The organism is Enterobacter cloacae complex sp. GF14B, from assembly GCF_004136805.1.
In the GTDB taxonomy this organism is placed as follows: domain Bacteria; phylum Pseudomonadota; class Gammaproteobacteria; order Enterobacterales; family Enterobacteriaceae; genus Enterobacter; species Enterobacter hormaechei_C.
On sequence record NZ_QFRV01000022.1, the window covers coordinates 1 to 57,671 of the forward strand.

At 55.4% G+C, this 57,671-nt stretch carries 54 protein-coding genes, 5 tRNA genes and 1 pseudogene (1 of these 60 running past the window's edge); 15 read left to right on the plus strand and 45 right to left on the minus strand.

Annotated elements, in window-relative coordinates; translation table 11 throughout:
• The 4 genes and pseudogenes from DD606_RS09785 to hutI form a co-directional block, all read right to left on the minus strand.
• Positions 1–549 (minus strand): annotated as a pseudogene (locus DD606_RS09785) (urocanate hydratase); the annotation flags it as partial.
• Positions 550–676: 127 nt separating this feature from the next.
• A complete protein-coding gene (locus DD606_RS09790; protein ID WP_003858534.1) occupies positions 677–1,411 on the minus strand; it encodes a histidine utilization repressor in 735 nt (244 codons plus the stop codon).
• 19 nt (positions 1,412–1,430) lie between these two features.
• Positions 1,431–2,369, minus strand: coding sequence for a formimidoylglutamase (gene hutG / locus DD606_RS09795; protein WP_003858535.1), 939 nt, complete (start codon positions 2,367–2,369; stop codon positions 1,431–1,433).
• Positions 2,366–3,589: an imidazolonepropionase gene (gene hutI / locus DD606_RS09800; RefSeq protein ID WP_003858536.1), complete on the minus strand. Its 1,224-nt coding sequence runs from the start codon at positions 3,587–3,589 to the stop codon at positions 2,366–2,368. Before hutI ends, hutG begins: the two co-directional genes overlap by 4 nt.
• Positions 3,590–3,812: 223 nt before the next feature.
• Between hutI and DD606_RS09805 the strand changes: the two genes are divergently transcribed.
• Positions 3,813–5,096 (plus strand): putative acyl-CoA thioester hydrolase, encoded by a 1,284-nt coding sequence (locus tag DD606_RS09805; RefSeq protein WP_003858537.1) that lies wholly within the window; start codon positions 3,813–3,815, stop codon positions 5,094–5,096.
• 103 nt (positions 5,097–5,199) lie between these two features.
• Here DD606_RS09805 and pgl read toward each other — a convergent pair whose 3' ends face one another.
• Entirely contained in the window at positions 5,200–6,195 is a 996-nt protein-coding gene (gene pgl / locus DD606_RS09810; protein ID WP_129258560.1) for a 6-phosphogluconolactonase, read from the minus strand.
• A gap of 119 nt (positions 6,196–6,314) precedes the next feature.
• On the opposite strand from pgl, the gene DD606_RS09815 reads away from it, so the two are divergent.
• Positions 6,315–7,133, plus strand: a complete 819-nt coding sequence (locus DD606_RS09815; protein WP_023324340.1) for a pyridoxal phosphatase — start codon at positions 6,315–6,317, stop codon at positions 7,131–7,133.
• Here DD606_RS09815 and modC read toward each other — a convergent pair whose 3' ends face one another.
• The 4 genes from modC to DD606_RS09835 all read right to left on the minus strand — a co-directional run bounded on the left by modC (position 7,134) and on the right by DD606_RS09835 (position 9,988).
• Positions 7,134–8,192, minus strand: coding sequence for a molybdenum ABC transporter ATP-binding protein ModC (gene modC, locus DD606_RS09820; protein ID WP_003858541.1), 1,059 nt, complete (start codon positions 8,190–8,192; stop codon positions 7,134–7,136).
• Positions 8,192–8,884, minus strand: coding sequence for a molybdate ABC transporter permease subunit (modB, locus tag DD606_RS09825; RefSeq protein ID WP_003858545.1), 693 nt, complete (start codon positions 8,882–8,884; stop codon positions 8,192–8,194). The genes modC and modB overlap by 1 nt, the downstream gene beginning before the upstream one ends.
• Positions 8,881–9,657, minus strand: coding sequence for a molybdate ABC transporter substrate-binding protein (gene modA / locus DD606_RS09830; protein WP_022650631.1), 777 nt, complete (start codon positions 9,655–9,657; stop codon positions 8,881–8,883). Before modA ends, modB begins: the two co-directional genes overlap by 4 nt.
• 178 nt (positions 9,658–9,835) lie before the next feature.
• On the minus strand, positions 9,836–9,988 hold the full coding sequence (locus DD606_RS09835; protein WP_003858549.1) for an AcrZ family multidrug efflux pump-associated protein: 153 nt from the start codon (positions 9,986–9,988) through the stop codon (positions 9,836–9,838).
• Between the two features lie 127 nt (positions 9,989–10,115).
• Between DD606_RS09835 and modE the strand changes: the two genes are divergently transcribed.
• The 7 genes from modE to gpmA all read left to right on the plus strand — a co-directional run bounded on the left by modE (position 10,116) and on the right by gpmA (position 17,924).
• Complete coding sequence (gene modE / locus DD606_RS09840; RefSeq protein ID WP_022650630.1) at positions 10,116–10,904, plus strand: molybdenum-dependent transcriptional regulator; 789 nt, start codon at positions 10,116–10,118, stop codon at positions 10,902–10,904.
• 67 nt (positions 10,905–10,971) lie between these two features.
• On the plus strand, positions 10,972–12,444 hold the full coding sequence (gene modF, locus DD606_RS09845) for a molybdate ABC transporter ATP-binding protein ModF (RefSeq protein ID WP_022650629.1): 1,473 nt from the start codon (positions 10,972–10,974) through the stop codon (positions 12,442–12,444).
• Between the two features lie 201 nt (positions 12,445–12,645).
• A complete protein-coding gene (gene galE / locus DD606_RS09850) occupies positions 12,646–13,662 on the plus strand; it encodes a UDP-glucose 4-epimerase GalE (RefSeq protein WP_129258562.1) in 1,017 nt (338 codons plus the stop codon).
• Positions 13,663–13,671: 9 nt separating this feature from the next.
• The gene (gene galT / locus DD606_RS09855; RefSeq protein ID WP_022650627.1) at positions 13,672–14,718 is read left to right on the plus strand and encodes a galactose-1-phosphate uridylyltransferase; all 1,047 of its coding nucleotides are present in this window, start codon (positions 13,672–13,674) and stop codon (positions 14,716–14,718) included.
• Between the two features lie 2 nt (positions 14,719–14,720).
• Positions 14,721–15,869, plus strand: coding sequence for a galactokinase (gene galK / locus DD606_RS09860; protein ID WP_003858559.1), 1,149 nt, complete (start codon positions 14,721–14,723; stop codon positions 15,867–15,869).
• On the plus strand, positions 15,863–16,906 hold the full coding sequence (galM, locus tag DD606_RS09865; RefSeq protein ID WP_129258564.1) for a galactose-1-epimerase: 1,044 nt from the start codon (positions 15,863–15,865) through the stop codon (positions 16,904–16,906). Before galK ends, galM begins: the two co-directional genes overlap by 7 nt.
• A 265-nt stretch (positions 16,907–17,171) precedes the next feature.
• Positions 17,172–17,924 carry a 2,3-diphosphoglycerate-dependent phosphoglycerate mutase gene (gene gpmA / locus DD606_RS09870; protein WP_003858562.1) on the plus strand — a complete coding sequence of 251 codons (753 nt, stop codon included), beginning with the start codon at positions 17,172–17,174 and terminating at the stop codon, positions 17,922–17,924.
• Positions 17,925–17,985: 61 nt separating this feature from the next.
• Here the strand turns inward: gpmA and aroG are convergent, their stop codons facing one another.
• Positions 17,986–19,038, minus strand: coding sequence for a 3-deoxy-7-phosphoheptulonate synthase AroG (aroG, locus tag DD606_RS09875; RefSeq protein WP_003858564.1), 1,053 nt, complete (start codon positions 19,036–19,038; stop codon positions 17,986–17,988).
• A gap of 304 nt (positions 19,039–19,342) precedes the next feature.
• Here aroG and DD606_RS09880 point away from each other — a divergent pair, with 304 nt between their 5' ends.
• Positions 19,343–19,702, plus strand: a complete 360-nt coding sequence (locus tag DD606_RS09880; RefSeq protein WP_003858566.1) for a protein YbgS — start codon at positions 19,343–19,345, stop codon at positions 19,700–19,702.
• Positions 19,703–19,801: 99 nt separating this feature from the next.
• Positions 19,802–20,740: a CDF family zinc transporter ZitB gene (gene zitB, locus DD606_RS09885; RefSeq protein ID WP_129258565.1), complete on the plus strand. Its 939-nt coding sequence runs from the start codon at positions 19,802–19,804 to the stop codon at positions 20,738–20,740.
• On the opposite strand, the gene pnuC is transcribed toward zitB, so the two are convergent.
• From pnuC to mngA, 20 genes are all read right to left on the minus strand, one after another.
• Entirely contained in the window at positions 20,737–21,456 is a 720-nt protein-coding gene (pnuC, locus tag DD606_RS09890) for a nicotinamide riboside transporter PnuC (protein ID WP_023315654.1), read from the minus strand. The genes zitB and pnuC overlap by 4 nt on opposite strands.
• 22 nt (positions 21,457–21,478) lie before the next feature.
• On the minus strand, positions 21,479–22,522 hold the full coding sequence (gene nadA, locus DD606_RS09895; RefSeq protein WP_003858573.1) for a quinolinate synthase NadA: 1,044 nt from the start codon (positions 22,520–22,522) through the stop codon (positions 21,479–21,481).
• Positions 22,523–22,752: 230 nt separating this feature from the next.
• Positions 22,753–22,828 (minus strand) — tRNA-Lys (locus tag DD606_RS09900).
• Positions 22,829–22,859: 31 nt separating this feature from the next.
• Positions 22,860–22,935, minus strand: a tRNA-Lys gene (locus tag DD606_RS09905).
• A 41-nt stretch (positions 22,936–22,976) separates the two neighbouring features.
• Positions 22,977–23,052, minus strand: a tRNA-Lys gene (locus tag DD606_RS09910).
• Between the two features lie 3 nt (positions 23,053–23,055).
• Positions 23,056–23,131: transfer RNA gene (locus DD606_RS09915), tRNA-Val, on the minus strand.
• 27 nt (positions 23,132–23,158) lie between these two features.
• Positions 23,159–23,234: transfer RNA gene (locus DD606_RS09920), tRNA-Lys, on the minus strand.
• A 161-nt stretch (positions 23,235–23,395) separates the two neighbouring features.
• Positions 23,396–24,184 carry a cell division protein CpoB gene (cpoB, locus tag DD606_RS09925; protein WP_003858574.1) on the minus strand — a complete coding sequence of 263 codons (789 nt, stop codon included), beginning with the start codon at positions 24,182–24,184 and terminating at the stop codon, positions 23,396–23,398.
• 9 nt (positions 24,185–24,193) lie between these two features.
• The gene (pal, locus tag DD606_RS09930; RefSeq protein ID WP_003858578.1) at positions 24,194–24,715 is read right to left on the minus strand and encodes a peptidoglycan-associated lipoprotein Pal; all 522 of its coding nucleotides are present in this window, start codon (positions 24,713–24,715) and stop codon (positions 24,194–24,196) included.
• 34 nt (positions 24,716–24,749) lie between these two features.
• A complete protein-coding gene (tolB, locus tag DD606_RS09935) occupies positions 24,750–26,042 on the minus strand; it encodes a Tol-Pal system beta propeller repeat protein TolB (protein WP_017384962.1) in 1,293 nt (430 codons plus the stop codon).
• Between the two features lie 100 nt (positions 26,043–26,142).
• Positions 26,143–27,390, minus strand: a complete 1,248-nt coding sequence (gene tolA / locus DD606_RS09940) for a cell envelope integrity protein TolA (RefSeq protein WP_045896418.1) — start codon at positions 27,388–27,390, stop codon at positions 26,143–26,145.
• Between the two features lie 28 nt (positions 27,391–27,418).
• Positions 27,419–27,847: a colicin uptake protein TolR gene (gene tolR / locus DD606_RS09945; protein ID WP_003858589.1), complete on the minus strand. Its 429-nt coding sequence runs from the start codon at positions 27,845–27,847 to the stop codon at positions 27,419–27,421.
• Between the two features lie 3 nt (positions 27,848–27,850).
• The gene (gene tolQ, locus DD606_RS09950) at positions 27,851–28,543 is read right to left on the minus strand and encodes a Tol-Pal system protein TolQ (RefSeq protein WP_003858590.1); all 693 of its coding nucleotides are present in this window, start codon (positions 28,541–28,543) and stop codon (positions 27,851–27,853) included.
• Positions 28,540–28,944, minus strand: a complete 405-nt coding sequence (gene ybgC, locus DD606_RS09955; RefSeq protein WP_003858593.1) for a tol-pal system-associated acyl-CoA thioesterase — start codon at positions 28,942–28,944, stop codon at positions 28,540–28,542. The genes tolQ and ybgC overlap by 4 nt, the downstream gene beginning before the upstream one ends.
• 148 nt (positions 28,945–29,092) lie before the next feature.
• Positions 29,093–29,383 (minus strand): cyd operon protein YbgE, encoded by a 291-nt coding sequence (gene ybgE / locus DD606_RS09960; protein WP_129258567.1) that lies wholly within the window; start codon positions 29,381–29,383, stop codon positions 29,093–29,095.
• The gene (gene cydX, locus DD606_RS09965) at positions 29,383–29,496 is read right to left on the minus strand and encodes a cytochrome bd-I oxidase subunit CydX (protein WP_003858598.1); all 114 of its coding nucleotides are present in this window, start codon (positions 29,494–29,496) and stop codon (positions 29,383–29,385) included. The genes ybgE and cydX overlap by 1 nt, the downstream gene beginning before the upstream one ends.
• A gap of 14 nt (positions 29,497–29,510) precedes the next feature.
• Positions 29,511–30,650 (minus strand): cytochrome d ubiquinol oxidase subunit II, encoded by a 1,140-nt coding sequence (gene cydB / locus DD606_RS09970; protein ID WP_003858599.1) that lies wholly within the window; start codon positions 30,648–30,650, stop codon positions 29,511–29,513.
• A gap of 15 nt (positions 30,651–30,665) precedes the next feature.
• The gene (gene cydA, locus DD606_RS09975) at positions 30,666–32,234 is read right to left on the minus strand and encodes a cytochrome ubiquinol oxidase subunit I (RefSeq protein ID WP_003858601.1); all 1,569 of its coding nucleotides are present in this window, start codon (positions 32,232–32,234) and stop codon (positions 30,666–30,668) included.
• 679 nt (positions 32,235–32,913) lie between these two features.
• Entirely contained in the window at positions 32,914–35,550 is a 2,637-nt protein-coding gene (gene mngB / locus DD606_RS09980; protein ID WP_129258569.1) for a mannosylglycerate hydrolase, read from the minus strand.
• Between the two features lie 23 nt (positions 35,551–35,573).
• Positions 35,574–37,490 (minus strand): PTS 2-O-a-mannosyl-D-glycerate transporter subunit IIABC, encoded by a 1,917-nt coding sequence (gene mngA, locus DD606_RS09985; RefSeq protein WP_129258571.1) that lies wholly within the window; start codon positions 37,488–37,490, stop codon positions 35,574–35,576.
• A 171-nt stretch (positions 37,491–37,661) separates the two neighbouring features.
• On the opposite strand from mngA, the gene DD606_RS09990 reads away from it, so the two are divergent.
• Entirely contained in the window at positions 37,662–38,378 is a 717-nt protein-coding gene (locus DD606_RS09990) for a GntR family transcriptional regulator (protein ID WP_032665443.1), read from the plus strand.
• 86 nt (positions 38,379–38,464) lie between these two features.
• Here DD606_RS09990 and sucD read toward each other — a convergent pair whose 3' ends face one another.
• The 8 genes from sucD to sdhC form a co-directional block, all read right to left on the minus strand.
• The gene (gene sucD / locus DD606_RS09995) at positions 38,465–39,334 is read right to left on the minus strand and encodes a succinate--CoA ligase subunit alpha (RefSeq protein ID WP_003858609.1); all 870 of its coding nucleotides are present in this window, start codon (positions 39,332–39,334) and stop codon (positions 38,465–38,467) included.
• A complete protein-coding gene (gene sucC, locus DD606_RS10000) occupies positions 39,334–40,500 on the minus strand; it encodes an ADP-forming succinate--CoA ligase subunit beta (protein WP_003858611.1) in 1,167 nt (388 codons plus the stop codon). The genes sucD and sucC overlap by 1 nt, the downstream gene beginning before the upstream one ends.
• Before the next feature lie 85 nt (positions 40,501–40,585).
• Positions 40,586–41,812 (minus strand): 2-oxoglutarate dehydrogenase complex dihydrolipoyllysine-residue succinyltransferase, encoded by a 1,227-nt coding sequence (gene odhB, locus DD606_RS10005; RefSeq protein ID WP_003858613.1) that lies wholly within the window; start codon positions 41,810–41,812, stop codon positions 40,586–40,588.
• 14 nt (positions 41,813–41,826) lie between these two features.
• Entirely contained in the window at positions 41,827–44,634 is a 2,808-nt protein-coding gene (sucA, locus tag DD606_RS10010; protein WP_003858615.1) for a 2-oxoglutarate dehydrogenase E1 component, read from the minus strand.
• Positions 44,635–44,857: 223 nt separating this feature from the next.
• Positions 44,858–45,574: a succinate dehydrogenase iron-sulfur subunit SdhB gene (sdhB, locus tag DD606_RS10015; protein WP_003858617.1), complete on the minus strand. Its 717-nt coding sequence runs from the start codon at positions 45,572–45,574 to the stop codon at positions 44,858–44,860.
• Positions 45,575–45,589: 15 nt separating this feature from the next.
• Positions 45,590–47,356 carry a succinate dehydrogenase flavoprotein subunit gene (gene sdhA, locus DD606_RS10020; protein WP_003858619.1) on the minus strand — a complete coding sequence of 589 codons (1,767 nt, stop codon included), beginning with the start codon at positions 47,354–47,356 and terminating at the stop codon, positions 45,590–45,592.
• Positions 47,356–47,703 carry a succinate dehydrogenase membrane anchor subunit gene (sdhD, locus tag DD606_RS10025; RefSeq protein WP_003858621.1) on the minus strand — a complete coding sequence of 116 codons (348 nt, stop codon included), beginning with the start codon at positions 47,701–47,703 and terminating at the stop codon, positions 47,356–47,358. Before sdhD ends, sdhA begins: the two co-directional genes overlap by 1 nt.
• Positions 47,697–48,101: a succinate dehydrogenase cytochrome b556 subunit gene (sdhC, locus tag DD606_RS10030; protein WP_026080740.1), complete on the minus strand. Its 405-nt coding sequence runs from the start codon at positions 48,099–48,101 to the stop codon at positions 47,697–47,699. The genes sdhD and sdhC overlap by 7 nt, the downstream gene beginning before the upstream one ends.
• Before the next feature lie 639 nt (positions 48,102–48,740).
• On the opposite strand from sdhC, the gene DD606_RS10035 reads away from it, so the two are divergent.
• On the plus strand, positions 48,741–50,024 hold the full coding sequence (locus DD606_RS10035; RefSeq protein WP_003858624.1) for a citrate synthase: 1,284 nt from the start codon (positions 48,741–48,743) through the stop codon (positions 50,022–50,024).
• Positions 50,025–50,109: 85 nt separating this feature from the next.
• Here the strand turns inward: DD606_RS10035 and nei are convergent, their stop codons facing one another.
• The 7 genes from nei to DD606_RS10070 form a co-directional block, all read right to left on the minus strand.
• Positions 50,110–50,901: an endonuclease VIII gene (nei, locus tag DD606_RS10040; RefSeq protein ID WP_045332353.1), complete on the minus strand. Its 792-nt coding sequence runs from the start codon at positions 50,899–50,901 to the stop codon at positions 50,110–50,112.
• 18 nt (positions 50,902–50,919) lie between these two features.
• A complete protein-coding gene (gene pxpA / locus DD606_RS10045; protein WP_003858628.1) occupies positions 50,920–51,660 on the minus strand; it encodes a 5-oxoprolinase subunit PxpA in 741 nt (246 codons plus the stop codon).
• Positions 51,647–52,579 carry a 5-oxoprolinase subunit PxpC gene (gene pxpC / locus DD606_RS10050; RefSeq protein ID WP_129258573.1) on the minus strand — a complete coding sequence of 311 codons (933 nt, stop codon included), beginning with the start codon at positions 52,577–52,579 and terminating at the stop codon, positions 51,647–51,649. Before pxpC ends, pxpA begins: the two co-directional genes overlap by 14 nt.
• Positions 52,573–53,229, minus strand: a complete 657-nt coding sequence (gene pxpB / locus DD606_RS10055; RefSeq protein ID WP_003858633.1) for a 5-oxoprolinase subunit PxpB — start codon at positions 53,227–53,229, stop codon at positions 52,573–52,575. The genes pxpC and pxpB overlap by 7 nt, the downstream gene beginning before the upstream one ends.
• A 14-nt stretch (positions 53,230–53,243) precedes the next feature.
• A complete protein-coding gene (locus DD606_RS10060; RefSeq protein WP_003858635.1) occupies positions 53,244–53,987 on the minus strand; it encodes a type 2 GTP cyclohydrolase I in 744 nt (247 codons plus the stop codon).
• 10 nt (positions 53,988–53,997) lie between these two features.
• Positions 53,998–55,410 (minus strand): deoxyribodipyrimidine photo-lyase, encoded by a 1,413-nt coding sequence (gene phrB, locus DD606_RS10065; RefSeq protein WP_129258575.1) that lies wholly within the window; start codon positions 55,408–55,410, stop codon positions 53,998–54,000.
• Positions 55,411–56,008: 598 nt separating this feature from the next.
• Positions 56,009–56,215: a YbfA family protein gene (locus DD606_RS10070; protein WP_003858637.1), complete on the minus strand. Its 207-nt coding sequence runs from the start codon at positions 56,213–56,215 to the stop codon at positions 56,009–56,011.
• Between the two features lie 310 nt (positions 56,216–56,525).
• Here DD606_RS10070 and kdpF point away from each other — a divergent pair, with 310 nt between their 5' ends.
• Positions 56,526–56,615 (plus strand): K(+)-transporting ATPase subunit F, encoded by a 90-nt coding sequence (gene kdpF / locus DD606_RS10075; protein WP_003858638.1) that lies wholly within the window; start codon positions 56,526–56,528, stop codon positions 56,613–56,615.
• Positions 56,615–57,671, plus strand: the 5' portion of a protein-coding gene (gene kdpA / locus DD606_RS10080) for a potassium-transporting ATPase subunit KdpA (RefSeq protein WP_129258577.1). Its footprint extends 623 nt past the window's final position; 1,057 of the gene's 1,680 nt are visible here — the first part of the coding sequence; it begins with the start codon at positions 56,615–56,617; its stop codon lies beyond the right edge, outside the window. Before kdpF ends, kdpA begins: the two co-directional genes overlap by 1 nt.

Genomic DNA, 57,671 nt, shown 5'->3' on the forward strand with positions numbered 1-57,671 from the left:
CAGCGGCTGCGCGCCGCCCATGCCGCCCAGTCCGGCGGTGAGCACCCAGCGGCCTTTCAGTGAGCCGTTATAGTGCTGACGGCCCGCTTCCACGAAGGTTTCATAGGTGCCCTGCACAATCCCCTGGCTGCCGATGTAGATCCAGCTACCGGCGGTCATCTGGCCGTACATGGCCAGCCCTTTTGCGTCCAGCTCGTTGAAGTGTTCCCACGTCGCCCAGTGCGGCACCAGGTTGGAGTTGGCAATCAGCACGCGGGGCGCATTTTTATGGGTTTTGAATACGCCAACCGGTTTGCCGGATTGCACCAGCAGCGTTTCGTCGTTTTCGAGATTCGTCAAAGACTCGACAATCGCGTCATAGCACGCCCAGTTGCGTGCGGCGCGGCCAATGCCGCCGTAGACCACCAGCTCGTGGGGATTTTCTGCTACCTCAGGATCAAGGTTGTTCATCAACATGCGCAGCGGTGCTTCGGTGAGCCAGCTTTTTGCGGTGAGCGTGGTGCCGCGCGCGGCGCGGACATCCTGCTTGCGGTATTTATCTGACGACATTGTGTGTTCCTCATAAGGGACAGATGATGCATTTAGATATACTTGTATAGACAAGCACACACAAGGTCGGATTTAACAAAAAAGATACAATTTTGCTATATTGCGTTAGCGATCACGTTTATAAAACTTATGACATAAAGTGGCCCTGCAACCGGTAGCGATTTCCCGGGAACAGCAGCTTCGCATGCGACACAATTTGCGAGGACGACCAGGTACGACGGCGGATCAGCAGGCAGGGATCGTGCTCTTTAATACGCAACAGCTCGCATTCCTGCGGCGTGGCGCGCACGGCTTCCACGATATGCTCCCCTTCCGTCAGCGGGGCGACGAGCGAGAGATACGCATGCGGTGTGGTTTGGGTGTAATCCTGATTCAGATAGTCCGGTATCCGCTCCGCGTTGACGCAGCGATCTTCAATCTGGACCGGAATGTCGTTCTCATAGTGCACCATCACCGAATGGAAAATCCGGGTGCCCTCGGTAACGTTCAGCTCGATGGCCTGTTCGGCGCTGGCCTGCGTCTCTTCAAGCACCAGCACCTCGCAGTGGTGCTGATGGTTGCGGGCGGCAATTTCATCGGCAATGCTGCGGATTTCAAACAGCGCCGACTGTCCTTTTGGCTCCGCCACAAATGTCCCGACCCCTTGCAGGCGCACCAGCAACCCTTCATCGGTCAGTTCACGCAGTGCGCGGTTGATGGTCATTCGGCTAAAGCCAAACTGCGCCACCAGCTCGGCCTCGGACGGAATGCGGTCGTGCGGGCGCCAGACGCCGGCGGCGATTTTTTCGCTGATCGCCTGCTTCACCTTTTCGTAAAAAGGCGCGGGAGGACTCGGCTGCGGCAGGGGCGAGCGTGAAAACATCATGACTCCTTGAATGTTGTTATGCCCACCAGTGAGCAATTTGCCAGGCCAGTCGGGCGGCAAGCTTCGCCCCCTGACCGTCCCGATCGTAGTGCGGATTAAATTCCACCAGATCCGCCGCCTGTAGTTTACCGCTTCGGCAGATACGCTCAATCACCGGGAACAGATCCAGCGCCGGGATCCCCAACGCCGCAGGGGCGGACACGGCGGGCATTTCTGCGGCAGGCAGCACATCGAGGTCAACGGTGAGATAAACCCGGTCTGCCTGCGTAAGCACGCTATCCAGCGCGGATAGCGCATCCCGGCGAAAATCGAGATCTTCAACCAGCGTCACGTTCAACCGCTCAGCTTCCTCCCACAGCGCCTGAGTATTCGCCGCACGGCTTACCCCCAGGCAGGCGTAGTGAAACACCCGAGACTGAGACGCGCAGTAGTGCGCCAGCTGGCGGAACGGCGTGCCGGACGTTGCCCGTTCAGCCTTGCGTAAATCGAGGTGCGCATCCAGGTTGATCACCGCAATGCGATCGTTCGGAAAGGCGTCCAGCACGCCACGCCCGTGCGCCCAGGCGGTTTCATGTCCACCGCCGAAAACCAGAGTACGCATCCCGGATTGCTGGCACGCGGTTATGGCCTCGCTCAGCGCCTGCTGTGCCGCCTCCAGCGCGTGGCCTTCAACATAAACAGAACCCATATCCACGAGGCGCGCATGCCCCTGATGGCTCGCCATATTCGCCAGCGCGCCGCGCAACACATCGGGCGCCTGTGCAGCACCGGGCCTGCCCTGGTTACGCTTAACCCCTTCATCACATTCAAAGCCCAGCAGGGCAATGCCTGACGGCACGGGAGAAAAGTGTTCGCGCTGCTGTATGGTCTGGAAGAGACGTTTCGCGGTGCTGGACTCGGCGCTGTCGTCACGCCCCTGCCAGACCTGCGGGGAGACGGGATGCCACAGTTTCATGCTACCTGCCCCCGAAACACGCGTTGATACAAAGGATTCCGCCCCGGCTCGTAAACCATCTCAACCGGATGATTCGCCTCCCAGACGACGAAATCAGCCACATAACCGGGCTTTAACTGCCCGTGCGTCGCAGCACGTCCTAGCGCCTGCGCCGCATGCCGCGTCACGCCAGCCCAGGCCTCTTCCGGCGTGAGGCCAAACTGGACGCAGGCCATGTTCATTGCCAGATGCAGGCTGGCAAACGGACTGGTGCCCGGGTTGTAGTCGGTAGCCACCGCCATCGGCACACCCTGCTCTCTGAGCTGCGCCACCGGTGGACGCTGGCGCTCCTGAAGAAAATAGAACGCGCCGGGGAGCAATACCGCCACCGTGCCGCTTTGCGCCATCGCCTGAATACCTGCATCATCGAGATACTCAATATGATCGGCCGACAGCCCTTTATACTGGCTGACCAGCGCCGCGCCGCCAAGATTCGACAGTTGTTCTACATGCCCTTTTACCGGGATCCCGAGCGCGGCGGCGGCCCGGAACAGGCGCTCGGTTTGCGCCGGGGTAAAGCCGACGTTTTCACAAAACACGTCCACCGCTTCAAATAACTCTTTTTGCCACAGCGTGGGCATGATCTGCTCACAGACCAGCGCCAGATAGGCATCCGGATCCTGTCGGTACTCGGCAGGAACGGCATGCGCGGCCAGCAGCGTCGGGCTGATATCGACCAGATTATTCAGGCTGAGCTGGCGGGCAACCAGCAGCATTTTCTCTTCGGCTTCGGCATTCAGACCGTATCCTGATTTGATTTCAACGGTCGTTACGCCTTCATTCATCAGCCGCTGGAGTCGCTGCTGCGCCACCGTCAGGAGCGTTTCCGGCGAACTGTTGCGGGTGGCCGTGACCGTGGCGTTAATTCCGCCGCCCTGCGCGCTAATGGTCTGATATGACACGCCGTTAAGCCGTTGCTCCCATTCCGCTGCACGATCGCCGCCGAACACCAGGTGGGTGTGGCAATCGATCAGGCCGGGAGTAACCAGACGCCCGTCGAGATCGACACACTGACAATGCCCGGAGGGGATCTCGGATTCAGGAATAATGGCCAGAATCGTCTGGCCGCGCACAACGAGGGCATGTTGTTCTCTCAGGCCGTAGGGTTCCGCCTCGCCTGTCGCCAGGGTTGCCAGTCGCGCATTTCGCCATATAACATCATCGGGATTAAGCTGCTGCATGTGCCTTCCACTTGTCATGGGTTGTATAGACATTTATTTTCATCTGCCGCCTGCTGTCAACCGCATTGGGGGAAAATGTTATTTATTTGTGATGACTTTCCCGTCGCCTGCGGGCAAAAATGCAACTTTTCCGGTTTTTATCTTCCCGTTTCGCTCAACTTAGTATAAAAAAGCAGGCTATTTCGTCTATCCAGATAAGACTTGCATACCCAGGAGCATTACCTTGAATATTTCCAGGATTTCCCGTCTGGCGTTGGCACTCGCCTTTGGCGTGACTTTATCCGCTTGCAGTTCAACACCACCGGATCAGCAACCTTCTGAGCAGGTTGCTCCGGGCACCGCTTCCCGTCCGATCCTGTCAGCGGCTGAAGCGAAGAACTTCACCCGTGCGCACTATTTCTCGGCGATGGATCCCAATGCAGCCCCGTGGACGCCTTCTTCTATTAACCTGCCGAAACAGCCAGACTTCGTTGTCGGCCCGGCCGGGGCGCAGGGCGTTACACACACCTCTATTCAGGCAGCCGTTGATGCCGCAATCACCAAACACAGCGCATCTCGTCAGTACATTGCCATCCTGCCGGGTGAATACGAAGGAACCGTTTATGTTCCGGCGGCACCGGGAAGCATTACACTTTACGGCTTGGGCGAAAAAGCGGTCGACGTAAAAATTGGCCTGGCGATTGATTCAGAGATCGACAGCACCACCTGGCGCCATCTGGTGAACCCGGCCGGTAAATACATGCCAGGTAAACCGGCGTGGTATATGTTTGATAACTGCCAGCGCAAGCGTGCCGCCACCATTGGCGTGATGTGTTCGGCGGTATTCTGGTCACAAAACAATGGCCTGCAATTGCAAAACCTGACCATTCAGAACACCCTGGGCGACAGCGTTGACGCAGGTAATCATCAGGCCGTGGCGCTGCGTAGCGATGGCGACAAGGTACAGATTAACAACGTCAATATCCTGGGCCGCCAGAACACCTTCTTCGTGACCAACAGCGGCGTGCAGAATACCCTTCAGAACAACCGTCTGACGCGTACTCTGGTCACCAACAGCTACATTGAAGGCGACGTGGATATGGTCTCCGGTCGCGGCGCGGTGGTATTTGATAACACCGACTTCCGCGTGGTGAATTCACGTACGCAGCAGGAAGGTTACGTCTTTGCACCGGCCACGCAGTCTAACCTGTTCTATGGCTTCCTGGCCGTGAATAGCCGCTTTACTGCTGCTGGCGATGGCGTGGCGCAGCTTGGTCGCTCTCTGGACGTGGACTCCGCCACTAACGGCCAGGTCGTGATCCGCGACAGCGTGATTAACGAAGGCTTTAACATGGCGAAACCGTGGGCGGATGCGGCGATCTCGAAACGTCCTTTCTCCGGCAACACCGGCACGGTGGATGATAAAGACAACGTGCAGCGTAACCTGAACGACGCTAACTTCAACCGCATGTGGGAATACAACAACCGCGGTCTGGGTAGCAAAGTGGTTGCTGAGCCGAAGCAGTAAAATGCCTGCTGCCGGGTGGCGGCTGCGCCTTACCCGGCCTGCCACATGCATTAACCGCGCATAAAAAAACCTCGCATTTGCGAGGTTTTTTTTCGTCTACGGATCAGTAAGCGTTAATCACAACCCACATCGGCCCTTGTCCGACCGCATAGCGTCCTTTCTCTTCCAGTAGACCCTGCACGCCCTGGATTTCATAGAGCGCAATGTGGTGGGATTTCTGCCCCGCCGCAATCAGGTACTTGCCGCTGTGGTCGACATTAAAGCCGCGCGGCTGGGTTTCAGTTGGCTGGAAGCCTTCAACTGCCAGAACGCTGCCGTCTTCAGAGACGCTGAAGACGGTGATCAGACTGGAGGTACGGTCACAGGCATACAGGTGACGGCCATCCGGCGTGATGTGAATGTCTGCCGCCCAGCGTGTGTCAGAGAAATCAGATGGCATCATGTCCAGCGTCTGTACGCACTCGATCTGCCCGTTAGGATCGTTCAGCTCCCACACGTCTACCGAGCTGTTCAGCTCGTTAACGACATAGGCATACTGCTGATTCGGATGGAAGACCATGTGGCGCGGGCCTGCGCCTTCAACGGTGGTGACTTCCGCCGGGCTCTGCGCGACCAGATGGCCGTCATCGCTCAGGGTAAACAGGCAGATGCGGTCCTGCTTAAGCGCTGGCACCCACAGCGTGCGGTTATCCGGCGAAATGTTGGCTGAGTGGCAACCTTCGAGCCCTTCTACCACGTCGACGGTTTCAACGGGAATACCGTCTTCCAGGCGGGTGACGCTCACGGAGCCTGCATTGTAGGAGCCGCTGAAGATAAAGTTGCCTTTATGGTCAGTGGAAATATGGGTCGGGCTGCCCGGCAGCGGGGCTTCTGCGGTATAGGTCAGCGCGCCGTCATCCGGGGAGATGCGGTATGCCAGTACGCGGAATTCGGGGCGTACGCCGACATAAAGAAAACGTTTATCCGGGCTGACGACCATCGGCTGCACCTGGCCTGGCACATCAACAACCTGAACCAGCGTAAGCGAACCTTCTGTATTCAAACGCCAGACATGGATCTGCTGACTTTCAGGACTGGCGGTATAAACGGTTTGTTTCATGAATACTCCTGATTATTTTTAACGGTGAATGCTGAATTGTAGTCCGGGATTTTGCAGGGTTCCGCTCTCGGTGTACCATCCCGACAGACCTTAAATTCAACATTAACCCGGAAGAAAAAATGACCTCGCGAGTGATTGCCCTGGATTTAGACGGAACACTGCTTACCCCTCAGAAAACCCTGCTCCCCTCTTCTCTTGAGGCCCTCAAACGAGCCCAGGAAGCGGGGTATCAACTTCTCATCGTAACGGGTCGACATCACGTAGCCATTCATCCTTTTTATCAGGCACTGGGCTTAGATACACCTGCAATTTGTTGTAATGGCACCTATTTGTATGATTATCAGGCAAAAAAGGTTTTAGCCTCCGATCCGCTTCCCGTTACGCAGGCGCTGCAATTGATTGATTTACTGGATGAGCACGCCATTCACGGCCTGATGTATGTGGATAACGCCATGGTGTATGAACGCCCTACCGGCCATGTGATCCGCACCAGCAACTGGGCTCTGTCTCTGCCGGAAGCGCAGCGTCCGGTGTTTACTCAGGTTTCCTCCCTGCGCCAGGCGGCGGAAGACGTCGAAGCAATCTGGAAATTTGCCCTGACCGATGAAGACACCGCCAAACTGAATACCTTCGCAAAACTTGTCGAGCATACGCTGGGTCTGGAATGTGAATGGTCCTGGCACGATCAGGTGGATATCGCCCGCAAAGGCAACAGCAAAGGAAGGCGTCTGACCCAGTTCGTTGAATCGCAGGGCGGATCAATGCAGGACGTAATTGCTTTCGGCGATAACTATAACGACATCAGCATGCTGGAAGCGGCCGGAACGGGCGTGGCGATGGGTAATGCCGATGACGCGGTGAAAGCGCGCGCTGACGTGGTGATTGGTGATAACACCACCGACAGCATCGCGCAGTATATCTATACCCACCTGCTGTGATCAGGCGGTTATGGAAACGCTCTTGATTTGCGCGTAAAGCCACAGGCCAGGCTTGATACCCAGCTCATCCCTGGCCCACGGGCTGATGCGCGCCCACAGCGTTCTGCTGCCCACTTCCAGCTGCACTTCCACCTGGCCGTTATCATCAAAACACTGCGCCACTTTTGCGCGCAAAATATTGCGGATACTGGTTTGCAGCGGCGGTTGCAGGACCAATGAGACATCCGACGCCTGAATGCGGATCCGTAACGTGGACTGAATCGGCGTATCGATTTTATTCACCCACAAATGCTGATCGCCCAGCGCCAGCGCGGTCATCGCGTAGTGCGGATGGTGCTCCAGCACGCTCACCTTCAGAATGCTGCTCTGCTGCTCCTTTGGCAGCCATGGATGCATAACGCTGCTGCCCCACACCTCCTCCAGATTGCCGAATGCCTTCACCCTGCCCGCTTCGAGCACCAGCACTTTGTCGGCCAGATGTAAAATCTCATCCAGCGAATGGCTGACGTAGAGCATTGGCACATTGATTTCCCGCGCCAGACGTTGCAGATACGGCAGCAGCTCGCGCTTGCGCGGAATATCCAGCGAGGCCAGCGGCTCATCCAGCAGCAGCAGTTCCGGCGCGGTTAACAGGGCGCGGCCAATCGCCACACGCTGTTTTTCACCACCCGACAGCGACGACGGCAGACGATCCAGCAGCGGTTCGATGCCCAGCAGCGCCACCAGCTTATTGAACTGTCCGGCCATGCTTTTTGCCATGCCGTAACGCAGGTTCCCGCGAACGCTGTAGTGCGGAAACAGGCGCGCATCCTGAAACACATAGCCGATACGGCGTTTGTCCGGTGACAGGCAGACCTTCTTCTCCGCGTCATTCAAGACGCGGTTATTTAGCACAATACGGCCAGACTGGGGACGCGTCAGGCCGCTAATCGCATTAATCAGCGACGTTTTCCCCGCCCCGGACACGCCAAAAATGGCGGTGATACCGCTGGCAGGCAGCGTTTCGTTCAACGTCAGGGTGTGACTGCCCAGGGTTTGCGTAAAGTTGAGTTCCAGCATCACGATTTCCCCATCCGTTCACGGCTGAGGCGCGCCAGCCACTCAGACACCAGCAGCGAGACCAGAGCGAGCACAATCGAAATAATACACAGCCGGGCCGCCGCACCTTCGCCGCCCGGGGTCTGAATCAGGGTATACATGGCCGACGGGATGGTCCGCGTCTCGCCGGGAATGTTCGACACAAAGGTAATGGTCGCGCCAAACTCACCCAACGAGCGGGCGAAGGCTAACACCGTACCGACGATAATGCCCGGTAACGTAAGCGGAAGCGTAATGGTCAGGAATACCCGCCAGCGGCCTGCGCCCAGCGTGCGGGCGGCCTGTTCTAACCGGATATCCACCCCTTCCAGCGCCAGGCGGATAGCGCGCACCATCAGCGGGAAGGACATTACTGCCGCGGCCAGAACCGCGCCGCGCCAGCTGAAAGCAAAGGTCAGTCCGAACCAGTCGTACAGCCATTCGCCGATAAAACCGCGTCGCCCCATGGAGATCAGCAGCAGATAGCCGACCACCACAGGCGGTAAGACAAGCGGAAGATGGAGAACACTGTCGAGCAGGGCTTTGCCTGGAAACTTCACGCGAACCAGTAACCAGGCAAAGAACACCCCAAAGGGCAAACTCAGCGCAACCGCCAGGGAAGAGACTTTCAGGCTCAGCAGCACGGCCTGCCATTCAGGTTCGGTCAATATCATTCGTGAGTCGTAAATCCGTAACGTTTAAAGATAGCGGACGCTTCAGGCCCCTTCAGGTAGTCAACGAAGGCCGTCACGCTCGCATTTTTATGTCCATCAACTATCGCAACAGGATATTCCACTTTCTTATGCGAGTCTTCCGGGAAGGTGCCCACCACCTTCACACCTTTACTGGCGACGGCATCGGAGCCGTAAACGATCCCGAGTGGCGCTTCGTTACGCTCCACCAGCGCCAGCGCGCCACGCACATCTTCTGCGGGAGCCAGCTTCGGCGATAAGGTTTCCCATGCGCCAAGTTTTTGCAGCGCTTCTTTCGCATAAATCCCGGCAGGAACATGCTCCGGATCGCCCACCGCCAGACGACCACCGTTGAGCAGACGGGTCCAGTCCGTCTGTTTGTTGATGGCGATGTCGCCCTGCTTGCTGTTTGCGGGTGCAACCACCACAAGGCTATTTCCCAGCAGCGTTTCGCGGGTAGCCGTATCAACAGATTTTTTCTCCACCGCGTAATCCATCCATTTCTGATCGGCAGAGATGAACAGATCCGCGGGCGCCCCCGCTTCAATCTGGCGGGCCAGCGTGGACGAGGAGGCAAACGACGAGACCACCTCGACGTTTTTCTCTTTTTTGTATACCGCAGCAATATCCTGCATCGCGTTAGTCAGCGACGCCGCCGCAAAGACCGTGATTTTTCCTTCATCCGCCAGCGCGTGGCCGGTGAGTGAGAGAGTCAGCGTTGCCCCTGCGAAAAGGCGTACCCATGAACGTGCCATTTGAAGCTCCTGTGCGTATCGTTATATACAAACAAATATAACGATATATCGCAGGCGTTCCTAGCGCTAAATCGTACCCATTAATGCGTAAACTCAAGGAACGTTGTAAAAGATATCGGCGGGAGAGGAATAAACTTGAGAGCAAAACGCCCGGGCTGGCCGGGCGTTTTGGAGGAAATCATTGCTGCTTTTTAGGCTGGTCACGACGATGACCAATGTTCGAAAAGACGTTGAACACTTCACCCAGGCCGTAGATGGCACCGAGGATGATAGCCATCACTACTGGCACCATGATTACCGCGAATACCAGACTTTTCAACAACTCTAACATGGTTTTCTCCAGATCTTGTGAACGGCTTATTCTACCCTGAAAAGTAAGAAAAACATCCCCTTTTGTGCGGTGCGCTTTCCGCCCCCGGGCATTTGGGTCACAATAGCCTTTTTGCCGGGACACTGTTATGCAGGCCGAAATTCTCCTCACCCTACGACTTCAGCAGAAGCTTTTCGCCGATCCGCGACGTATCGCCCTGTTAAAACAAATAGAACAAACTGGCTCGATTAGCCAGGGAGCAAAAAACGCCGGCATCAGCTATAAAAGCGCCTGGGATGCGATTAACGACATGAACACCCTGAGTGAACACACGCTGGTTGAGCGCGCCACCGGCGGGAAAGGCGGCGGCGGCGCCGTGTTGACGCGTTACGGGCAACGTCTGATCCAGCTCTACGATTTACTGGCGCAGATCCAGCAAAAAGCATTTGATGTGCTGAGCGATGACGACAACCTGCCGCTGGACAGCCTGCTGGGCGCCATCTCCCGTTTCTCTTTGCAGACAAGCGCCCGTAACCAGTGGTTTGGTACGGTGACGGGGCGCGATCATTCGCAGGTGCAGGAGCATATTGAGATCCTGCTCGCGGACGGCACGACGCGCCTGAAAGCCGCCATCACCGCGCAAAGTGGTCAACGCCTTGGGCTGAACGAAGGTCAGGAGGTGCTGGTATTACTCAAAGCCCCCTGGATCAGCATCACGCTTAACCCTGAGCAGGCCGCAGAGGCCGACAACCAGCTGCGGGGACGCATCAGCCACATCGAGCGCGGCGCAGAACAGTGTGAAGTGCTGATGACCCTGCCGGATGGACAGTCGCTCTGCGCCACCGTTCCGGTGAACGACGCGACCGAATTAGACGAAGGTGCTGTGGTGACCGCATATTTCAATGCAGACAGGGTAATTATCGCCACATTGTGCTAAGCGCATTGACAACCCTGCTTACACTGAGTATCCCTGACATCTGTTGCTGCAAAAAATGGGATAACACATGTCATCATTGCATATTTCGCAAGGCACGTTTCGTCTTAGCGATACCCGTACCTTATCGCTGCCAGAGTTAACCCTTCGCGCCGGAGAAAGCTGGGCGTTTGTGGGCTCTAATGGCAGCGGAAAATCCGCGCTGGCCCGCGCTTTGGCTGGCGAAATAACCCAACTGAAGGGTGAACGTCGGTGCACCTTTACCCGGCTGACGCGCCTTTCCTTCGAACAGCTGCAAAAGCTGGTCAGCGATGAGTGGCAGCGTAACAATACCGATTTGCTCAGCCCCGGCGAAGAAGATACCGGCCGCACGACGGCGGAAATTATCCAGGATGAGATAAAAGATCCTGCCCGCTGTCAGCAGCTGGCGGAGCAATTTGGCATTACCGCCCTGCTTAACCGCCGTTTCAAATATCTTTCTACCGGCGAGACGCGCAAAACGCTGCTGTGTCAGGCGCTGATGAGCGAGCCGGAACTCTTGATCCTGGATGAACCGTTTGACGGACTGGATGTACAGTCCCGCGCGCAGCTGGCAGCGTTGCTGGCGTCGCTTAACCAGCAGGGATACACCCTTGTACTGGTCCTGAACCGCTTTGATGAGATCCCGGATTTCGTACATTATGCAGGCGTGCTGGCGGACTGTAGCCTGACCGAAACCGGCGAGAAAGCCGTACTGCTTCGGCAGGCGCTGATTGCGCAGCTGGCCCACAGCGAGAAACTGGACGGTATTGCCCTGCCGGAGCCGGATGCGCCTTCGGCGCGCCACGGGCTGGATCCTGACCAGCCGCGCATTGTGCTGCGCGATGGGGTGGTTGCTTACGACGATCGCCCTATTCTTAATCACCTCAGCTGGACGGTTAATCCTGGTGAGCACTGGCAGATCGTCGGCCCCAACGGGGCGGGTAAATCCACGCTGCTGAGCCTGATCACCGGGGATCACCCGCAGGGATACAGCAACGATCTCACCCTGTTCGGCCGTCGCCGCGGCAGCGGGGAAACCATCTGGGATATCAAAAAGCACATCGGCTATGTCAGCAGCAGCCTGCATCTGGACTACCGGGTGAGCACCACGGTGCGAAACGTGATCCTCTCTGGCTTCTTCGACTCCATTGGTATTTATCAGGCGGTATCCGACAAGCAGCACAAGCTGGCGCAGCAGTGGCTGGATATTCTGGGTATGGATAACCGGGTCGCCGATGCACCCTTCCACAGCCTGTCGTGGGGGCAGCAGCGGCTGGCATTGATCGTCCGCGCGCTGGTCAAGCACCCTACGCTGCTGATTCTGGATGAACCGTTGCAGGGGCTGGATCCGCTCAACCGTCAGCTGATCCGCCGCTTTGTGGATGTCCTGATTAGCGAAGGTGAAACCCAGCTGCTGTTTGTGTCCCACCATGCTGAAGATGCCCCGTCCTGCATCACCCATCGGCTGGAATTTGTGCCTGACGGCGAGCAATACCGCTACCTGCTGAGCAAAATCGATTAACGCTCGGAGGGCGCTGCCCTCCGCTTTTCAGACAACCTGCAACAATACATCTCTATCTCTTTGATCTACAATGCACTCAGTCTGAGAAAAAGCGCGTGTGAAAACCAGTGTAAACGATACCACTATTTTATCCCATGTCACACTTTTCGCGTCTCTGATATGCTATGGTTAATTCATACCATAAGCCTAATGGAGCGAAATATGCGAGTTCTGGTAACAGGTGGTAGCGGTTACATAGGAAGTCATACCTGTGTGCAACTGCTGCAAAGCGGCCACGATGTTGTCATTCTTGATAACCTGTGCAACAGTAAGCGCAGCGTGCTGCCGGTCATTGAACGCCTTTCGGGTAAACAGCCGACTTTCGTGGAAGGCGATACCCGCAATGAAGCATTGATGACTGAAATCCTTCACGATCACGCGATTGAAACCGTTATCCACTTCGCGGGCCTGAAAGCGGTTGGCGAATCGGTGGCAAAACCGCTTGAGTACTATGACAACAACGTCAACGGTACCCTGCGTCTGATCTCCGCCATGCGTGCGGCCAACGTTAAAAACTTTATCTTCAGCTCTTCCGCAACCGTCTACGGCGATCAGCCAAAAATTCCTTACGTTGAAAGCTTCCCGACCGGTACGCCGCAAAGCCCGTATGGCAAAAGCAAGCTGATGGTAGAGCAGATCCTGACCGACCTGCAAAAAGCCCAGCCTGAGTGGAGCATCGCGTTGCTGCGCTACTTCAACCCGGTCGGCGCGCATCCTTCAGGTGATATGGGCGAAGATCCGCAGGGCATTCCTAACAACCTGATGCCGTATATCGCGCAGGTTGCCGTAGGGCGTCGCGATTCCCTGGCGATTTTTGGTAACGATTATCCCACCGAAGATGGCACCGGCGTGCGCGATTACATTCACGTCATGGATCTGGCCGACGGCCACGTGGCGGCGATGCAGCAACTGGCGGACAAACCGGGCGTGCATATTTACAACCTCGGCGCCGGGATTGGCAGCAGCGTGCTGGATGTGGTGAATGCTTTCAGTAAAGCCTGCGGCAAGCCGGTGAAGTATCACTTCGCTCCCCGCCGTGATGGCGACCTCCCGGCTTACTGGGCCGATGCCACCAAAGCGGATAAAGAGCTCAACTGGCGTGTCACCCGCACGCTCGATGAAATGGCACAGGATACCTGGCACTGGCAATCACGCCATCCGCAGGGCTATCCGGACTAAGGATTTGTCATGACGCAATTCAATCCCGTCGATCACCCGCATCGTCGTTTTAACCCGCTCAGCGGGCAATGGATTTTAGTTTCACCGCATCGCGCCAAGCGCCCCTGGCAGGGGGCGCAAGAGACGCCTGCCAAACAGACGCTGCCGCAGCATGATCCGGACTGTTTCCTCTGCCCGGGCAATACCCGCGTGACGGGCGATAAAAACCCGGACTACAAAGGCACCTTCGTGTTTACTAACGACTTTGCCGCGCTGATGACCGATACGCCGGACGCGCCGGAAAGCCATGACCCGCTGATGCGCTGCGAAAGCGCCCGCGGCACCAGCCGCGTGATCTGCTTCTCGCCCGATCACAGCAAAACGTTGCCGGAGCTGAGCGTGGATGCCCTGAAAGAGGTGGTCAGCACCTGGCAGGTGCAAACCGCGGAGCTGGGCCAGAGCTATCCGTGGGTGCAGGTGTTTGAAAATAAAGGCGCGGCGATGGGCTGCTCCAACCCACATCCGCACGGTCAGATCTGGGCGAACAGCTTCCTGCCGAACGAAGCCGAGCGTGAGGACCGACTGCAAAAAGCGTATTTCACCCAGAACGGTTCGCCTATGCTGGTGGATTACACCCAGCGTGAGCTGGCGGATGGCAGCCGTACCGTGGTGGAAACCGAACACTGGCTTGCGGTAGTCCCTTACTGGGCGGCGTGGCCATTTGAGACGCTGCTGCTGCCGAAAGCCCATGTTCAGCGCATTACCGAACTCAGCGACGCCCAGCGTGACGACCTGGCGCTGGCGCTGAAAAAACTGACCAGCCGCTACGACAACCTCTTTCAGTGCTCCTTCCCCTACTCCATGGGCTGGCACGGCGCGCCGTTTAACGGCGAAGAGAATCAACACTGGCAGTTACATGCACACTTCTACCCGCCGCTGCTGCGCTCAGCAACGGTACGTAAATTCATGGTGGGCTATGAAATGCTGGCGGAAACCCAGCGCGACCTGACGGCGGAACAGGCGGCAGAACGTCTGCGTGCCGTTAGCGACGTCCATTACCGCGAATCAGGAGTCTAAAAATGAGTCTGAAAGATAAAACACAATCCCTGTTTGCTGAAAAATTTGGCTACCCTGCCACCCATGTTATCCAGGCGCCAGGCCGCGTTAATCTGATCGGCGAGCACACCGACTATAACGACGGTTTTGTCCTGCCGTGTGCCATCGACTACCAGACGGTGATCAGCTGTGCGAAACGCGACGATCGTCATGTGCGAGTAATCGCCGCGGATTACGGCAACGAAATTGACGAATTTTCCCTCGATGCGCCGATCGTGACCCACGACAGCCAGCAGTGGTCGAACTATGTTCGCGGCGTGGTGAAGCACCTGCAAAAGCGTAACAAGAATTTCGGCGGGGCCGATCTGGTGATCAGCGGCAACGTGCCGCAGGGGGCGGGATTAAGCTCTTCCGCATCTCTGGAAGTGGCGGTCGGCACCGTGTTCCAGCAGCTTTATCATCTGCCGCTGGACGGGGCGCAGATCGCCCTGAACGGTCAGGAAGCGGAAAACCAGTTCGTGGGCTGCAACTGCGGCATTATGGATCAGCTGATTTCCGCGCTGGGCAAGAAAGAACACGCTTTGCTGATTGACTGTCGCTCCCTCGGGACCAAAGCGGTTCCGCTGCCTAAAGGTGCGGCTGTGGTGATCATCAACAGCAACTTCAAACGCACCCTGGTGGGCAGCGAGTACAACACCCGTCGCGAACAGTGCGAAACCGGCGCGCGCTTCTTCCAGCAGCCAGCCCTGCGTGATGTCTCACTTGATGAATTTAACAAGGTCGCCCACGAGCTGGACCCGGTTGTCACGAAGCGCGTGCGCCATATACTGACCGAAAATGCCCGTACCGTAGAAGCCGCCTCCGCGCTGGCGAAAGGTGACCTGAAACGGATGGGCGAGCTGATGGCCGAATCGCATGCCTCCATGCGTGACGATTTCGAAATCACCGTGCCGCAAATCGACACCCTGGTTGAAATTGTGAAAGCCACGATTGGCGACAAAGGCGGCGTGCGTATGACCGGCGGCGGATTTGGCGGGTGCGTCGTCGCCCTCGTGCCGGAAGAGCTGGTCCCTGCCGTCCAGGACGCCGTGGCTAAGCAGTACGAAGCCAAAACGGGCATCAAAGAAACTTTCTACGTCTGTAAAGCATCACAAGGAGCCGGACAGTGCTAAACGAAATACCTACACTCGCACCGGATGGTCTGCCGTATCGCCTGTTAACCCTGCGCAACAGCGCCGGGATGGTGGTTACGCTGATGGACTGGGGCGCAACGTTACTTTCTGCCCGCGTACCGATGCCTGACGGCAGCGTGCGCGAAACCCTGCTCGGCTGCGCATCGCCGGAGCAGTATATCGAGCAGGCCGCTTTTCTGGGCGCATCCATAGGCCGCTACGCTAACCGCATCGCCAGAAGCCGGTTTACGCTGGACGGCGTAACGTATTCCCTGCTTGCCAGCCAGGGCGAAAATCAGCTGCACGGCGGCCCGGAAGGGTTTGATAAACGTCGCTGGAAGATTGTGCAGCAAAATGACGCTGAGGTCTGGTTCTCTCTGGACTCCCTCGATGGAGACCAGGGTTTCCCGGGCAATCTCACCGCAACGGCGCGCTTCACCCTGACCGAAGATAATCGCATCGCCATTGAGTACCGCGCGACCGTCGATAAGCCGTGCCCGGTCAACCTGACTAACCACGCCTATTTCAACCTTGACGGTAATCAGACCGATGTCCGCAGCCACAAACTCCAGATCCTGTCGGACGAGTATCTGCCGGTCGATGAGATGGGTATCCCTTATCAGGGGCTGAAACCGGTAAGCGGTAATAGCTTTGATTTTCGTCAGCCGAAAACCATCGCCCAGGATTTCCTGAGTGATGACGATCAGCGCAAGGTGAAAGGCTACGACCACGCGTTCCTGTTGCAGGCGAAAGGCGATCTTTCTCAACCTGCCGCACAGGTCTGGTCTGCTGATGAGAAGTTACAGATGACGGTCTACACCACCGCCCCCGCCCTACAGTTCTATTCCGGTAACTATCTGGAGGGTACCACGGCGCGCGAACATGACGCCTACGGCGCCTGGCAAGGCCTGGCGCTGGAGAGCGAGTTCCTGCCAGACAGTCCTAACCATCCTGAATGGCCGCAGCCGGACTGCGTGCTACGTCCGGGTGAAGAGTACGTAAGCGTCACCGAGTATCATTTCATTCCGCGCGCTTAATGTCCGGCGGCGCACGGGCCTACAAATGTAGGCCTGATAAGCGAAGCGCCATCCGGCAAAAAAGCCTGGCCCTCACCGCGAGGGCTTTTTTATCTCCGCCTTGCTGAAAATAGCGGCGATCGCAGACAAAATCATAACCCTGGATTCACATGCATCTTACACTCTCGAACTATTTTCGCTATGGTTAGGGTTAAGCGTTGCTGCTGGCACAGTCACGGCAATATAATGAGAATTGTTATCATTCAAAATGCTTGAGGAGTAAGAAATGGCTAATACTAAGCTTGTCCTGGTGCGCCACGGCGAAAGCCAGTGGAACAACGAAAACCGCTTCACCGGTTGGTATGACGTTGATCTGTCCGAGAAAGGCGTGAGCGAAGCAAAAGCGGCAGGTAAACTGCTGAAAGAAGAAGGCTTCACCTTTGACTTTGCTTACACCTCTGTGCTGAAACGTGCCATCCATACCCTGTGGAACATTCTGGACGAGCTGGATCAGGCCTGGCTGCCGGTTGAGAAATCCTGGAAACTGAACGAGCGTCACTACGGTGCGCTGCAAGGTCTGAACAAAGCGGAAACCGCAGAAAAATACGGTGACGAGCAGGTTAAGCAGTGGCGTCGTGGTTTTGCGGTTACGCCTCCAGAGCTGAGCAAAGATGACGAGCGCTACCCGGGCCACGATCCGCGTTACGCGAAGCTGACTGAGGCTGAACTGCCGCAGACCGAAAGCCTGGCGCTGACCATCGACCGCGTTGTGCCTTACTGGAACGAAACCATTCTGCCACGCCTGAAAAGCGGCGAGCGCGTCATTATCGCTGCTCACGGTAACTCCCTGCGTGCGCTGGTGAAATACCTGGACAACATGGGTGAAGATGAAATCCTCGAGCTGAACATCCCTACCGGCGTGCCGCTGGTGTACGAGTTCGACGAAAACTTCAAGCCAGTTAAACATTACTACCTGGGTAACGCCGACGAAATCGCTGCAAAAGCGGCAGCCGTGGCGAACCAGGGTAAAGCGAAGTAATATTTGCCGGACATAAAAAAAGCGTGGAGAAATCCACGCTTTTTTATTACCCGCGACATACTTAGCCGCGACGCGCTTTAACCGCATCCGCCAGCTGACGCAGGATCGCATCGGTATCGTCCCAGCCAATGCAGGCATCCGTCACGCTCTTACCGTAGACCAGCGGCTCGCTGCCCTCCAGGTTCTGGTTGCCTTCAACCAGATGGCTCTCAATCATCACCCCAATCACTGCGCGTTCACCGCTGGCGATTTGCTGACACACATCTGCGCCGACTTCCATCTGCTTTTTGAACTGTTTGCTGGAGTTGGCATGGCTGAAATCGATCATCACCTGCGGTGCCAGACCTGCTTTCTCCAGCCCTGCTTTTACCTCCGCTACGTGTTTAGCGCTATAGTTAGGCTCTTTACCGCCGCGCAGTATGATATGGCAATCGCCATTACCGCTGGTATTCACGATAGCCGAGTGGCCCCACTTGGTCACCGACAGGAAGCAGTGCGGCGCGCCCGCCGCATTAATGGCGTCAATGGCGACCTTGATGGTGCCATCAGTGCCATTTTTGAAACCCACCGGGCATGACAGGCCAGACGCCAGCTCGCGGTGAACCTGAGATTCAGTCGTACGCGCACCAATAGCGCCCCAGCTCATCAGGTCAGCCAGATACTGCGGGGTGATCATATCGAGGAATTCTCCGGCAGCAGGCAGCCCGCTGTCGTTGATCTCCAGCAGCAGCTTACGCGCAATGCGCAGGCCGTCGTTAATCTGGAAACTGTTGTCCATATGCGGATCGTTGATTAACCCTTTCCAGCCCACGGTGGTACGCGGTTTTTCGAAATAAACGCGCATCACGATTTCCAGTTCGCCTTTCAGCTCTTCACGCAGGGCGAGCAGACGCGACGCATACTCTTTGGCCGCAGCAGGATCGTGAATGGAGCATGGCCCGATCACTACCAGAAGACGATCGTCGCTACCTTTCAGGATCTTGTGGATCGCCTTGCGGGCATGAGACACCGTGTTGGCGGCATTTTCGGTGGCGGGGAATTTTTCAAGGAGCGCTACGGGAGGTAATAACTCATTGATCTCTTTAATGCGTAAATCGTCGTTCTGATAATTCATCTTCTTTCCGGCTCTGCCATATCTTTAGTAATGAAAGCAATCCTTTCAATCTAACTTGTCGGCCACGAAGTGTAAACGGGCTTTTACACTTCGCGCAGATAATTCCTGGAATTCGCCTAAAATACGCAACAAAATAGCGAAAAATGAGATCTGGCCTAAGCTTTTTACTTGTAACGACTGTTTATAAATATTTATACGCGATTCCATCCTGACATAATTCAGGAGTCCGGAATCTTTCGCCACTGAACAAGATGCACTGTTGGAGAATGTTATCCAGCGTAACGATAAGAACAGGAGCACCATGATGAAAATGACGAAACTGACTACGCTTTTCCTGACGGCAACCCTTACCCTGGCAAGCGGTAGCGTACTGGCTGCTGATGCAGGCTCATCCGGCAGCAACGGCGACGCGAATGCCGCTGCCGAAGCAGGCCAGGTTGCGCCGGATGCAAAACAGAATATCGCGCCAAACAATGTTGATAACAGTAATATCAACACGGGCAATACCAATACTGGCGGGACGAACACAGGCACAATGAACCATGAGGGTATGACTACCGACGAGGTGCATAAAAACTCAGTCTGTAAAGACGGGAAATGCCCGGACCCGAATGACAAAGTGGGCAGCGATGCCAATACCAAAACGGACGGTACTACCCAGTAACCTTCCATAAGGTAAAACAGGGAGAGCGAATGCTCTCCTTTTTTATTTAAGCTCTTAAAAACGCTACACTAAAAATTATAATAAATCAGGAACGATACCATGGCGCACTCCCACTCCCATTCCCACTCCACTGGCGATGAAAATGCCAAACGGCTTTTGCTGGCTTTTGGCGTCACTGCCACCTTTATGATTATTGAGGTCACAGGCGGGCTGATATCCGGATCGCTGGCGCTGCTGGCCGATGCCGGGCATATGCTGACCGACGCTGCCGCGCTCCTGTTTGCTCTGCTGGCCGTGCAGTTTGCCCGTCGCCCTCCCAATACCCGCCACACCTTTGGCTGGCTCAGACTGACCACGCTTGCCGCCTTTGTGAATGCGATTGCACTGGTGGTCATTACTATTCTTATCGTCTGGGAGGCTTTTCAGCGCTTTCGGCATCCACAACCGATAGCCGGGACGACAATGATAGTTATCGCCATTGCCGGGTTGGTCGCCAATATTCTGGCGTTCTGGATATTGCACCGCGGCAGCAGTGAAAAAAATCTGAACGTACGGGCCGCGGCGCTTCATGTGCTGGGCGATCTGCTGGGTTCTGTTGGTGCGATTGTGGCCGCGCTGATCATTATGGGCACGGGCTGGACCCCTATCGACCCGATTCTTTCCGTGCTGGTATCGTGCCTGGTATTGCGCAGCGCCTGGCGGCTGTTAAAAGAGAGCGTCAATGAGCTGCTGGAAGGCGCGCCCACATCACTGGATATTGGCGAACTGAAGCGCAACCTGAGTCGCTCCATTCCTGAGGTTCGTAACGTCCATCACGTTCACGTCTGGCTGGTGGGTGAGAAACCGCTGATGACGCTGCACGTTCAGGTTATTCCGCCCCACGATCACGATGCGCTGCTTGAACGTATTCGGCATTTCCTCGAGCATCACTATGAGATTGCGCACTCCACTATCCAGATGGAGTACCAGCCTTGCAGCGGGCCAGACTGCCACCTTAACGAGGCGCAGTCCGGCCACTCACACGCACATCACCATTAACGGGAAAGCGCGCGAGAGCCACGCTCACGCGCGCTGTTAATCCACATGCGGCTGCCGTTGAGAGCAATGAAGGTCAGGAGCATATACTCCAGCGACATGGCATAAACGCCCTGAAGGGCAAAAATCACCACGCTAATCACGTTAATCACCACCCACAACAGCCAGTTCTCAACGTATTTACGGGTCATCAGGATCATTGCGGCAATCGACAGCACCATCATGCAGGAATCCCAGAACGGGAAGGCATCCGGCTGAAGCTCAGGCATCGTCACGTTCAATCCCAGTCCCGACATCACCGAGACCGCCACGCGCGTCAGGAAGGCAAATACCGGATCAATAAAGACGGTCATAAAGCCGATAGCCACCACGCAGGCCGCGAACCAGGCGATGGCTTTAGGCAACGGCAGCCAGCGGATTTGCAACTCCGCCTCCTGCTGGCTGTTTTGCCGAGACCAGGCGTACCAGCCATAGATATTGGCCGCGAAGAAGAACAGCTGTAGAAGCAGGCTGGCGTAGAGCTGGATCTGGAAGAAGATGATCGCAAACAGCGTGACGTTTATCAGCCCGAACGCATAGTTGCTGATCTTCTCAAGGCTGGCCAGCCAGATACAGAGTAAACCGGCCAGCGTACCCACCGCTTCAATCCACGACAGGTCATAGCCGCCCGCACCAATCGGGATATGAACCAGGATGTTCTGTGTGCTAAAAAAATCCATTTTTTCTCCGGGGCGTAATAAGTTAAGTACGTAGTGTAGCCGCAAAATCCAGCATACGGTTAAGTGGAATTAACGCGCCTTCACGCAGAGCGGCATCCACGTGGATCTCATGCGCTGCGCCACCGTTCTCAAGCGCCTCCGAAATCGCTTTGAGCCCATTCATCGCCATCCACGGGCAATGCGCGCAGCTTCGGCAGCTCGCCCCTTCTCCGGCGGTTGGCGCTTCAAGCAGCTCTTTTTCCGGCACGGCCTGTTGCATTTTGTAGAAGATACCGCGATCGGTCGCCACAATGAGCTGCTTGTGTGGCAGCGTTTTTGCCGCGTTAATTAACTGGCTGGTTGAGCCGACGGCGTCCGCCATGTCGACGATCGACTGCGGAGATTCCGGGTGCACCAGTATCGCGGCCTGCGGGTATAAGCCTTTCATCCGGGTCAGCGCCTGGGTCTTGAACTCATCGTGGACGATACAGGCCCCCTGCCAGCACAGCACATCCGCACCGGTCTGTTTTTGTACGTAGTTTCCCAGGTGACGATCGGGCGCCCAGATGATTTTCTCCCCCAGGCTGTCCAGATGTTCAATCAGCTCAACGGCAATACTGGACGTCACTACCCAGTCCGCCCGGGCTTTCACCGCCGCAGACGTGTTGGCATAGACCACCACGGTACGGTCAGGGTGGGCATCACAGAAGGCGGTGAACTCATCAATCGGGCAACCGAGGTCAAGGGAGCATTCGGCATTCAGCGTCGGCATCAGTATGGTTTTTTCCGGGCTGAGAATTTTTGCCGTTTCGCCCATGAAGCGCACACCTGCAACCAGCAGGGTGGAGGCAGGATGTTTAGCACCGAAACGCGCCATTTCCAGGGAATCTGAGATACAGCCGCCCGTCTCTTCCGCCAGCTGCTGAATTTCCGGGTCGGTGTAGTAATGCGCCACCATCACCGCATCACGCTCTTTAAGCAGGCGCTTGATTTTCTCTCGATAGAACTGTTTTTCATCCCGGCTTAGCGGAGCAGGCTTTGGCGGGAAGGGATAGATTGCGGTTTCGGGATCAAACATCACACTCATTATGGCTTCTCGTTTTACTGGCTTAACAATATTGCCTTTGTTTTGCATGAGATAACAAAAATGAGGCAATGGTGTTTTGTATACTAAACAAGATAGCGAATTTGAGGGGGAATGTCATCGGGAAATGATGCCGGTAGCATCTGTCGGGTGGCGGCTTCGCCTTAGCCGACCTGCAAGGCCCTGGCGAACGACAGACAGCAAAAAGGCGCCTTTAGGGCGCCTTTTTACATTGGTGGGTCGTGCAGGATTCGAACCTGCGACCAATTGATTAAAAGTCAACTGCTCTACCAACTGAGCTAACGACCCCTTACGGGATGTACTTCAAATCTATTCAGGCTGGTGGGTCGTGCAGGATTCGAACCTGCGACCAATTGATTAAAAGTCAACTGCTCTACCAACTGAGCTAACGACCCATTCGGGTGTTGCCTGAATTATCACTCGGTACCAATAAAATTGGTGGGTCGTGCAGGATTCGAACCTGCGACCAATTGATTAAAAGTCAACTGCTCTACCAACTGAGCTAACGACCCGAGTGGTGGGTGATGACGGGCTCGAACCGCCGACCCCCTCCGTGTAAAGGAGATGCTCTACCAACTGAGCTAATCACCCACTCTGTACTGCCGGAACTGCTTTAAGTGGTGGGTCGTGCAGGATTCGAACCTGCGACCAATTGATTAAAAGTCAACTGCTCTACCAACTGAGCTAACGACCCACTTTTGCGCTGCTTTCACGTTGTTTGATATCCCGTGGCAACGGCGGCATATATTACTGATTTAAGAATTCTGCGCAACAAAAATTTCGATGAAGATCACTTAACTGCTTAGGAATCATGCTGCACGACCAGAAATAACGCGATTTCTGGTCATGCGATAATCAACCCATCGAACTCAAACGTTTTTGTGCCTGTTTGGCGCCGTCTGTACCCGGGAATTTCGCAACCACCTGCTGATAAACCGCTTTGGCTTTTGCAGTGTCGCCTTTGTCCTGCATGATCACGCCGACTTTATACATCGCATCAGGCGCTTTCGGTGATTTCGGGTAATTTTTCACCACAGAGGCAAAATAAAACGCCGCATCATCCTTTTTACCCTTGTTGTAATTCAACTGACCCAGCCAGTAGTTCGCATTTGGCTGGTAAGTGGAATCAGGGTACTTCTTAACGAAGTTCTGAAACGCAACGATAGCATCGTCCTGGCGCGATTTGTCCTGCACCAGGGCAATGGCCGCGTTGTAGTCCGTATTCGCGTCACCGCTCTGTACAGGCGCACCAGACGACGCGGAGGCATCTGCCGCAGGTGCAGGCGTCGCCGCACCGCTTTGATCGCCTGCTGCTGGCTGTGCTGCTGCTCCGCCGCTGTTCAGGCTATCCATCTGCAACAAAATTTGCTTCTGGCGCTCCACAACCTGATTAAGCTGATACTGACTCTCCTGGATCTGACCACGAAGGGAATCAATATCATTCTGGTTATCGGAAAGCTGCTGCTGGAGTTGAGTTAAAAGCTGGCTGTGAGCGTTAGAAATACGCTCGAGTTGAGTGACTCGATCTTCTACCGAGCCTGAGCCGACACTACTGATTGGTGCCTGAGCAAAAGCGGCCCAGGGGGCCGCTATTCCAACCAGTAACGACAGACTCATCAGATGATGTCTGAAGTTACTGCTCATGCAATTCTCTTAGTAAACGAGTACGGCACGACGGTTTTTGGAGTAAGCCGCTTCGTCGTGACCCAGTACTGCTGGTTTTTCTTTACCGTAAGAAACGATGGAGATCTGGTCAGCAGAAACGCCTTTACCCTGGAGGTACATTTTAACAGCGTTTGCACGACGTTCACCCAGGGAGATGTTGTACTCCGGAGTACCACGTTCGTCCGCATGACCTTCTACGGTGACTTTGTAAGACGGGTTGCTACGCAGGAAGTTTGCGTGCGCATCCAGCATTGCAGCGAAGTCAGAACGAATGTCGTATTTATCCAGATCGAAGTAAACGATGTTGTTCTGCTGTAACTGCTGCATCTGAAGACGCGCTTGCTCTTCAGAAGACATATTGCCATTGCCGTTAGCGTCCATACCGGTGCCGGCACCCATCATGCCTTCGCCGCTCTGGTCATTGCTTGCGTTCTTGTTAGAAGAACACGCTGCGATTGCCATAACAGGCAGAGCGATCATCAGCCCCTTCAGCACTTTGTTCAGTTGCATTTCTAAGATTCCTTTAGTAATCAATTAATTATTATTACAGATACGGCGACCAGGCAGGTGATTTTACCTGTCCATCAGTTGCCGGAAGACGCGCTTTGAAACGCCCATCTGTAGAAACCAGATTCAGCACGGATCCCATCCCCTGAGAAGAGCTGTAGATTACCATGGTGCCGTTAGGTGCCAGACTTGGCGTTTCATCCAGGAACGTTGACGACAGTACTTGTACGCCCCCCGTTACCAGATCTTGTTTGGCAATGTGCTGCTGACCACCCGCAGTACTGACCATTACCATTGTTTTACCATCGGCACTGACGTCAGCATCCTGGTTCTGAGAACCTTCCCAGGTAATACGCTGCGCTGCTCCGCCGTTGATATTCACTTTATAAACCTGTGGACGACCTGCCTGGTCAGACGTAAATGCCAGATTCTGGCTGTCCGGGAACCAGGTTGGCTCAGTGTTGTTGCTACGACCATCCGTGACCTGACGGATCTGACCAGAACCAATATCCATCACGTACAGGTTCAGGCTACCGGTTTTAGACAAGGCAAACGCCAGCTTGGTACCGTCCGGAGAGAACGCAGGCGCACCGTTGTGACGTGGGAATGACGCAACCTGACGCACAGCACCGTTAGACAGTGTCTGGATAACCAGCGCGGAACGGCCGCTTTCGAAGGTCACGTACGCCAGCTTAGAGCCATCCGGAGACCATGCCGGAGACATCAGCGGCTGTGGTGAACGGTGTACGGTGAACTGGTTGTAACCATCGTAGTCAGAGACGCGCAGCTCATAAGGGAACTGGCCGCCGTTGGTCTGTACTACGTACGCGATACGGGTACGGAACGCACCTTTAATACCGGTCAGCTTCTCAAACACTTCGTCACTCGCCGTGTGGCCTGCATAACGCAGCCACTGCTTGTTCACCTTATACGTGTTTTGAGCCAGAACGGTACCCGGCGCACCGCCGGTATCCACCAGCTGATAAGCGACGTTATAGCCGCCGTCTGGCGCAGGAGTAACCTGTCCGACAACCACGGCATCAATACCCAGTGCAGACCATGCAGCAGGTTGAACTTCCTGAGCTGTACCCGGCTGCTGCGGCAGACGAGAACGATCCAGGGGGTTAAATTTACCGCTGTTACGCAGGTCAGCTGCAACAATGCCGCCAATATCTTCAGGCGCAGCGCCCGGGCCTGCCCACTGGAACGGAACGACACCGATTGGACGCGCTGAGTCGTTCCAGTCGGTAATGTCGATGCTTACTGTGGCATGCACTGCTGACGTCAACAGTACTAAAAAACCAAAAGCTAATCGTAATGCCTGCTTCATCATATCTCCCTTATCCGAACAATAAGTCCTGGATAATTTAGCAGAAGGTTAACAAACTCAAATACACAAAACTATCAGAACCGGATAACAGCAGCTCTGCTTATGGCTTAAAGTTCAGCGAAGCGTCTTTGAACACTTCATAGACAGCCTGTGATGGAGGTTTTGGCAGTTTTGCCTGATTCACTGCCACAAGTGCAGCCTGGCATAACGCTTCATCTCCCCCTTCTGACTCAACGCTCAGCACCATACCATCCGTAGCCAGTTTAATATGCAGTCGGCACGTTTTCCCGGTATAGAGCGATTTATCGTTAAGTCTGCTGGCAATAGCCGCGGCAATCTGATTCTTATAGTCGTTGATCTCAGCGCCAGAAGCACCGTTGTTCTTAGTGTTACCACTTCCTGCCGGTGCTGCGTTACTTCCTTTCGCCCCTCCGCCCGTTTTCGGTGCATTCTTACCGGAGCTCAGATCGCCCAGCAGATCGTCAACCCCTGCGGCAGCGGCTTTTTCCGCAGCAGCGGCCTTCTTAGCTGCGGCTTTTTCAGCAGCAGCTTTCTTATCAGCAGCGGCTTTCTCAGCTGCCGCTTTTTTTTCCGCAGCGGCTTTTTCCGCAGCGGCGGCTTTTTCTGCCGCAGCTTTCTCGGCGGCGGCCGCTTTTTTCGCAGCATCGGCAGCCGCTTTCTTCTCTGCTTCCTGCGCAGCTTTTTTGGCGGCTTCCGCTTCGGCTTTCTTCTGTGCGTCAGCGGCAGCTTTTTTCGCCGCTTCGGCTTCTGCTTTCTTCTTCGCATCAGCAGCGGCTTTCTTCGCCGCTTCGGCTTCCGCTTTCTTCTGCGCATCAGCAGCCGCTTTCTTCGCGGCTTCTGCGGCTAACTTAGCCTGAGCATCTGCCTGCGCCTTCGCGTCTGCCGCGGCTTTGGCTGCCGCCTCTTCCGCCTGCTTCTGCTGTTCCTGAGCTTTCTTCGCTGCGGCTTCAGCCTGTTTCTGCTGCTCCGCCTGCTCTTTAGCGGCTTCCTGCGCCTGCAAACGCTCTTTCTCAAGCTGCTTCAGACGTTCCTGCTCGGCGGCCTGCTTTTCACGCAGCTCTTCCGCCTGCTGTTGCGCCTGTTTTTCACGCTGTTCTTCCGCGCGTTTTGCGCTCGCCTGCTGCTGTTGCTGGCGATTATAGTTCTGCACTACCGCACCGGGATCCACCATGACGGCGTCGATGGACGAGCCCCCACCGCCGCCTGATGCATCAAGGTGCTCATCGAACGAACTCCAGATCAGCGCTGCAAAAAGAATTACGTGCAGCACTGCGGAGACGATTATCGCTCGCTTAAGCTTGTCGTTCTGTTCGGTTGCCTTTGACACTATCGGTTCCCAAAAACTACGCAGATGATCAAATAGGCTGAGTCATTAAGCCAACTGACTTAACGCCCGCGCTATGTAGCAAGTTCAGCGCTTTGATAATTTCATCATATGGTACGTCTTTCGCACCACCGATTAAGAAGACCGTCTTCGGATTTGACTCCAGACGTCGTTGCGCTTCAGCAATAACCTGCTCTGGCGGAAGCTGATCCATACGATCTTTCTCTACCACCACGCTGTACTGCCCTACGCCGGAAACCTCAATGATGACCGGAGGATCGTCATTGGTGCTTACCGCCTGTGATTCTGTCGCATCCGGCAGATCAACTTCCACGCTCTGGGTGATGATGGGCGCTGTCGCCATAAAGATCAGCAACAGTACCAGCAGCACGTCCAGTAACGGAACGATATTGATTTCGGACTTGAGCTCGCGACGACCTCGTCCACGCGATCTGGCCATGGTTTACCCCTTGTTGCTCTCGGTGCTGGTAAACGCCTGACGATGCAGAATCGCGGTGAACTCTTCCATAAAGTTGTCGTAGTTCAGTTCCAGTTTGTTCACGCGCTGGTTCAGACGGTTGTACGCCATTACCGCCGGAATTGCGGCGAACAGACCGATTGCGGTCGCGATCAGTGCTTCTGCGATACCCGGTGCAACCATCTGCAACGTTGCCTGCTTCACCGCCCCCAGGGCGATAAAGGCGTGCATGATCCCCCACACCGTACCAAACAGGCCGATATACGGGCTGATGGAGCCAACGGTTCCGAGGAAAGGAATATGCGTTTCAAGATTTTCCAGTTCGCGGTTCATGGAGATGCGCATCGCACGCGACGCCCCTTCTACCACGGCTTCCGGCGCATGGCTGTTAGCGCGATGTAAGCGAGCGAACTCTTTGAAACCGCTGTAGAAAATTTGTTCGGAGCCTGAAAGGTTATCACGGCGTCCCTGGCTTTCCTGGTACAGACGAGAAAGCTCAATTCCCGACCAGAACTTATCTTCAAACGCTTCGGCTTCGCGGCCGGCGGCATTAAGGATACGCGTTCTCTGGATGATGATGGCCCAGGATGCGATTGAAAAACCAATCAAAATCAACATGATAAGTTTAACCAGAAGGCTTGCCTTCAGGAACAAATCAAGGATATTCATGTCAGTCACTGCTTAAACTCCGCGACAATAGACTTAGGAAGCGCACGAGGCTTCATTATGGTTGGATCAACACAGACAATCAGGACTTCAGCTGAGTTCAGTACCGTGTTCTCTGCATTGACTATCCGCTGCGTGAAAACCAGTGAAGTTCCGCGCATTGATGTAATTTCTGTTTGAACTTCGAGCATATCGTCGAGTCTGGCAGGCGCAAAATACTCAAGCGTCATCTTGCGTACCACGAAGGCAACTCGCTCAGCCAACAGCACCTGTTGACTAAAGTGATGATGGCGCAGCATCTCTGTGCGTGCCCGTTCATAAAAAGCAACGTAGCTGGCGTGGTAGACCACACCACCGGCATCGGTATCTTCGTAATAGACACGTACCGGCCATCGAAACAGCGTTGTATTCACTTTACATCCCGGTAATACAAGAAAAGTTGGAGCTTTCAAACTTCGCTACTATACGCGCGGGAATGATGGTTTGGAATGGGGGAAAGTAAACGGAGAGTAAATTTTTATGGGCCATGGTAAGCCCATAACGTTAACGGACATTTCTTATTCAGAAGAAGAAGAAAATCAAACCGGCGAGGAGAACCAGATCGGCAATCAGTGGGCAGAAGATGCCCTGCCAGTGTAGCGCTTTCGGACGAAAGCCGACACCGTGAACCACGCCTGCGCACACAGCCCACATAATCAGGAAACCGTGCCAGATTTCAAGCTCGCTGGTTTTCGCCGCGAAGCGCGACGGGTCCCAGAAGATACAGCCTGCCAGCAGTAATGCCATCACTAAAGAAAGCGCCCGTAACGGGCGCTTATCCATTACCGCATATAAGGTTGCGATAATATTCATTAGTGCTTTTCTTCACCTGCTTTGGTCGCTTCTACATGCTCAAGCGCCAGGGCAGTGATGACACCAAACGCACAGGCAAGAAGCGTCCCTAAAATCCATGCGAAATACCACATATTCAGCTCCTTACTTAGTACATAGAGTGGGTGTTGCTTTCGATATGTTCTTTAGTGATGCGACCGAACATTTTCCAGTAACACCAGGTGGTGTAGAGCAGGATAATCGGTACGAACACGCAAGCAACATAGGTCATTAAGTTCAGCGTCAACTGACTGGACGTTGCATCCCACATGGTCAGGCTGGCATTCATCATGGTGCTGGATGGCATCACGAACGGGAACATCGCAATCCCCGCCGTCAGGATGATGCACGCCAGCGTCAGTGAAGAGAATACGAACGCCAGAGCGCCTTTCTCCAGACGAGACGTCAGCACGGTCAGCAGCGGCAGCAGCACACCCAGAGCCGGGATAGCCCACAGCGCAGGAGTATTGTTGAAGTTCACCAGCCATGCACCGGCCTGACGCGCCACTTCTTTGGTCAGCGGGTTAGACGGTGCAGTATGGTTGATCGCGGAGGTCACCACGTAACCATCAATACCGTACACCACCCACACGCCAGCCAGCGCGAAGCAGACCAGCGTCACCAGCGCCGCCACCTGAGCGGTAGCGCGGGAACGCAGGTGCAGTTCACCTACGGTACGCATCTGGAGATAGGTTGCGCCCTGGGTGATGATCATCGCCACGCTCACCACGCCCGCCAGCAGACCAAACGGATTCAGCAACTGGAAGAAGTTACCGGTGTAGAACAGACGCATATATTCGTCGACGTGGAACGGTACGCCCTGCAACAGGTTACCGAACGCCACACCAATGACCAGCGGTGGAACGAAGCTACCGATGAAGATGCCCCAGTCCCACATGTTACGCCAGCGGGTGTCTTCAATCTTGGAACGGTAGTCGAAACCCACCGGACGGAAGAATAAAGAGGCCAGCACCAGAATCATCGCCACATAGAAGCCGGAGAACGCAGCCGCGTAGACCATCGGCCAGGCAGCGAACAGCGCGCCGCCTGCGGTGATCAGCCACACCTGGTTACCGTCCCAGTGCGGGGCGATGGAGTTGATCATGATTCGACGCTCGGTGTCATTACGACCGAGGAAACGGGTGAGCATGCCCACGCCCATGTCGAAACCATCGGTGACCGCGAAACCAATCAGCAGAACACCGATCAGCAGCCACCAGATAAAACGCAATACTTCATAATCGATCATTTGATGACTCCTGTCTTAGCGTGCCGGCTGAGTAGTCGCAACAGACTGCTCGTAGTGATAGCGACCGGTTTTCAGGCTGCTTGGGCCAAGGCGCGCGAACTTGAACATCAGGAACAGTTCAGCCACCAGGAACAGGGTGTACAGACCGCAAATGAGCAGCATGGAGAAGATCAGGTCGCCTGCGGTCAGGGAGGAGTTCGCTACCGCTGTTGGCAGCACCTCACCGATCGCCCACGGCTGACGGCCATATTCCGCAACAAACCAGCCGGACTCGATAGCAATCCATGGCAGTGGGATACCGTAAAGCGCGGTGCGCAGCAGCCATTTTTTCTCACCGATACGGTTACGAATGACTGACCAGAACGAGGCCGCGATGATCAGCAGCATGATAATGCCGCAACCCACCATGATGCGGAACGCGAAGTACAGCGGCGCAACGCGTGGAATAGAGTCTTTGGTTGCCATCTGAATCTGCGCTTCCGTCGCGTCAGAGACGTTCGGGGTATAGCGTTTCAGCAGCAGACCGTAACCGAGGTCTTTCTTCACGTCGTTAAATTGATCGCGAACGGCCTGGTCGGTAGAGCCGGCGCGCAGCTGTTCCAGCAGCGAGTAAGCTTTCATCCCGTTACGGATACGCTCTTCATGCTGCACCATCAGATCTTTCAGGCCAGTCACCTGTTTGTCGACGGAGCGCGTGGCGATAATACCCAGAGCGTAAGGAATTTGAATGGCGAAGCGGTTTTCCTGCGCTTCCTGGTCAGGCACGCCGAACAGGGTAAACGCTGCCGGTGCCGGCTGGGTTTCCCATTCAGCTTCAATTGCGGCGAGTTTGGTTTTCTGCACGTCGCCCATTTCGTAACCGGATTCATCACCCAGAACAATAACGGACAGAATCGCGGCCATACCGAAGCTTGCTGCAATAGCAAAAGAACGCTTGGCGAACGCGAAGTCACGGCCGCGCAGCATATAGTAGGAGCTGATGCCCAGCACGAACATCGCGCCGCACACATAGCCAGACGCCACGGTGTGAACGAATTTAACCTGGGCAACCGGGTTCAGGACCAGCTCAGCGAAGCTGACCATCTCCATACGCATGGTTTCGAAGTTGAAATCAGATGCGATTGGGTTTTGCATCCAGCCGTTCGCCACCAGGATCCACAGTGCGGACAAGTTGGAGCCTAATGCCACCAGCCAGGTTACCGCCATATGCTGGACTTTACCCAGACGGTCCCAACCGAAGAAGAACAGACCTACAAAGGTGGATTCGAGGAAGAAGGCCATCAGACCTTCAATGGCCAGCGGCGCACCGAAAATATCCCCCACATAGTGGGAATAGTAAGACCAGTTTGTCCCGAACTGGAACTCCATGGTCAGACCGGTTGCCACGCCCAGCGCAAAGTTGATACCAAACAACTTGCCCCAGAACTTGGTCATATCTTTATAAATCTGTTTGCCGGAGAGGACGTAAACCGTTTCCATGATGGCCAGCAGGAACGCCATACCGAGCGTCAGCGGCACAAACAGGAAGTGGTACATCGCGGTCAAGGCAAACTGTAAGCGCGACAGTTCGACTACGTCTAACATTATGACTCCTTGCTCATCGCATGAAGACTCCGAGAGTGAACCCCGTTAGATAAGGATCCACACGCATGCCCCAATACAAAGTTATCTGCTTCCCTTCTTCGTTGCTTATTCTCTACATGAGGAAAAAGCAATGATGAAAGGTTACAAATACGTTAAGAAAAAACCAAATTGATCCCGTAAATATAATACGCTGCAAAACCCTTACAATAAACAGGTTTTTATTCAAACAGATTTACGTTTTTCGACGGCGATCAATTTATAGCAAAATTACCACTTTTCGGCCATTTTGATCGGGAACAATTTAACGCCTTTTTGAGCCTTTTTCCAAGGATTAAACATTGATTTAAATCAAAAATGGCCAGAGCTGTTAATGATGTTTCTTTGTGGTGCGGATAGTAAAAACCTTGTTAATGATATGTACATTTAAAGGCGTTGATGGTTATAAAAGCCAGAGGATAATATAAACAGTTGTGATTTTTATTAACGCGCGTGAAAAAACGCATTTTGCCGGAAGATAAACATATAATGTTATCTGCTTCACAGTATTTTTCTTTCGCTTTGCTACCTGCCGAAACGATTACATTTTATTCACTTTTAATAATCTTAAAATTAACACCCTTTCGTGACTATTTGATGAAATAAAGGCCGCAGGAATGCGGCCTTTATTTTATTTTGAGGATTACCTTTCAATTTTCATGCTGAAGGTACGTGACTGGCCTGGCCGGAAAGACCCCGTAATGGCTGAGCCCTCTTCCCCTTGCGCCTTGTACACCTCATTCATGTCCGTTTCGCAGCAGGCCTGGACCTCACGGTTCACAGACAAAGCCACGTCACAGGAGCGGGTCTCCGAAGGGTTGTACAGACGAAGAATCATCTCGTCACGATCCTCCGCTTTTTTCAGCACACTGAGTACGCATCCGTTAGGGGGCAGCGTTAGCAGGCTATAGCTACAGGGGGTGGTGAAAGAGGCGCGGTTAAGCTTCATCGCATCCCACGGAATTTTGTTATAACAGTGCACTGGCGTTAACCACGACTTCGCCTGCTGCGCAACGCCAGCACTGACGGGCAAACCATTAAAACTGAACAGGCTAAAGCGACAGGTTAACTGGCCCCGCATCTGCGAATCAGGCACCGGCATTTTGATCCCGGACGGTCTGCCGGGGCGCAGCAGTAAATCTTCCTTCCCAAGCACCCCCACGCCGCGAAGCAACGTCAGGGCAAACGTTTTTTGACGCTCGCCAGTCACTTCAAATTCGCGTAACCCTTCGGTAAACAGCGCCATCCCGTTACGCCGTTCCTGGAGCACCGCGTAGTTAAGCAGATTCCACACAGGCAGCGGCGCTTCCTTCCAGCCCTCCTCCTGCCAGTTCGCCATCGCTTCATCCTGTACAGGTCGCGTCAGCGAACCGAACTGGGTATCAGCTAACACCGTGTCTGCGGTGAAGGGCGTCGGGATCAACACCCGAACACGGTGGTCATCCGCGTGATTTCCGAGACGCGCCTCAATGTCGATACGTCGGCTGTTATGGCTGAGCGTGACCGTGAGCTCTGCCTCAAGCGTTCCCGTCTGCTGACGCGCAGAACGTTCAGCGAGATCCGCCGGCACCGCCATGCGATGGCGGATCACCGCCCTGCTCTGCCAGACCTCGTGGATCACGTCAACCTCATGCTCGCCCTGCGCGGAAGTGAGTCTCCACTCTTCCCGTGAAGGCGAGTAGTCGTACTCATCGCCATCATCCGAGCTCTCTTCTATTTCCAGCGCGCGGTCATAGATAAGCCCGGACGCTTTATCGAGCAGACGCAGGGTGCCGTCGTCGTTTAACGTTATTTCCCAGAAAGCATTTTCCAGTAATGCCTCCGACGTTGTTTCTGGCGCCAGCAGCTTGCCAGCCACGTGCGGCTCGATATAGAGCGTGCGGTAACCCATTGATGGCAGGATCTGGTTGAGCTGGATATCAAACTCCATAAAGGGATCGTAGTTGCCGTAATGCACAATCTGCCGGTCTATTAAGCCGGGGTCGATTTCACGCGCGCTGCGCAGGCAGTAAGGGATTTCATTCCCCCTATCGTCCAGCAGGCGGAACTGGCTGGCGCGCAGGCGTATCGTAGTGTTAATCACTTCCTCACGCGGCCAGGGCGTGAGGTTAAACATCACCAGTTTGTCTTCCTCGCACTGCGGCATGTTGTCGACAATCTTGCGCATATAGAAGCATGTCAGGTTATCGGCCATGTCTTCCGCCAGCTCGAAGCGTGACATCACCTCACGATGCACTTTGTCACTACAGCAGCAGCCGATACTGTCATGGGCGTGATTCTTGAGGATCTCTTTCCACATTTTTTCCAGCAAGCCGTGGTGATACTCAAAGCCCAGCGTCCAGGCAAGCGTGGCCAGCGGCTCAAGGACATTGACGATTTTATGCTCTATCCGGGCGTGGGCGATTTTGATGTCCATTCGCGTGGAGCCTATTGTCCGGTGCACCCGCATATATTTACCGTCAATAAACTCCCCTTTCAGCGTCGCCAGTTCATCGCGGTGCTCGTCAATGTGGTCAAACACCTCCTCGAAGCGGCTCATCACAAACTGACGCTGCGGATAGATTTCGCGCAGCTTATCCATCACCGCAAAGATGTTCTGCTGGAGCGGCATCTGATCATGGCCGTTAGGCAGCAAAATTTCTTTCGTCACGGAGGCTTTTTCCAGCACCTCGAAGTACGTGTCGAGCCGTTTGCGCAGCCCGGCCTCATCCTCCGGTAAGTACTTACCAATCGCGTAGCCCAGCGGTAGCACCTGTGCCGTCACTTCACTGCCGTCCTGACTTTGCCAGAGAAATTCGGTTTTATCGGTACCATGCCGCTCGGAACACCCGCGCCAGAACATGGTGCGCGTGATGCCAAAACCGTTGTAAATGTGTGGCAGCTGGGAAGACATGCCGAAGGAGTCCGGCAGATAGCCAATTTTCATCGGCTCGCCAAAGGCCAGACAGTCGCGAATGCCGTACATCAGATTTCGGACAATCGACTCGCCGGAGACAAGGGTGGTGTCCGTCTGGGTATACCACGGCCCGATAATCAGCTTCCCGGCCGCCACCAGCGCCTTCACGCGTGGCCTGTTTTCCGGTTTCACGGCAAAATAATCTTCCAGCACCGCCGTCTGGCCGTCGAGAACGTAGTATTTATACTCTGCGTCCTGCTCAAGACGGGTAAGGATCTCTTCCATATTATTGACCAGAAGAATACGTGACGCTTCGGTGGTGAAGTACCACTCCCGGTCCCAGTGCATATGTGGCGTGATATGAACGCGTGATACAGCTTTCATCTTCGTTTCCTGTCAGTGCGTGTTTAGGATGTTATGTCTTCAGTCACGTAGGTGCCGCTCTTCACGGCCTGGCGTCGCCAGAGGAGTAAAATGAGCGTAGAGATTGCGGCGCCAATCAGCGCGGCGCCAAACCAGCCGGCAGCGGCCATCACGCCACCCAGCCCGGCATCATGCAGTAAGAAGAGAGAGAAAATGCCCGCGCCCGGGGTGGATAGCCCAATCCCCATCGCCCCGACAATCGCTCCGGTCGCCATTGACCCCAGAACAAATGAGCCGATGACCCGCAACGGATCCTCGATAGCCATCGGAATTGCTCCTTCGGTGATGCCCGCCAGCCCCAGCAGCCAGGTAGACTTGCCGGTTTCAATTTCGAACTGTTTGAACAGGTTCGGAGCCAGCATCGTTGATGCCGTCACGGTAAAGGCCGATACCATTTTGACGGAGGCAAAAATCGCATAAGGCCCGTATACGCCATTGGCCATCGCCCCCAGACAGAACGCGTAAGAGGCTTTGTTGACCGGACCGCCCAGATCGAACGAGCACATAAAGCCCAGGATCGCCCCCAGCAGCAGCGCGTTCGCGCCGGACAGACCGTTAAGCCAGGCGGTGAGGGCGTTATTGATCCAGGCCACCGGTTCGCCGATCACAAACAGCATCAGGCTGCCTGCGCCCAGCACGCCAATCACCGGATAAAGATAAAAGGTCAGAAAGCCGTTGTAGCGGCTACTCAGCCGGATGTGGTTTTTCACCCAGCGCATCAGGTAGCCCGCAATCAGCCCGCCGACGATGGCCCCCAGAAAGCCGGAGCCGATCATATTGGCGGCAAGACCCGCCGCAAAGCCTGGCGTTAGCGCAGGTTTATCCGCCAGCGAGTAAGCGGTGTAGGCCGCCAGAACAGGCACCATCAGAATACCGAGCATCCCGCCGCCCAGTTTGCGGTACATCCACAGCCACGAATTTTCCTGATCGAACAGATGCTGCAAGCCCAGGATTTGCGCCAGCAGTACCGACACGGCCAGCACCGTGCCGCCAGCGACAATCAGCGGCACCGCAAAGGAGATACCGCTGAGGAGCGCCTGCTTGAGTTCGGTTTTAACGCACTTTTTCGCGTCCGTGTCGACGTGCGCAGGACGCGCATCGGATACAGGCTGTAGCGCCAGCGCACGCTCAATGAGCGCTTCCGCATGGCGCAAGGGTTCCGCGACGGGCACGGAAATGGCAGGGATCCCCTGAAAACGCTCGCGCTCTTTAATCGCCACTTCCGCCGCGAAGATACACGCTTTTGCCTCCTGCAACTGCTGCGCGGTGATGCGCCCCTCAATACCGTTTGCCCCCTGCTTTTCGACCACTACATTGACGCCGAGCTTACGTCCCGCTTTTTCGAGATATTCCGCTGCCATGTAGGTATGGGCGATCCCGGCCGGACAGGCGGTAACGCAGACGATCGTCGGGGCATTCTCCGCAACGGCGGTTTCTTGCGCCTCAGGCGCCGTTTCCAGCGCAGCAAGCACCGCTTCCGCGCTGGTCGCCGTCATTACGCGCGCCCTGAGATCGTCATCCGCCAGGCGGGACGTCAGTTCCGTCAGCACCTGAATATGCGTTGATCCCGCTTGTGCGGGAGGAATGGCGAGCAAAAAAATCAGCTCGACCTCCTCCGGTCCGTCCACACCTTCCCAGGCCAGCGGCTCGCACAGTGTGGCCACGGCAAAAGCCGCTTCCTTTACCGCCGCTGATTTACCATGGGGTACGGCCAGTCCCTCGCCCAGCGCCGTCGGGCCAAGCGATTCCCGATGGAAAACCTCTGCCAGAAACGTATCGGCGTCGGCTATTTTGCCCAACGCCACCAGCCGCGTCGCAAGCTGGCGGATTGCCTCATCACGGCTGGTAAACTGCGCCTGCACGCAGACAGCACGGGGGTCGCTCAGAGTCGTCAGGTTCATAAAGATCCTCACCTATCCAAAGTTTTTGTCTGGGGAGGATTGTGGCAGAGCCAATAAGACATTTATGTGATCATTTTCACTAACACCTAAATTTGTATCTTATTTGTATTATTTACAAATCCGACACTGAAGGCATAATTCCCTGAAAAGGTATTAAATAGGCGTGACCCAATGGGCAATAAACCGATGTACCGGCAGATCGCCGATGCGTTCCGCGAGAAAATTAATGCCGGTGAGTTAAAACCTGGCGATGCGCTGCCGACAGAATCCAGCCTTCAGGAGGCGTTTAGCGTCAGCCGTGTCACCGTGCGGCAGGCGTTGAAGCTGCTCGCCGACGAGCAGATCATCGAAAGTATTCAGGGCAGCGGCTCGTATGTAAAAGAGGAGCGGGTGAATTACGATATTTATCAGCTCACCGGCTTTTACGAAAAGTTAGCGGATCGCAACGTCGATACGCACAGCGACGTCAGCGTCTTCGAAGTGGTGAAAGCCGATGAGCGGCTCGCGGCAAAACTGGCGCTCAATCCAAATGATAAGGTCTGGCACGTCAAGCGCGTACGCTTCATCAGGGAAAAGCCGGTGAATCTGGAAGAGACATGGATGCCGCTGGCGATGTTCCCCGACCTCACCTGGGAAGTGATGGAACAGTCGAAATACCATTACATTGAGCAGATCAAAAAGATGGTTATCGATCGCAGCGAGCAGGAGCTGGTGCCAGTCATGCCATCGGACGAGGCGATTGCCGCCCTGGCGCTCGATCCGGCAAAACCGATTCTGGAAAAAGTCTCCCGTGGCTTTCTGAAAGACGGCCGGATATTTGAATACAGTCGCAACGTGTTTAACTCCGACGACTATAAATTCACTCTGGTGGCTAAACGCAGACAATAAAAAAAGGCCGCTTTACAGCGGCCAACCATGTCGAAACGGACATTTTTTTATACTTCAACGCGCCCCATACGGGGAGCAGAGAGGACTTACTTAATGATGGATTTCAGTGCTTCACCGATATCCGCCAGGCTGCGAACGGTTTTCACGCCTGCGGCTTCCAGTGCTGCGAATTTCTCATCAGCCGTACCTTTACCGCCTGCGATAATCGCGCCCGCGTGACCCATACGTTTGCCTTTCGGCGCGGTCACACCCGCGATGTAACCCACCACCGGCTTGGTCACATGATCTTTGATGTAAGCAGCCGCTTCTTCTTCCGCGCTACCACCGATCTCACCGATCATCACGATCGCTTCGGTCTGTGGATCTTCCTGGAACAGCTTCAGGATGTCGATGAAGTTAGAGCCCGGGATCGGGTCACCGCCGATGCCCACGCAGGTGGACTGGCCGAAACCGTAGTCGGTGGTCTGCTTAACCGCTTCATAGGTCAGGGTACCGGAACGGGACACAATGCCCACTTTGCCTGGGCGATGAATGTGGCCCGGCATGATGCCGATTTTGCATTCGCCCGGGGTGATAACGCCTGGGCAGTTCGGGCCGATCATGCGCACGCCTGCTTCGTCCAGCTTCACCTTCACGGTCAGCATATCCAGCGTCGGGATACCTTCGGTGATGGTGATGATCAGCTTAATGCCTGCGTCGATCGCTTCCAGAATAGAGTCTTTGCAGAACGGCGCCGGAACGTAGATCACGGTCGCGGTTGCGCCCGTCGCTTCTACGGCTTCACGCACGGTGTTGAACACCGGCAGGCCCAGGTGGGTGGTGCCGCCTTTACCTGGCGTTACGCCGCCTACCATCTGCGTACCGTAGGCAATTGCCTGTTCGGAGTGGAAAGTCCCCTGGCTACCGGTGAAGCCCTGGCAGATAACCTTGGTATCTTTATTAATTAAAACGGACATTATTTCCCCTCCACTGCGGCAACAACCTGCTGAGCTGCATCCGTCAGACTTTTCGCTGCAATAATATTCAGGCCGCTGTCAGCCAGTTTTTTCGCGCCGAGTTCAGCGTTGTTCCCTTCCAGACGTACAACAACCGGAACGTTAACGCCCACTTCTTCTACCGCGCCGATGATACCGTCGGCGATCAGGTCGCAACGTACGATACCGCCGAAGATGTTCACCAGAACCGCTTTCACGTTGCTGTCAGAGAGAATGATTTTGAACGCTTCGGTTACGCGCTCTTTGGTTGCGCCACCGCCCACGTCGAGGAAGTTCGCTGGCTCACCGCCGTGCAGCTTAACGATGTCCATGGTGCCCATTGCCAGGCCCGCACCGTTAACCATGCAGCCGATGTTGCCATCCAGCGCCACGTAGTTCAGTTCCCACTGTGCAGCCTGCGCTTCACGCGGATCTTCCTGAGACTGGTCGCGCATTTCGCGCAGATCGGACTGGCGGAACAGCGCGTTGCCGTCAGCGCCCAGCTTGCCGTCGAGGCAGATCAGGTCGCCCTGGGTGGTGATCACCAGCGGGTTGATCTCGATCAGCGCCAGATCGCGCTCCAGGAAGATGGTCGCCAGACCCATGAAGATCTTGGTGAACTGCTGAACCAGCTTGCCTTCCAGACCCAGTTTGAACGCCAGCTCACGACCCTGGTAAGGCATTGGGCCCGCCAGCGGATCGATAGCCACTTTGTGGATCAGGTGCGGGGTCTCTTCCGCCACTTTTTCGATTTCCACACCGCCTTCGGTAGACGCCATGAACACCACGCGACGGGAGCTACGGTCTACGACTGCGCCGAGGTACAGTTCTTTCGCGATGTCGGTCGCCGCTTCAACCAGGATCTGGTTAACCGGCTGGCCGTTCGCATCTGTCTGGTAGGTTACCAGACGCTTGCCGAGCCAATGTTCAGCAAACGCACGGATCTCTTCTTTGCTCTTAACAACCTTCACACCGCCCGCTTTACCACGGCCACCAGCGTGAACCTGACATTTAACTACCCACGGGCCGGCACCGATTTTAGACGCGGCTTCTTCTGCTTCACGCGGGGTAGTACAGGCATAACCCACCGGAGCCGGTAAGCCATACCGGGCAAACAGCTGTTTGGCCTGATATTCATGTAAGTTCATGTGTTCTATCCATCCTTCAGGTAATCGTTAGGTAGTGCTTTTGTAGGCCCGGCAAGCAACGCGCCGCCGGGCAAGACTGCAAAAACTAGACGTCCAGCAGCAGACGCGTTGGATCTTCCAGCAGCTCTTTAATGGCAACCAGGAAGCCTACGGACTCGCGGCCGTCGATCAGGCGGTGATCGTAAGAGAGCGCCAGGTACATCATCGGCAGGATCTCCACTTTACCGTCTACCGCCATTGGACGATCTTTAATGGCGTGCATACCCAGGATCGCGCTCTGCGGCGGGTTGATGATCGGGGTAGACATCAGCGAGCCGAACACACCGCCGTTGGTAATGGTGAAGTTACCGCCGGTCAGGTCCTCAACGGTCAGCTTGCCGTCGCGGCCTTTCACGGCCAGCTCTTTGATTTTCTTCTCAATGTCAGCCATACCCAGGGTATCTACGTCACGCAGAACCGGGGTCACCAGGCCGCGTGGAGTAGAAACCGCCATGCTGACATCGAAGTAGTTGTGGTAAACCACGTCATCGCCATCGATAGACGCGTTCACTTCCGGGTAGCGTTTCAGCGCTTCAACTACCGCCTTCACGTAGAAGGACATAAAGCCCAGACGGATACCGTGACGTTTTTCAAACGCGTCACCGTACTGCTTGCGCAGGTCCATGATTGGTTTCATGTTGACTTCGTTGAAGGTAGTCAGCATCGCGGTGGAATTTTTCGCTTCCAGCAGACGCTCGGCCACGCGCTTACGCAGGCGGGTCATTGGCACGCGTTTTTCGCTACGTGCGCCCAGAGCTGGCTGTGCCGCTGGTGCTGCCGCAGGGGCTTTCGCTTCCGCTTTCGCCTCAGAAGGCGCTTTTGCCAGATGCTTGTCGATGTCTTCGCGCGTCAGACGGCCACCCACGCCGGTGCCTTTGATGGCTGCCGGATCGAGGCTGTGCTCAGCCAGCAGGCGACGGATCGCCGGGCTGAGCGCGTCGTTGGTCTGATCGGACAGAGACGCCTGCTGGCGCTGGGCCGGGGTAGACGCTTTTTCTTCAGATTTGGCGCTGGACTCTTTGCCCGCGCTGTTACCTTCACGCAGGCGACCCAGGATCTGGCGAGAAGTGACGGTCGTACCTTCATCTTCCAGGACTGCATCCAGAATGCCATCCGCTGAAGCCGGTACTTCCAGTACCACTTTGTCAGTTTCGATTTCTACCAGCACTTCGTCACGGGTTACCGCGTCGCCTGGTTTTTTGTGCCAGGTGGCGACGGTTGCATCTGCTACGGACTCAGGCAGGTCGGGAACAAGAATATCTACGCTACTCATTATGTATCCTTTAATTAATCGACGTTCAGCGCGTCATTGACCAGATCTTGTTGCTGCTTCTGGTGAACGGACATATACCCTACCGCCGGAGAGGCGGAGGCCGGGCGACCTGCATAACGCAGGGCAGACCCAAATGGAATCACTTCACGGAAATGATGCTGGCTGCAATACCATGCGCCCTGGTTGAGCGGCTCTTCCTGGCACCAGACAAAATCATGAACGTGAGCGTACTGTTTCAGCACTTCCTGCATCGCCTGATGCGGGAACGGATAAAGCTGCTCGATACGCACGATGGCGACATCTTTCTGATCGTTCTTACGGCGCTGTTCCAGCAGGTCGTAATAAACCTTACCAGAACACATTACGACACGCTTAACGGCCTGCGGATCCAGCTCGTCAATTTCACCGATGGCCGGCAGGAAGGTGCCGTTTGCCAGCTCTTCCAGGCTGGAGACCGCCAGTGGATGGCGCAGCAGGGATTTTGGCGACATGACTACCAGCGGACGGCGCATACCGCGCAGCGCCTGACGACGCAGCATGTGGTAAACCTGAGCTGGGGTCGACGGCACGCAAACCTGCATGTTCTGCTCGGCGCAGAGTTGCAGATAACGCTCCAGACGCGCGGAGGAGTGCTCCGGCCCTTGTCCTTCATAGCCGTGCGGCAGCAGCATCACCAGACCGCACATACGGCCCCACTTCTGCTCACCGGAGGAGATGAACTGGTCGATAACCACCTGCGCACCGTTGGCGAAGTCACCGAACTGCGCTTCCCAGATTGTCAGGGTGCGGGGTTCTGCGGTGGCATAGCCGTATTCGAAGGCCAGAACCGCTTCTTCTGACAGCACGGAGTCCCAGACCTTGAACTGGCCCTGACCGTTATGCACGTGCTGAAGCGGAGTATACGTTGAACCATTAGACTGGTTGTGTACAACCGCATGACGGTGGAAGAAGGTGCCACGACCCGCATCTTCACCGGACAGACGAACCGGAATACCTTCGTCAACCAGCGTCGCATAGGCCAGCGTTTCCGCGCCGCCCCAGTCGAACAGCTTCTCACCCGCCGCCATTGCCTGGCGATCGCCATAGATCTTGGCCACGCGGGACTGCATCTCGATCGCTTCCGGCACGGTGCTGATGCGTTTAGCCAGCTCCTGCAAACGCTTCATCTCAACCTTGTTCGGGTAGCTCTCGTCCCACTCGTGGTTGAGGTACGGCGACCAGGTAAAGGAGTGCATGTTCATTGGACGCAGCTCTTTCACTACGCATTCACCCGCGTCCAGCGCGTCGCGGTAGAGGTTGACCATTTCGGTCGCATCTTCCAGCGTCGCCACTTTTTCGCTTTCCAGCTTGTCAGCATAGATTTTACGCGGCGTCGGATGTTTTTTGATTTTCTGGTACATCAGCGGCTGGGTTGCACTTGGCTCATCCGCTTCGTTGTGGCCGTGACGGCGGTAGCAGAAGAGGTCAATGAACACGTCGCGCTTGAAGGTGTTACGGAAGTCCAGCGCCAGACGGGTAACGAAAGCAACGGCTTCAGGGTCATCCGCGTTAACGTGGAAAATTGGCGCCTGAACCATTTTACCGATGTCGGTGCAGTACGGGGTGGAACGCGCATCCAGCGGGTTAGAGGTGGTGAAGCCCACCTGGTTGTTGATTACGATGCGAACGGTACCGCCCACTTCATAACCACGCGCTTTCGACATGTTCAGGGTTTCCTGAACCACGCCCTGCCCCGTGACCGCCGCATCACCGTGAATGGTGATTGGCAGCACTTTATTGCTGCTCGGCTCGTCCAGACGATCCAGACGCGCACGCACGGAACCGATAACCACCGGGCTAACGATTTCCAGGTGCGACGGGTTAAATGCCAGCGCCAGGTGAACCTGACCGCCCTCGGTTTCGATATCAGACGAGAAGCCCATATGGTACTTCACGTCACCGGTGCCGAGGTGCTCTTTATGTTTACCCGCAAATTCGTCGAACAGATCCTGCGGCTTTTTACCCAGCACGTTAACCAGCACGTTAAGGCGTCCACGGTGCGCCATGCCCAGCACCACTTCGCGCGTACCGCTCTTACCGGCATGACGAATCAGCTCTTTCAGCATCGGGACTAACGCATCGCCGCCCTCCAGTGAGAAGCGTTTTGCGCCAGGGAATTTCGCGCCCAGATAGCGCTCAAGGCCTTCCGCTGCGGTCAGTTCGCTGAGGAAACGTTTTTTCTCTTCTGCTGAGAAATTCGCGTGGCCTGCCACGGATTCGATACGCTGCTGGATCCAGCGTTTCTCTTCGGTGGAGGTAATGTGCATATATTCCGCGCCGATGGAGCCGCAGTAGGTTTGCTTGAGCGCGTCAATCAGATCGCCCAGCTTCATCGTGTCTTTGCCGATGGCAAAGGAACCTACGTTAAAGCTTTCCTGGAAATCGGCCTCGGTCAGATCGTGATAAGCCGGATCGAGATCCGCTACACGTTCCTGCTGCCACAGTCCCAGCGGATCGAGATTCGCATGCTGGTGACCACGGAAGCGATAAGCGTTGATAAGTTGCAGGACTTTTACCTGCTTCGCATTGGTGTCAGGGTCGGAAATCGCAGAAGAGTAACGTGAGGCATCCTTCGCCAGACGACGGAAATAATCACGTGTTTTTGAATGGAATTGATCCGGTTTGACCCCTGTACCAGGCAACTGCTGGAACATGGAACGCCAGTTTGCGTCCACTGAGTCAGGATCGGTTAAGAAGTCTTCATAGAGCTGTTCTATCCAGCTCTGGTTTGAACCAGAGAGGTAAGAAGAGTCCAGCCAGGCTTTCATTGCGCCGTTCTGCATCGTGATCCCTTAAGCATTTTTATGCTTACTTTCGCCGTAGAAACTACCACGCACACCACGTGTACGTGCCGGGGTTCACCTGCGAGCTCTTTTCATTTGGCCCGCGAAGGAACCTTTAGAAACTGTCTAAACTTCAGGGCAGTTTTTAAAGGTTTCTGCAATCTGTCCCCTCTCCCTTTGGGAGAGGGTTAGGGTGAGGGGAACAGCGCTCCCCTCTCACTACTTACGCACTGCGCTGCAACAACATCGACTTAATATGGCCGATGGCGCGCGTTGGGTTCAGCCCCTTAGGACACACACTGACGCAGTTCATGATGCTATGGCAGCGGAATACGCTGAAAGCGTCACTTAGCCCTTCCAGACGATTCTCGGTTTCGGTATCGCGGCTGTCGATCAGGAAGCGATAGGCAGCCAGCAGACCCGCAGGGCCGATAAATTTATCCGGATTCCACCAGAACGACGGGCATGACGTTGAACAGCATGCACAGAGAATACACTCGTACAACCCATCGAGTTTTTCACGCTGCTCAGGAGACTGTAAGTGCTCGCGAGCGGGTGGATTTTGCCCATTATTCAATAAGTAAGGCTTAATCTTCTCATATTGTGCATAGAATTGCCCCATGTCCACCACCAAATCACGCACGACCGGCAGGCCAGGCAGAGGACGGATAACAATTTTCTGGCCAGGGCGGTTTAGCGCAGAAATTGGCGTGATGCAGGCCAGGCCATTTTTGCCGTTCATGTTCACACCGTCAGAACCACACACCCCTTCACGGCAGGAGCGGCGGAACGACAGCGTAGGATCTTTCTCTTTCAGCTGGATTAAGGCATCCAGCAGCATCATGTCGCGACCTTCTTCCGCTTCGAGGGTGTAATCCTGCATACGCGGAGCATCGTCTACATCCGGGTTATAACGATAAACTGAGAATTCGAGTTTCATTATCCTGTCTCCGCATTAGTAAGTACGAATCTTCGGCGGGAACGCCGGACGCAGTTTCGGTTCCATATTAACGCTACGACGCGTCATGGTTTCCGACTCTGGCAGATACAGGGAATGGCACAGCCAGTTTTCGTCATCACGATCCGGGAAGTCGAAGCGGCTATGGGCGCCACGGCTTTCGGTACGGAAGTTTGCCGACATCGCAGTGGCGAACGCGGTTTCCATCAGGTTATCCAGCTCAAGGCACTCAACGCGCTGGGTGTTGAACTCGCTGGAGGTATCGTCCAGACGGGCATTCTTCAGACGCTCGCGAATCGCTTTCAGCTGCTCAAGCCCTTTGGCCATCGCGTCACCTTCACGGAATACCGAGAAGTTGTGCTGCATACACTCTTGCAGCGCTTTACGAATTTCCACCGGATCTTCGCCGTTACGGTTGCCGTTCCAGCGGTTGAGGCGCTCAAGAGAGGCATCAATTTCGTCGTCGGTCGCATCACGCAGCGCGCCCTGCTCGGCAATAGATTCCTGGAGATGCAGCCCCACCGCACGACCAAATACCACCAGGTCCAGCAGGGAGTTGCCGCCCAGACGGTTTGCGCCGTGCACGGATACGCAGGCTATTTCGCCTACCGCGAACAGGCCTGGGATGACCACGTCTTCGCCCTGCTCGTTCACGGTCAGCGCCTGACCGGTCACTTTGGTCGGAATACCGCCCATCATGTAGTGACAGGTTGGGATAACCGGAATTGGCTCTTTCACCGGGTCGACGTGCGCGAAGGTGCGGGACAGCTCCAGAATGCCCGGCAGACGGGATTCCAGCACTTCTTTACCCAGATGGTCGAGTTTCAGCTTCGCGTGTGGACCCCAAGGGCCGTCACAGCCGCGGCCTTCACGAATTTCGATCATGATGGAACGCGCCACCACGTCACGGCCCGCCAGGTCTTTCGCGTTTGGCGCATAACGCTCCATGAAGCGCTCGCCATGTTTGTTCAGCAGGTAGCCACCTTCACCACGGCAGCCTTCTGTCACCAGTACGCCCGCCCCGGCGATACCGGTTGGGTGGAACTGCCACATCTCCATGTCCTGCACCGGCACGCCCGCGCGGATAGCCATACCGACACCATCACCGGTGTTGATGTGGGCGTTGGTGGTGGACTGGTAAATACGGCCTGCACCGCCGGTCGCCAGCACCGTAGCGCGGGCTTTGAAGTAGACCACTTCACCAGTTTCGATGCACAGGGCGGTACAACCCACCACGGCGCCATCGGCGTTTTTCACCAGATCCAGCGCATACCACTCGGAGAAGATGGTGGTGTGGTTTTTCAGGTTCTGCTGATATAACGTGTGCAGCAGCGCGTGGCCGGTACGGTCAGCCGCCGCTGCGGTACGTGCCGCCTGCTCGCCGCCGAAGTTTTTCGACTGGCCGCCAAACGGACGCTGATAGATGGTGCCATTTTCCAGACGGGAGAACGGCAGACCCATGTGGTCCAGCTCCAGAATCGCTTCCGGGCCGGTTTTACACATATATTCGATGGCATCCTGGTCACCGATGTAATCGGAACCTTTTACCGTATCGTACATGTGCCATTCCCAGTTATCTTCATGGGAATTACCCAGCGCAACGGTGATACCGCCCTGCGCAGACACTGTGTGGGAACGGGTCGGGAATACTTTAGAGAGCAGCGCACAGGTCTGGCCGCTCTGGGAAATTTGCAGTGCGGCGCGCATACCTGCGCCACCCGCACCAATCACAACAGCATCAAATTCTCTGACTGGCAGTTTCATTACACACCCCACACCACAACAAATCCATAAATGACGTAAACCAGCAGAGCAACAACAATAATCAGTTGCAGCGGAAGGCGAATCGCCAGCGGTTTAACGTAATCGGTCAACACCTGCCACATGCCAATCCAGGCATGAATAAGGATGGAGAACAGGGCCAGCAGGGTGAACACTTTGGTGAAGGCCGATCCGAAGAAACCACTCCAGATTTCCCACGTCAGCGTCCCGCTGGTCGCGAAGAAACCGATCATATAGATGATGTAAAGGGTGAGAACGATGGCGGTAGCACGGACCAGGATGAAGTCATGTACGCCGTTGCGTCCTAATGCGGAGGCGTTGCTTACCATACGAGAACTCCTGCGAGAAGTGAAAGCACGACAGTGATCACAAATGAAATGTTAGCGGTACGTTTACCGGCCTCGAACGTCTCTTCCAGGTAGCCAAAGTCCATCAGCATATGGCGAACGCCACCAACCACGTGATAGGCCAGCGCGGTCAGAATGCCCCACATGATAAATTTCACGAAGAAGCTGTTCATGATGGCTGAGGCCTGGAGGAAACCTTCAGGGGATGAGAGGCTGGTTCCCAGTAACCACAGCAAGATACCGACCGCCACAAACGTAATCACACCAGAAACACGGTGCAGAATGGACGCTATTGCTGTTACAGGGAATCGGATCGTTTTGAGATCCAGATTGACAGGTCTTTGTTTTTTCACATTTCTTATCATGAATAACGCCCACATGCTGTTCTTATTGTTTCCTTCCTCCGGACTGCGATGCGGGTCAGACAGCGTTCCTTTTCTATAACTGCGCGTCATGCAAAACATTGCTTCCAAATGCTAAAACGACACGTTACAACGCTGGGTGGCTCGGGATTGCAGGGTGTTCCGGAGACCTGGCGGCAGTATAGGCCGTTCACAAAATCATTACAATTAACCTACATACAGTTTGTTGGGTTTTCTCTGGAACAGTGATCGGGGTCACGATAACAACATCTTTTTAAATTTTAATCATCTGATTTGACAAATGTTAAACAATATTGTTACAAACGTCATCAGAAAAGGCATATAATGCGCAAAAGTTATGAGGTCTCTCTTTCACCTGACAAATAGTTATGTAACAGTGTGATGGTATTGACCGAAGTTATCAGGACAGTTATTAGTGATATACAGGTTTGAATAATTCGGACTGCAAAAACGCTGATTTGCTGTTGTTTCACTGATATTTCATTCGTTTACCTGCAAGGCGCCATAGCTCTGTACCCTGGTTTCTCCTCGTGAGCTGAGCGGTAAGCCAAATAACAATCTGGTAACGATGATTAACAGCTGAAAGCAAATCCGGTAAAGCGCAGTCTTAAGCATAAGGCGCTAAGGAGACCGTAAATGGCTGATACAAAGGCAAAACTCACCCTAAATGGTGATGATGCTATTGAACTGGATGTGCTAAAAGGCACGCTCGGTCAGGATGTTATTGATATCCGTACGCTGGGTTCCAAAGGGGTATTCACCTTTGACCCTGGATTCACCTCCACCGCATCTTGCGAATCCAAAATCACCTACATTGACGGTGACGAAGGTATCCTGCTCCATCGCGGCTTCCCCATCGATCAGTTAGCCACCGAATCCAACTATCTGGAAGTGTGCTACATCCTGCTGAACGGCGAAAAACCGACGCAGGCTCAATACGATGAATTTAAAACCACCGTGACCCGTCACACCATGATCCATGAGCAGATTACCCGTCTGTTCCATGCGTTCCGTCGTGACTCTCATCCGATGGCGGTTATGTGCGGTATTACCGGTGCGCTGGCGGCGTTCTACCACGATTCTCTGGACGTGAATAACCCACGTCACCGTGATATCGCGGCGTTCCGTCTGCTCTCCAAAATGCCTACCATGGCGGCGATGTGTTACAAATACTCTATCGGTCAGCCGTTTGTGTATCCACGCAACGACCTCTCCTACGCGGGTAACTTCCTGCGCATGATGTTCTCCACGCCGTGCGAAGAGTATGAAGTGAACCCGGTGCTGGAACGCGCAATGGACCGTATTCTGATCCTGCACGCTGACCACGAACAGAACGCCTCGACCTCTACCGTCCGTACCGCAGGCTCTTCCGGCGCGAACCCGTTCGCCTGTATCGCTGCGGGTATCGCCTCCCTGTGGGGACCGGCGCACGGCGGCGCGAACGAAGCAGCACTGAAGATGCTGGAAGAGATCAGCTCCGTTGAGCATATTCCTGAGTTCGTGCGCCGCGCGAAAGACAAGAATGACTCCTTCCGTCTGATGGGCTTCGGTCATCGTGTTTACAAAAACTACGACCCTCGCGCGACCGTCATGCGTGAGACCTGCCACGAAGTGCTGAAAGAGCTGGGCACCAAAGATGATCTGCTGGAAGTGGCGATGGAGCTGGAACACATCGCGCTGAACGACCCGTACTTCATCGAGAAGAAACTCTACCCGAACGTCGATTTCTACTCTGGCATTATTCTGAAAGCGATGGGCATTCCGTCTTCCATGTTCACCGTGATCTTCGCCATGGCGCGTACCGTGGGCTGGATTGCGCACTGGAACGAAATGCACAGCGAAGGCATGAAAATCGCCCGTCCTCGTCAGCTGTATACCGGCTACGAGCAGCGTGATTTTAAGTCTGACCTGAAGCGCTAAAAGTTAAGCCCGGTGGCGCTACCGCTTACCGGGCCTACAAATGCGAAACGTAGGCCGGGTAAGGCGTAGCCGCCACCCGGCTTGTTTATTTTTGACAATGTGGACACCAGTAAAAGGGTCTCGAAGAGAGCATAATCCTGTCGATAATCCCGCCGCACCGCTCGCACTTCTTCCCCGCCCGATGAAACACCTTGAACCGGAACAGCGCCCCGTGGTGCTTGTTTTCATCTACGATGCCACGCGTGTTGTACGACAGCCGCGGGATGTCCAGCAGCGCGTGGGACAGCGCCTCCAGCTGTTCATCGCTCAGCTGAGAAGCTTTGTGCTGCGGTGCCAGCCCGACTTCCCAGAGGATCTCCACCCGCAGGTAGTTGCCAAGCCCGGCGAGAAAGGCCTGGTCAAGGAACAGGCCGGAAAACTGCCGGTTGCGGAATGTGGGCGATAGCAGCCGGGCCTTCACATCGCTCGCCGTCAGGCGCATATCCAGAACGTCCGGCCCAACCCGCTGTAAGAACGGGTGCGTGAGCAACTGCTCCGGCGTTAACATTTCGATATCAGAAGCGCTGTAGAGCAGGATCGCCTTATCCGCCGTTTGTAGCCGCACGCGCAGCACGCGGGTCGTTTGCGGCTGCTCGTCCGCCTCCACCACCCGCCAGACGCCGTAAAGCTGATTATGGCTGTATAACGTCAGGTTATGGGAAAAGTGGGTGAGTAACGCTTTGCCGCGCGTTTCAATGTGGGTCACCGTCTGTCCCACCAGCTGCGCTTCAAACGGTTTGAGTTGAGGAAAGGCAAACCAGACGTGTGTCAGAGGTTTACCCTTTATCGCCGCCTCCAGGCTATCCGCCGCGCGGCGGATCTCCGGACCTTCTGGCATGTTATTGTCCTTTCATGATTATTCTGCGCTGACAACAATGCCCTCTTCCGAGAACGCCGCCCGCAGGCGTCGCGCAAACTGGAGCGCATGCTCGCCGTCACCGTGTAAGCACACCGTATCAGCCTGAACGTTTGCCGTTGTCCCCTCCGTTGAGGTTACTCGCCCGAAGCGCACCATCTCCAGCGTCTGCGCCAGCGCTTTACCTTCGTCGGTGATCAGCGCACCGGCCCGCGTGCGCGGAACCAGGCTGCCGTCCGGCAGGTATCCCCGATCGGCAAACACTTCCTGCCGCGTGCTCAGCCCCAGCCGTTCGCCGGCACGAATAAGCTCGCTGCCCGCCAGGCCCACCAGCACCAGACGCGGATTGCAGTCCCGCACCGCGCGGGCAATGGCATCCGCCAGCACCGGATCTTTCGCCGCCTGGTTATAGAGCATGCCGTGCGGCTTGACGTGGCGCAACACGCCATTCTCAGCGCGCACTATCGCCTCCAGCGCGCCGATCTGGTAGAGCATTTGCGCGTAAACCGTCTCAGGCGGCAGATCCATCGCCGTGCGGCCAAAGTTTTCCCGGTCCGGAAAGCTGGGGTGAGCGCCTATCGCCACGCCGTTTTTCATGGCATTGCGCACGCTCGCCAGCATGGTCTGCGCATCGCCGGCATGAAACCCGCAGGCGATATTCACCGAGGAGACCAGCGTCATCAGCGCCGCATCGGCGCTGCTGCCCTCTCCCAAATCGGCGTTTAAATCAATCTTTACCATCGAGCCTCCACGCCAGCTGTTCGAGATAACGCTGCTGATCCTGCCGGGCTTTCAGTGCCTCCTCCAGCGAACACTGCACAAAATGAATTGGCTGACCGAGAGGAATTTGCGCCAGATGGTAGCGATCCGCTTCGATAATGCAGGCAATACGCGGATATCCTCCCGTGGTTTGCGCATCGTTCATCAGTACAATGGGCTGTCCGTTGCCTGGCACCTGAATCACCCCCGGCAACAGACCATGGGAAAGCAGCTCCCGGTCAGTCGTGCGGGTCAGCGGCTGTCCCTGAAGCCGGTAACCCATGCGGTTACTCTGCGGGCTGATCTTCCACGGCGAGCGCCAGAAAGACTCTTTCGCGGCTTCATCAAACTCCTGGTATTCCGGTCCTGGTAAGGCGCGGATCACGTTCCCCCACAGCAGCTGTTTCACGCCCTGCGTGGTGGTGAAATGGCGCGTTGAGGTCTTTATTCGCAGACGATCGCCGTCGCGCAGCAGCCGTCCTTCATGGCCGCCCATTCCCGCTTTCTGGTCGGTGCTGGATGAGCCCAGCACCTCCGGCACGTCGATCCCCCCCGCTACCGCAAGATAGCTGCGCACGCCGTGCAGAGGACGCTTGAGCGTCAGACGCTGCCCGGCCTTCGCCCGCAGGCGCCAGCCGGTCCACACCGCTTTGCCGTCCAGCGTTGCGTCACAGCCCGCGCCGGTTAAGGCAAACCAGGTTTCCTGACCAAACTCAATCACGCACTGACCCAGCGTAATTTCTAACACCGCCGTGCTGCCTGCGTTACCTACCAGCAGGTTGGCAATTTCCAGCGAGGGACGATCAAGCGCACCGCAGTAGCTCACGCCCGACTGACGCAGCCCAAAACGCCCGGCATCCTGTACCGAGGTGTAAAGCCCTGCGCGAATAAGCGTTAACATACTCCCTCCTTCTGCGGGATAAAGCGCAGCGTATCCCCCGGCCGCAGGAGTATGGGCGCGTCCTGGCCTGGTTCAAATAACGGCGTGGACGTGTGCCCAATCAGCTGCCAGCCTCCCGGTGAAGCGAGCGGATAAATTCCCGTTTGCTCGCCACCAATCGCCACGCTGCCCGCCGGTACGCTCAGGCGCGGCTCAGCCCGGCGCGGCGTATGCAGCTGGGGCGATAACCCGCCCAGATAGGGGAAACCCGGCTGAAATCCCAAAAACCAGACAACATAGTCGACTGAGCTATGCAGCTCCACAACCTGCTTCTCCGTTAATCCACAGTGCTCGGCCACCACGCCAAGGTCGGGGCCTCCCTTGCCGCCATAGACAACCGGGATCTCAATCGTCCGCGATTCCGGCTCCAGCGCCTCGCTCTCCTCCCACCAGCGTTGCAGACGCTCAATGGCATCCAGCGCCCCCGTGTGCGGATCACGCAGCACCACGGTGATATTATTCATACCCGGAATAGCTTCAACCACGCCGGGTAGCTCGGGCAGTCGCTGAGCCAGACGCCAGATACGCTTTTGCGTGGCAAGCGTCACCGGAGGCTCAAGTTCCAGAACCACTGCGGTTTCACCCAGAAGATAACAACGCGCTCGCTGCACTTAACTACCTCTCATCAGGCCGGATTAGGGATATCAATAAACGTCACATCCAGATCGGTATTTTCCGTCAGCCACTCGCTGAGGGCGCGGATGCCGCCACGCTCGGTGGCGTGATGGCCCGCCGCGTAAAAATGCAGGCCTTGTTCACGGGCTGAGTGGATAGTCTGCTCGGAGACTTCGCCGGTAATGAAGGCGTCGACACCAAAACGCGCCGCGCTGTCAATAAAGCCCTGGCCGCCGCCGGTGCACCATGCCACGCGCTTCACGGTATCCGGCCCGGTGTCGCCGCACCACAGCGGACGACGCCCCAGGCGCGCTTCGATCCACGAAGCCAGCTCCAGACCCGGAACTGGCATCGACAGTTCGCCCCACGGCACCAGGGGTTCAATTTCACCCATCACGGTAATCCCCAGCAGCTGCGCAAGCTGAACGTTGTTCCCCAGCTCAGGATGCGCATCGAGCGGCAGGTGATAGCCGTACAGGTTGATGTCATTCGCCAGCAGCGTTTTGAGTCGGTTGCGCTTCATGCCGCGAATAATCGGTGATTCGTTTTTCCAGAAATAACCGTGGTGGACAATCACCGCATCGGCTTCCTGACGCACCGCCTCATCCAGCAGCGCCTGGCTTGCCGTCACGCCGGTGATGATTTTTTGCACCGTCTCGCGCCCCTCCACCTGCAAGCCATTCGGGCCGTAGTCGCTAAACGAAGCCGTGTTGAGTTTTTCGTTAATCAGGCGTTCCAGTTCACTGTTTTTCATCATCATTCTCTCAAACTTTTCGGGCGGCTTCGTACGCCGCCAGCGTGGCGACGCGCGCCTGTTTATGGTCGACAATGGGACGGGGATAGTTCAGGGTAACACGCTGTTTATCCGCCCATACCCAGGGTTCATGAATGGCTTTGGCCGGGACATCCTTAAGCTCAGGCAGCCAGCGGCGGATAAACTCGCCGTCGGCGTCAAATCGTTGTCCCTGCGTGGTCGGATTGAAGATCCGAAAATAGGGAGCCGCATCCGTTCCGGTGGAGGCCGCCCACTGCCAGCCGCCGTTATTCGCCGCCAGATCGCCATCGATCAGCTGAGAGATAAAATAACGCTCTCCGGTTCGCCAGTCGATAAGCAGATCCTTCACCAGGAAGCTGGCGGTAATCATACGCAGACGGTTATGCATCCACCCGGTTTCATTGAGCTGCCGCATAGCCGCATCAACAATCGGGAAGCCGGTAAGCCCATGCTGCCATGCCTTAAGCAGCTTCTCATTCGACTGCCACTGTACCTGTTCGGTCCAACGAATAAAGGGCCGATGTTTACACAAATCAGGATGATACGTCATCAGATGGCGATAGAACTCACGCCAGATCAGTTCGTTCAGCCACACTGCGCCCGCCCCCCCGTCTAACGCCTGAGGCTGTTCCGCCAGCAGGCGATGTAAACACTGGCGCGGAGAGAGCGCGCCCAGCGCTAGACAGGCCGACAAGCGGCTGGTGCCTTCAATCGCTGGAAAATCCCGACGCGCCTTGTACTCCGACGCCCCCTGCGCGCAGAACTGACGCAACCGGGCGATAGCCGCTTTCTCGCTGGCGGGGAATACTGTTTCATCGAACGACTGCTGGGGATAATTCAGCCTGATCGCCGGCAGATCCGTTATCGTTTCCCCTCTCACGGACGGGGCGGTAACGCACTCAGGTAGTCCCTCTTTCAGGCGTTTGATAAAGGCATTTTTAAACGGCGTGAAAACTTTATACATCTCGTGACTGCCGGTCATTACGCTGCCAGGCGCGAGCATCACGCTGTCATCAAAGCCTTCACAGACCACGCCCGCAAGGGATTTCTCCAGCTGACGATCCCGCTGCTGCTCGTTGAATTCATACTGATAGTTGTAATAAAGATGCGTTACTGCGTACTGCTGGCAGATTGCCTGCACCGTCTGACGCTGAGCGGCAAAATCATGGGCCTCTTTATAGATCAGCGGAATGCCTTTTTCGGCCAGTGAATGTTGCAGGTCATTCAGATACGCGCTGAGCAGTGCCGCTTGCCGGGGCGCCATGTCATGCTGCCGCCACTGTTCAGGCGTGGCGATAAACAGGGCCAGCACATTCGCGTCTTTAGCGCGGCAGGCCGCCGCGAGAGCGAAGTTGTCGTGAATGCGTAAATCCGCGCGAAACCAAACCAGATGGGTGGGCATAAAACTCCTGGCAATTGTCCATTATGTCCGTAAGGGCATGCCGTAAAAGGAAAAAGGCATGCATTGAACTACTTTGCCATGAAGTGTAGACGGGATGAAATAAAAAAGGCCGCCCGAGGCGGCCTTAACGCTACTTGTCCTGCACTATCGGGGTAAAGGCAATAAACACATCCGGTTTATCACTCTTTACAACGAGTGCGCTGGCGACAGTGAACGCAATGCATAAATAGCGTTTCACTATGCGGTCCCTGCTGCTAACCGCTCCACCTATCACCACCGGTGATAAATCGGTGGACACAAGCCCGGGTAGGCGGGCTGCTTTACGGCTATGGATACACCTTTCCCAGGACCGATGCCCATTTGCGAGATGGCGGAAAGGGACGTGGCATCATAATTAACACCAACGCCAAAAGTAAGTTATTTCAGTAAAATTAGGAATTTATAAAGGTGAAGTGGATTGCGAACTTTTTAAAGAAGGGTATGATAAAAATCCCGGGTAGGGGCTGCAAGATTACCCAACGGACCGCGAATCCCGAGGGACAAAAAAACCGCCACTTTGCTGTAGGCGGTTTTTTTATGGCTAAGATGTCACACCGTATCAGTAGAAATCGCAGGTTGCTTTCTCGGCCTGATCCATCCACACCGGCTTCTCGCTGGTTTTCGCCCAGACGCGATGCAGGTAACTGTAGAAACGTGCGCGATCTTTCCAGAACAGCATCACCGGCAGGGCCAGCACGCCAGCCACAACGGCGAAAGTGCGACGCATGAAAATGATATGAGCCGGAAACTCTTTATAAAGATCCATATTTTTCTCCCCTGTAGTTGGCCGGAAACCGTCTCCGGAAAATGTGAAATCTGTGACCTGGTTAAAATAATACCGCTTTGTTTGTAATTTTACTACTCATCCGACCACTTATTTTCATCCATTTCGTGAATATTTACATTCATGCCTGTAATTAAGTTACAAAAAAGTTAACGATTTACTTACCAATAGTTAAACTGTGGCTTTTCCCTTTTTTATACTTTTTTTACACCTGCCCTTCTGATTTTTGCGAAATCTTTGCGCCACAAATCCTACCGTTTGTACAACAACAAAAGTCACCCGGAGGTGGAGTGTGAGTGCAGGTCTGATTGCCGGCATCGTGCTGGTGTTCCTGTTATTGGGTTATCTGATTTATGCCCTGATTAATGCGGAGGCATTCTGATGGCTGCTCAGGCGTTTTTGCTTATTGCCAGCTTTTTACTGGTACTGTTTGTGCTCGCCAGGCCGCTGGGAACAGCGCTGGCGCGGCTGATAAACAACGTGCCATTGCCGGGCACGCGAAGTATTGAAAATGTGCTCTGGCGCATTTCAGGTATCAGCGACCGGGAAATGAACTGGCGCCAATACCTGATGGCGATACTGCTTCTGAATATCGTGGGGCTTATTGCCCTCTTTACGCTGCTAATACTCCAGGGCAGTCTGCCGTTGAACCCGCAGCATTTACCGGGGTTATCCTGGCATCTGGCACTGAACACGGCGGTCAGCTTTGTCACCAACACCAACTGGCAGTCTTACGCCGGTGAAACCACGCTCAGCTACTTCAGCCAGATGACCGGGTTAACCGTGCAGAACTTTCTTTCTGCGGCCAGCGGTATCGCGGTGATCTTCGCCCTGACGCGCGCGTTTGCCCGTCAGAATGTCAGCACTCTCGGCAACGCCTGGGTTGATGTCACACGCATCACCCTTTGGATCCTGGTGCCTGTTGCGCTGATTATTGCCCTGTTCTTTATTCAGCAAGGCACTCTGCAAAACCTGCTGCCTTATACCCCTTTCACCTCGCTTGAAGGGGCCAGGGAACTCCTGCCAATGGGGCCGGTGGCGTCGCAGGAAGCAATCAAGATGCTGGGCACCAATGGGGGCGGCTTCTTCAACGCCAATTCATCGCATCCGTTTGAAAACCCAACGGCGTTAACCAATTTTGTACAAATGCTGGCAATCTTCCTGATCCCCACCGCGCTCTGCTTCGCCTTTGGCGATGTAGTTAACGATCGCCGCCAGGGCCGTACGCTGCTGTGGGCCATGTCGTTAATCTTCGTGGTCTGCGTAGCACTGGTGATGTGGGCCGAATGGTACGGCAACAGCCACTTTATGCAGCTGGGGGCTAACAGCAATATCAACCTGGAAGGCAAAGAGAGCCGCTTCGGCATTCTTGCCAGCAGTCTCTATGCGGTGGTCACCACGGCGGCCTCCTGCGGGGCGGTGAACGCCATGCATGACT

What these genes read in the sequence shown, in the direction of transcription:
- DD606_RS09790 (WP_003858534.1), bottom strand. Translation starts at nt 1,411, where the DNA reads ATGTTTTCACGCTCGCCCCTGCCGCAGCCGAGTCCTCCCGCGCCTTTT.
- hutG (WP_003858535.1), bottom strand. Translation starts at nt 2,369, where the DNA reads ATGAAACTGTGGCATCCCGTCTCCCCGCAGGTCTGGCAGGGGCGTGAC.
- hutI (WP_003858536.1), bottom strand. Translation starts at nt 3,589, where the DNA reads ATGCAGCAGCTTAATCCCGATGATGTTATATGGCGAAATGCGCGACTG.
- pgl (WP_129258560.1), bottom strand. Translation starts at nt 6,195, where the DNA reads ATGAAACAAACCGTTTATACCGCCAGTCCTGAAAGTCAGCAGATCCAT.
- DD606_RS09815 (WP_023324340.1), top strand. Translation starts at nt 6,315, where the DNA reads ATGACCTCGCGAGTGATTGCCCTGGATTTAGACGGAACACTGCTTACC.
- modC (WP_003858541.1), bottom strand. Translation starts at nt 8,192, where the DNA reads ATGCTGGAACTCAACTTTACGCAAACCCTGGGCAGTCACACCCTGACG.
- modB (WP_003858545.1), bottom strand. Translation starts at nt 8,884, where the DNA reads ATGATATTGACCGAACCTGAATGGCAGGCCGTGCTGCTGAGCCTGAAA.
- modA (WP_022650631.1), bottom strand. Translation starts at nt 9,657, where the DNA reads ATGGCACGTTCATGGGTACGCCTTTTCGCAGGGGCAACGCTGACTCTC.
- DD606_RS09835 (WP_003858549.1), bottom strand. Translation starts at nt 9,988, where the DNA reads ATGTTAGAGTTGTTGAAAAGTCTGGTATTCGCGGTAATCATGGTGCCA.
- modE (WP_022650630.1), top strand. Translation starts at nt 10,116, where the DNA reads ATGCAGGCCGAAATTCTCCTCACCCTACGACTTCAGCAGAAGCTTTTC.
- modF (WP_022650629.1), top strand. Translation starts at nt 10,972, where the DNA reads ATGTCATCATTGCATATTTCGCAAGGCACGTTTCGTCTTAGCGATACC.
- galE (WP_129258562.1), top strand. Translation starts at nt 12,646, where the DNA reads ATGCGAGTTCTGGTAACAGGTGGTAGCGGTTACATAGGAAGTCATACC.
- galT (WP_022650627.1), top strand. Translation starts at nt 13,672, where the DNA reads ATGACGCAATTCAATCCCGTCGATCACCCGCATCGTCGTTTTAACCCG.
- galK (WP_003858559.1), top strand. Translation starts at nt 14,721, where the DNA reads ATGAGTCTGAAAGATAAAACACAATCCCTGTTTGCTGAAAAATTTGGC.
- gpmA (WP_003858562.1), top strand. Translation starts at nt 17,172, where the DNA reads ATGGCTAATACTAAGCTTGTCCTGGTGCGCCACGGCGAAAGCCAGTGG.
- aroG (WP_003858564.1), bottom strand. Translation starts at nt 19,038, where the DNA reads ATGAATTATCAGAACGACGATTTACGCATTAAAGAGATCAATGAGTTA.
- DD606_RS09880 (WP_003858566.1), top strand. Translation starts at nt 19,343, where the DNA reads ATGAAAATGACGAAACTGACTACGCTTTTCCTGACGGCAACCCTTACC.
- zitB (WP_129258565.1), top strand. Translation starts at nt 19,802, where the DNA reads ATGGCGCACTCCCACTCCCATTCCCACTCCACTGGCGATGAAAATGCC.
- pnuC (WP_023315654.1), bottom strand. Translation starts at nt 21,456, where the DNA reads ATGGATTTTTTTAGCACACAGAACATCCTGGTTCATATCCCGATTGGT.
- nadA (WP_003858573.1), bottom strand. Translation starts at nt 22,522, where the DNA reads ATGAGTGTGATGTTTGATCCCGAAACCGCAATCTATCCCTTCCCGCCA.
- cpoB (WP_003858574.1), bottom strand. Translation starts at nt 24,184, where the DNA reads ATGAGCAGTAACTTCAGACATCATCTGATGAGTCTGTCGTTACTGGTT.
- pal (WP_003858578.1), bottom strand. Translation starts at nt 24,715, where the DNA reads ATGCAACTGAACAAAGTGCTGAAGGGGCTGATGATCGCTCTGCCTGTT.
- tolB (WP_017384962.1), bottom strand. Translation starts at nt 26,042, where the DNA reads ATGAAGCAGGCATTACGATTAGCTTTTGGTTTTTTAGTACTGTTGACG.
- tolR (WP_003858589.1), bottom strand. Translation starts at nt 27,847, where the DNA reads ATGGCCAGATCGCGTGGACGAGGTCGTCGCGAGCTCAAGTCCGAAATC.
- ybgE (WP_129258567.1), bottom strand. Translation starts at nt 29,383, where the DNA reads ATGAATATTATCGCAACCTTATATGCGGTAATGGATAAGCGCCCGTTA.
- cydX (WP_003858598.1), bottom strand. Translation starts at nt 29,496, where the DNA reads ATGTGGTATTTCGCATGGATTTTAGGGACGCTTCTTGCCTGTGCGTTT.
- cydB (WP_003858599.1), bottom strand. Translation starts at nt 30,650, where the DNA reads ATGATCGATTATGAAGTATTGCGTTTTATCTGGTGGCTGCTGATCGGT.
- cydA (WP_003858601.1), bottom strand. Translation starts at nt 32,234, where the DNA reads ATGTTAGACGTAGTCGAACTGTCGCGCTTACAGTTTGCCTTGACCGCG.
- mngB (WP_129258569.1), bottom strand. Translation starts at nt 35,550, where the DNA reads ATGAAAGCTGTATCACGCGTTCATATCACGCCACATATGCACTGGGAC.
- mngA (WP_129258571.1), bottom strand. Translation starts at nt 37,490, where the DNA reads ATGAACCTGACGACTCTGAGCGACCCCCGTGCTGTCTGCGTGCAGGCG.
- DD606_RS09990 (WP_032665443.1), top strand. Translation starts at nt 37,662, where the DNA reads ATGGGCAATAAACCGATGTACCGGCAGATCGCCGATGCGTTCCGCGAG.
- sucD (WP_003858609.1), bottom strand. Translation starts at nt 39,334, where the DNA reads ATGTCCGTTTTAATTAATAAAGATACCAAGGTTATCTGCCAGGGCTTC.
- sucC (WP_003858611.1), bottom strand. Translation starts at nt 40,500, where the DNA reads ATGAACTTACATGAATATCAGGCCAAACAGCTGTTTGCCCGGTATGGC.
- odhB (WP_003858613.1), bottom strand. Translation starts at nt 41,812, where the DNA reads ATGAGTAGCGTAGATATTCTTGTTCCCGACCTGCCTGAGTCCGTAGCA.
- sucA (WP_003858615.1), bottom strand. Translation starts at nt 44,634, where the DNA reads ATGCAGAACGGCGCAATGAAAGCCTGGCTGGACTCTTCTTACCTCTCT.
- sdhB (WP_003858617.1), bottom strand. Translation starts at nt 45,574, where the DNA reads ATGAAACTCGAATTCTCAGTTTATCGTTATAACCCGGATGTAGACGAT.
- sdhA (WP_003858619.1), bottom strand. Translation starts at nt 47,356, where the DNA reads ATGAAACTGCCAGTCAGAGAATTTGATGCTGTTGTGATTGGTGCGGGT.
- sdhD (WP_003858621.1), bottom strand. Translation starts at nt 47,703, where the DNA reads ATGGTAAGCAACGCCTCCGCATTAGGACGCAACGGCGTACATGACTTC.
- sdhC (WP_026080740.1), bottom strand. Translation starts at nt 48,101, where the DNA reads ATGTGGGCGTTATTCATGATAAGAAATGTGAAAAAACAAAGACCTGTC.
- DD606_RS10035 (WP_003858624.1), top strand. Translation starts at nt 48,741, where the DNA reads ATGGCTGATACAAAGGCAAAACTCACCCTAAATGGTGATGATGCTATT.
- nei (WP_045332353.1), bottom strand. Translation starts at nt 50,901, where the DNA reads ATGCCAGAAGGTCCGGAGATCCGCCGCGCGGCGGATAGCCTGGAGGCG.
- pxpA (WP_003858628.1), bottom strand. Translation starts at nt 51,660, where the DNA reads ATGGTAAAGATTGATTTAAACGCCGATTTGGGAGAGGGCAGCAGCGCC.
- pxpC (WP_129258573.1), bottom strand. Translation starts at nt 52,579, where the DNA reads ATGTTAACGCTTATTCGCGCAGGGCTTTACACCTCGGTACAGGATGCC.
- DD606_RS10060 (WP_003858635.1), bottom strand. Translation starts at nt 53,987, where the DNA reads ATGAAAAACAGTGAACTGGAACGCCTGATTAACGAAAAACTCAACACG.
- phrB (WP_129258575.1), bottom strand. Translation starts at nt 55,410, where the DNA reads ATGCCCACCCATCTGGTTTGGTTTCGCGCGGATTTACGCATTCACGAC.
- DD606_RS10070 (WP_003858637.1), bottom strand. Translation starts at nt 56,215, where the DNA reads ATGGATCTTTATAAAGAGTTTCCGGCTCATATCATTTTCATGCGTCGC.